At 72.4% G+C, this 57,289-nt stretch carries 48 protein-coding genes and 2 pseudogenes (2 of these 50 running past the window's edge); 24 read left to right on the plus strand and 26 right to left on the minus strand.

Translation table 11 applies throughout. The features are described from left to right. Window positions 1-817, minus strand: partial view of an AraC family transcriptional regulator gene (locus tag HHX40_RS16250; protein WP_310738132.1) — the 5' portion only. Its footprint begins 77 nt before the window's first position; 817 of the gene's 894 nt are visible here — the first part of the coding sequence; its start codon is at window positions 815-817; its stop codon lies off the left edge, out of view. A 143-nt stretch (window positions 818-960) separates the two neighbouring features. Here HHX40_RS16250 and HHX40_RS16255 point away from each other — a divergent pair, with 143 nt between their 5' ends. Beyond that, window positions 961-2,262: a glycosyltransferase family 4 protein gene (locus HHX40_RS16255; RefSeq protein WP_182881216.1), complete on the plus strand. Its 1,302-nt coding sequence runs from the start codon at window positions 961-963 to the stop codon at window positions 2,260-2,262. Window positions 2,263-2,350: 88 nt separating this feature from the next. On the opposite strand, the gene HHX40_RS16260 is transcribed toward HHX40_RS16255, so the two are convergent. Genes HHX40_RS16260 through HHX40_RS16270 form a run of 3 tightly spaced genes read right to left on the minus strand, consistent with a single transcriptional unit; the run spans window position 2,351 to window position 4,453 of the window. After that, window positions 2,351-3,622, minus strand: coding sequence for a cytochrome P450 (locus HHX40_RS16260; RefSeq protein WP_182873627.1), 1,272 nt, complete (start codon window positions 3,620-3,622; stop codon window positions 2,351-2,353). A gap of 1 nt (window position 3,623) precedes the next feature. Continuing rightward, window positions 3,624-3,824: a ferredoxin gene (locus tag HHX40_RS16265; protein ID WP_117408283.1), complete on the minus strand. Its 201-nt coding sequence runs from the start codon at window positions 3,822-3,824 to the stop codon at window positions 3,624-3,626. Continuing rightward, window positions 3,821-4,453 carry a TetR/AcrR family transcriptional regulator gene (locus tag HHX40_RS16270; RefSeq protein ID WP_182881217.1) on the minus strand — a complete coding sequence of 211 codons (633 nt, stop codon included), beginning with the start codon at window positions 4,451-4,453 and terminating at the stop codon, window positions 3,821-3,823. The genes HHX40_RS16265 and HHX40_RS16270 overlap by 4 nt, the downstream gene beginning before the upstream one ends. Before the next feature lie 127 nt (window positions 4,454-4,580). Here HHX40_RS16270 and HHX40_RS16275 point away from each other — a divergent pair, with 127 nt between their 5' ends. Together HHX40_RS16275 and HHX40_RS16280 are read left to right on the plus strand one after the other, a co-directional pair. Next, a complete protein-coding gene (locus tag HHX40_RS16275) occupies window positions 4,581-5,690 on the plus strand; it encodes a sensor histidine kinase (protein ID WP_182881218.1) in 1,110 nt (369 codons plus the stop codon). A gap of 180 nt (window positions 5,691-5,870) precedes the next feature. Beyond that, window positions 5,871-7,022, plus strand: a complete 1,152-nt coding sequence (locus tag HHX40_RS16280) for a glutathione-independent formaldehyde dehydrogenase (RefSeq protein ID WP_182873630.1) — start codon at window positions 5,871-5,873, stop codon at window positions 7,020-7,022. Window positions 7,023-7,098: 76 nt separating this feature from the next. Here HHX40_RS16280 and HHX40_RS16285 read toward each other — a convergent pair whose 3' ends face one another. Continuing rightward, window positions 7,099-8,811: an IlvD/Edd family dehydratase gene (locus HHX40_RS16285; protein WP_182881219.1), complete on the minus strand. Its 1,713-nt coding sequence runs from the start codon at window positions 8,809-8,811 to the stop codon at window positions 7,099-7,101. A 159-nt stretch (window positions 8,812-8,970) separates the two neighbouring features. Here HHX40_RS16285 and HHX40_RS16290 point away from each other — a divergent pair, with 159 nt between their 5' ends. From HHX40_RS16290 to HHX40_RS16300, 3 genes are all read left to right on the plus strand, one after another. Further along, a complete protein-coding gene (locus tag HHX40_RS16290; RefSeq protein WP_182881220.1) occupies window positions 8,971-9,885 on the plus strand; it encodes an SMP-30/gluconolactonase/LRE family protein in 915 nt (304 codons plus the stop codon). A gap of 178 nt (window positions 9,886-10,063) precedes the next feature. Continuing rightward, entirely contained in the window at window positions 10,064-11,077 is a 1,014-nt protein-coding gene (locus HHX40_RS16295) for a zinc-dependent alcohol dehydrogenase (RefSeq protein WP_182881221.1), read from the plus strand. Window positions 11,078-11,117: 40 nt separating this feature from the next. After that, window positions 11,118-14,027, plus strand: a complete 2,910-nt coding sequence (locus HHX40_RS16300; protein WP_182881222.1) for an FAD-binding and (Fe-S)-binding domain-containing protein — start codon at window positions 11,118-11,120, stop codon at window positions 14,025-14,027. 31 nt (window positions 14,028-14,058) lie between these two features. Here HHX40_RS16300 and HHX40_RS16305 read toward each other — a convergent pair whose 3' ends face one another. Beyond that, a complete protein-coding gene (locus HHX40_RS16305) occupies window positions 14,059-14,436 on the minus strand; it encodes an MmcQ/YjbR family DNA-binding protein (RefSeq protein WP_182881223.1) in 378 nt (125 codons plus the stop codon). Between the two features lie 146 nt (window positions 14,437-14,582). Between HHX40_RS16305 and HHX40_RS16310 the strand changes: the two genes are divergently transcribed. Further along, a complete protein-coding gene (locus HHX40_RS16310) occupies window positions 14,583-16,187 on the plus strand; it encodes a CocE/NonD family hydrolase (protein WP_182881224.1) in 1,605 nt (534 codons plus the stop codon). An 87-nt stretch (window positions 16,188-16,274) separates the two neighbouring features. On the opposite strand, the gene HHX40_RS16315 is transcribed toward HHX40_RS16310, so the two are convergent. The 3 genes from HHX40_RS16315 to HHX40_RS16325 all read right to left on the minus strand — a co-directional run bounded on the left by HHX40_RS16315 (window position 16,275) and on the right by HHX40_RS16325 (window position 20,204). Next, window positions 16,275-17,144, minus strand: a complete 870-nt coding sequence (locus HHX40_RS16315; protein WP_182881225.1) for a hypothetical protein — start codon at window positions 17,142-17,144, stop codon at window positions 16,275-16,277. Window positions 17,145-17,309: 165 nt separating this feature from the next. Then, window positions 17,310-17,843, minus strand: a complete 534-nt coding sequence (locus tag HHX40_RS16320; RefSeq protein WP_182881226.1) for an RNA 2'-phosphotransferase — start codon at window positions 17,841-17,843, stop codon at window positions 17,310-17,312. Between the two features lie 264 nt (window positions 17,844-18,107). Continuing rightward, on the minus strand, window positions 18,108-20,204 hold the full coding sequence (locus HHX40_RS16325) for a hypothetical protein (protein WP_310738133.1): 2,097 nt from the start codon (window positions 20,202-20,204) through the stop codon (window positions 18,108-18,110). 192 nt (window positions 20,205-20,396) lie between these two features. Between HHX40_RS16325 and HHX40_RS38210 the strand changes: the two are divergent. Continuing rightward, a pseudogene (locus HHX40_RS38210) lies at window positions 20,397-20,618 on the plus strand (restriction endonuclease); the annotation flags it as partial. Here HHX40_RS38210 and HHX40_RS37725 read toward each other — a convergent pair. Next, window positions 20,614-21,753: an XRE family transcriptional regulator gene (locus HHX40_RS37725; RefSeq protein ID WP_182881227.1), complete on the minus strand. Its 1,140-nt coding sequence runs from the start codon at window positions 21,751-21,753 to the stop codon at window positions 20,614-20,616. The pseudogene HHX40_RS38210 and the gene HHX40_RS37725 sit on opposite strands and share 5 nt — an antisense overlap. 80 nt (window positions 21,754-21,833) lie before the next feature. After that, entirely contained in the window at window positions 21,834-23,192 is a 1,359-nt protein-coding gene (locus tag HHX40_RS16335) for a DUF2786 domain-containing protein (protein ID WP_182881228.1), read from the minus strand. Window positions 23,193-23,446: 254 nt separating this feature from the next. Between HHX40_RS16335 and HHX40_RS16340 the strand changes: the two genes are divergently transcribed. The 4 genes from HHX40_RS16340 to HHX40_RS16355 all read left to right on the plus strand — a co-directional run bounded on the left by HHX40_RS16340 (window position 23,447) and on the right by HHX40_RS16355 (window position 27,235). After that, complete coding sequence (locus HHX40_RS16340; protein ID WP_111700756.1) at window positions 23,447-23,725, plus strand: StsA-related sactipeptide RiPP; 279 nt, start codon at window positions 23,447-23,449, stop codon at window positions 23,723-23,725. An 87-nt stretch (window positions 23,726-23,812) separates the two neighbouring features. Beyond that, a complete protein-coding gene (gene stsB / locus HHX40_RS16345; protein WP_182881318.1) occupies window positions 23,813-25,288 on the plus strand; it encodes a StsB family radical SAM/SPASM domain sactipeptide maturase in 1,476 nt (491 codons plus the stop codon). An 11-nt stretch (window positions 25,289-25,299) separates the two neighbouring features. Next, window positions 25,300-25,602, plus strand: coding sequence for a PqqD family protein (locus HHX40_RS16350; RefSeq protein WP_182881229.1), 303 nt, complete (start codon window positions 25,300-25,302; stop codon window positions 25,600-25,602). A gap of 163 nt (window positions 25,603-25,765) precedes the next feature. Further along, a complete protein-coding gene (locus HHX40_RS16355) occupies window positions 25,766-27,235 on the plus strand; it encodes an NAD(P)/FAD-dependent oxidoreductase (RefSeq protein WP_182881230.1) in 1,470 nt (489 codons plus the stop codon). Window positions 27,236-27,350: 115 nt separating this feature from the next. Here HHX40_RS16355 and HHX40_RS16360 read toward each other — a convergent pair whose 3' ends face one another. Continuing rightward, window positions 27,351-27,533 carry a hypothetical protein gene (locus HHX40_RS16360; protein ID WP_182881231.1) on the minus strand — a complete coding sequence of 61 codons (183 nt, stop codon included), beginning with the start codon at window positions 27,531-27,533 and terminating at the stop codon, window positions 27,351-27,353. A gap of 234 nt (window positions 27,534-27,767) precedes the next feature. Here HHX40_RS16360 and HHX40_RS16365 point away from each other — a divergent pair, with 234 nt between their 5' ends. Continuing rightward, window positions 27,768-30,584, plus strand: a complete 2,817-nt coding sequence (locus HHX40_RS16365) for a hypothetical protein (protein WP_182881232.1) — start codon at window positions 27,768-27,770, stop codon at window positions 30,582-30,584. A gap of 66 nt (window positions 30,585-30,650) precedes the next feature. On the opposite strand, the gene HHX40_RS16370 is transcribed toward HHX40_RS16365, so the two are convergent. From HHX40_RS16370 to HHX40_RS16395, 6 genes are all read right to left on the minus strand, one after another. Beyond that, window positions 30,651-31,685 carry a methyltransferase gene (locus HHX40_RS16370; RefSeq protein WP_182881233.1) on the minus strand — a complete coding sequence of 345 codons (1,035 nt, stop codon included), beginning with the start codon at window positions 31,683-31,685 and terminating at the stop codon, window positions 30,651-30,653. 42 nt (window positions 31,686-31,727) lie between these two features. Then, a complete protein-coding gene (locus HHX40_RS16375; RefSeq protein ID WP_182881234.1) occupies window positions 31,728-32,987 on the minus strand; it encodes a cytochrome P450 family protein in 1,260 nt (419 codons plus the stop codon). A 152-nt stretch (window positions 32,988-33,139) separates the two neighbouring features. Then, window positions 33,140-34,495 carry a TfuA-like protein gene (locus HHX40_RS16380; RefSeq protein ID WP_182881235.1) on the minus strand — a complete coding sequence of 452 codons (1,356 nt, stop codon included), beginning with the start codon at window positions 34,493-34,495 and terminating at the stop codon, window positions 33,140-33,142. A gap of 17 nt (window positions 34,496-34,512) precedes the next feature. Further along, window positions 34,513-35,676: a YcaO-like family protein gene (locus tag HHX40_RS16385; protein WP_111700764.1), complete on the minus strand. Its 1,164-nt coding sequence runs from the start codon at window positions 35,674-35,676 to the stop codon at window positions 34,513-34,515. Between the two features lie 76 nt (window positions 35,677-35,752). Continuing rightward, window positions 35,753-36,565: an ABC transporter permease gene (locus HHX40_RS16390; RefSeq protein ID WP_111700765.1), complete on the minus strand. Its 813-nt coding sequence runs from the start codon at window positions 36,563-36,565 to the stop codon at window positions 35,753-35,755. Between the two features lie 2 nt (window positions 36,566-36,567). Next, entirely contained in the window at window positions 36,568-37,509 is a 942-nt protein-coding gene (locus HHX40_RS16395) for an ABC transporter ATP-binding protein (protein WP_220499146.1), read from the minus strand. A gap of 273 nt (window positions 37,510-37,782) precedes the next feature. On the opposite strand from HHX40_RS16395, the gene HHX40_RS16400 reads away from it, so the two are divergent. Together HHX40_RS16400 and HHX40_RS38215 are read left to right on the plus strand one after the other, a co-directional pair. Then, complete coding sequence (locus tag HHX40_RS16400; RefSeq protein WP_138460897.1) at window positions 37,783-38,034, plus strand: LuxR C-terminal-related transcriptional regulator; 252 nt, start codon at window positions 37,783-37,785, stop codon at window positions 38,032-38,034. Window positions 38,035-38,402: 368 nt separating this feature from the next. After that, window positions 38,403-39,233: pseudogene (locus tag HHX40_RS38215) on the plus strand (glycoside hydrolase family 44 protein); the annotation flags it as partial. Between the two features lie 545 nt (window positions 39,234-39,778). On the opposite strand, the gene HHX40_RS38220 reads toward HHX40_RS38215, so the two are convergent. Continuing rightward, window positions 39,779-40,144, minus strand: a complete 366-nt coding sequence (locus HHX40_RS38220) for a hypothetical protein (protein WP_396787966.1) — start codon at window positions 40,142-40,144, stop codon at window positions 39,779-39,781. On the opposite strand from HHX40_RS38220, the gene HHX40_RS38225 reads away from it, so the two are divergent. Together HHX40_RS38225 and HHX40_RS16410 are read left to right on the plus strand one after the other, a co-directional pair. Next, window positions 40,071-40,379: a cellulose-binding domain-containing protein gene (locus HHX40_RS38225; RefSeq protein ID WP_396787968.1), complete on the plus strand. Its 309-nt coding sequence runs from the start codon at window positions 40,071-40,073 to the stop codon at window positions 40,377-40,379. The genes HHX40_RS38220 and HHX40_RS38225 overlap by 74 nt on opposite strands. Window positions 40,380-40,521: 142 nt before the next feature. Then, window positions 40,522-41,334, plus strand: coding sequence for a DUF4259 domain-containing protein (locus HHX40_RS16410; protein ID WP_182881236.1), 813 nt, complete (start codon window positions 40,522-40,524; stop codon window positions 41,332-41,334). 101 nt (window positions 41,335-41,435) lie between these two features. Here the strand turns inward: HHX40_RS16410 and HHX40_RS36720 are convergent, their stop codons facing one another. Then, the gene (locus HHX40_RS36720) at window positions 41,436-43,802 is read right to left on the minus strand and encodes a PHB depolymerase family esterase (protein WP_310738134.1); all 2,367 of its coding nucleotides are present in this window, start codon (window positions 43,800-43,802) and stop codon (window positions 41,436-41,438) included. 358 nt (window positions 43,803-44,160) lie between these two features. Between HHX40_RS36720 and HHX40_RS16420 the strand changes: the two genes are divergently transcribed. After that, the gene (locus tag HHX40_RS16420) at window positions 44,161-45,252 is read left to right on the plus strand and encodes a 3-keto-disaccharide hydrolase (protein ID WP_220499148.1); all 1,092 of its coding nucleotides are present in this window, start codon (window positions 44,161-44,163) and stop codon (window positions 45,250-45,252) included. A 59-nt stretch (window positions 45,253-45,311) separates the two neighbouring features. Here HHX40_RS16420 and HHX40_RS16425 read toward each other — a convergent pair whose 3' ends face one another. The 3 genes from HHX40_RS16425 to HHX40_RS16435 form a co-directional block, all read right to left on the minus strand. Further along, window positions 45,312-45,983, minus strand: coding sequence for a TetR/AcrR family transcriptional regulator (locus HHX40_RS16425; protein ID WP_182881237.1), 672 nt, complete (start codon window positions 45,981-45,983; stop codon window positions 45,312-45,314). 49 nt (window positions 45,984-46,032) lie between these two features. After that, entirely contained in the window at window positions 46,033-46,869 is an 837-nt protein-coding gene (locus HHX40_RS16430) for a class I SAM-dependent methyltransferase (RefSeq protein ID WP_182881238.1), read from the minus strand. A gap of 66 nt (window positions 46,870-46,935) precedes the next feature. Further along, the gene (locus HHX40_RS16435; protein ID WP_220499149.1) at window positions 46,936-47,391 is read right to left on the minus strand and encodes a MarR family transcriptional regulator; all 456 of its coding nucleotides are present in this window, start codon (window positions 47,389-47,391) and stop codon (window positions 46,936-46,938) included. A gap of 275 nt (window positions 47,392-47,666) precedes the next feature. Between HHX40_RS16435 and HHX40_RS16440 the strand changes: the two genes are divergently transcribed. After that, window positions 47,667-48,875 carry a cytochrome P450 gene (locus HHX40_RS16440; protein ID WP_182881239.1) on the plus strand — a complete coding sequence of 403 codons (1,209 nt, stop codon included), beginning with the start codon at window positions 47,667-47,669 and terminating at the stop codon, window positions 48,873-48,875. Between the two features lie 112 nt (window positions 48,876-48,987). Beyond that, window positions 48,988-49,455, plus strand: a complete 468-nt coding sequence (locus tag HHX40_RS16445) for a cupin domain-containing protein (RefSeq protein ID WP_310738135.1) — start codon at window positions 48,988-48,990, stop codon at window positions 49,453-49,455. A 54-nt stretch (window positions 49,456-49,509) separates the two neighbouring features. On the opposite strand, the gene HHX40_RS16450 is transcribed toward HHX40_RS16445, so the two are convergent. Next, window positions 49,510-50,121 carry a TetR family transcriptional regulator gene (locus HHX40_RS16450; RefSeq protein WP_182881241.1) on the minus strand — a complete coding sequence of 204 codons (612 nt, stop codon included), beginning with the start codon at window positions 50,119-50,121 and terminating at the stop codon, window positions 49,510-49,512. 109 nt (window positions 50,122-50,230) lie between these two features. Here HHX40_RS16450 and HHX40_RS16455 point away from each other — a divergent pair, with 109 nt between their 5' ends. Then, a complete protein-coding gene (locus HHX40_RS16455; protein WP_220499150.1) occupies window positions 50,231-51,016 on the plus strand; it encodes an SDR family oxidoreductase in 786 nt (261 codons plus the stop codon). Between the two features lie 116 nt (window positions 51,017-51,132). Here HHX40_RS16455 and HHX40_RS16460 read toward each other — a convergent pair whose 3' ends face one another. Both HHX40_RS16460 and HHX40_RS36725 read right to left on the minus strand, forming a co-directional pair. Continuing rightward, entirely contained in the window at window positions 51,133-53,241 is a 2,109-nt protein-coding gene (locus tag HHX40_RS16460) for a S8 family peptidase (protein WP_182881243.1), read from the minus strand. Between the two features lie 106 nt (window positions 53,242-53,347). Further along, on the minus strand, window positions 53,348-53,476 hold the full coding sequence (locus tag HHX40_RS36725) for a hypothetical protein (protein WP_259403605.1): 129 nt from the start codon (window positions 53,474-53,476) through the stop codon (window positions 53,348-53,350). A 395-nt stretch (window positions 53,477-53,871) separates the two neighbouring features. Between HHX40_RS36725 and HHX40_RS16465 the strand changes: the two genes are divergently transcribed. The 3 genes from HHX40_RS16465 to HHX40_RS16475 form a co-directional block, all read left to right on the plus strand. Then, window positions 53,872-55,212, plus strand: coding sequence for a M1 family metallopeptidase (locus HHX40_RS16465; protein WP_182881244.1), 1,341 nt, complete (start codon window positions 53,872-53,874; stop codon window positions 55,210-55,212). 452 nt (window positions 55,213-55,664) lie between these two features. Then, window positions 55,665-56,933, plus strand: coding sequence for a hypothetical protein (locus HHX40_RS16470; protein WP_182877879.1), 1,269 nt, complete (start codon window positions 55,665-55,667; stop codon window positions 56,931-56,933). Between the two features lie 132 nt (window positions 56,934-57,065). Further along, window positions 57,066-57,289, plus strand: the start of a protein-coding gene (locus HHX40_RS16475) for a hypothetical protein (protein WP_182881245.1). Its footprint extends 466 nt past the window's final position; 224 of the gene's 690 nt are visible here — the first part of the coding sequence; the start codon lies at window positions 57,066-57,068; its stop codon lies off the right edge, out of view.

Consider the following 57,289-nt stretch of genomic DNA (forward strand, 5'->3'; position numbering starts at 1 on the left):
CGGCGAAACCGGCGAGCTGGGCCGTCTCGGACAGCGGCACGCCGTCGCGCAGCAGGCGCCGCGCCCGGTCCAGTTGCCGCATGGTGCGGAAGCGGGTCGGGCTGGTGCCGAAGGCTGTGCGGAACTGCCGCGCGATCGTCCATCGGTCCAGGCCCGAGACCGCCTCGAACTCGGCGAGGGAGTGCCGCACCGCCGGATCCTCCGCGATGAGGTCCCGTACGCGGGCCAGCGCCTCCAGCGCCAGCGGAGCCGGCCTGCCCGGGCGGCGCACGGCCGCGTGCCTGACCAGTGTCCGGGCGGCGAGCAGTGTCGTCGTGAGGCGGCCGAAGTCGTCCAGGGGCTCGTCGATGTCCCGCAGGCACGCGGCGAGCGCGGGGTCGACGTCGCGCCGCCCGATCACGGGATCGGCGACGAAGGGCAGCGGGCCTCCGCCCAGCGCCTCCTGCACGAGGAACGGGTCGAGGTAGATGATCCGATAACCGAACCCCTCGTCGGTGCCGGCCGTGCCGTCGTGCACCTCGTCGGGGTGCAGCACGTGCAGTTCCCCCGGCAGGCAGTGCCGCGCCTCGCCCCGATAGCGGAACGTCTGCACCCCGTGAAACGTCATGCCGATCGCGTAGGTGTCGTGGCGGTGCGGAGCGAACCCCTCCCCGGTCAGCGAGGCCTCCAGACGCTCGATGCCGGCCGCGCCGGATCCGAACCGCAGGCGGTGGCCGGGCAGGGTCCCACCGGCCGGCAGATGCCGGCGCGGGTCCGCGCCGCCGCCCGGCATGTCCCCGCCGCTCCGTGAGTCCGCGCCGCGTGAGTCGTTCCGCACGAGGCGAGACTACAAGCGGGCGCGGACGCGCTCGCGAACGCGGGACAGGGACGGCGGATCTTGGCGGGGAGGGCCCGGCCCCGCTAGCGTCGCCTCGTGTCCGCGCTCACCGATGATCTCCCGACCGCCGCCGGAGTGGGCTGATGGACGGTCCGGCCCGGGTCTACGTCGTGTGCTCGGAGGTGCCGCCCGGCGTCGTCGGCGGGCTGGGCCGGTACGCCGAGCGGATCATGGCCGCCCTCCGGGACCTCGGCGTGCCGATCGAGGTCTTCGGGGCCGCCCGCCGCGGCGCGGCTCCCCCGGCCGAACGTCGTGGAGACGTGACGCTCCGGCGGCTTCCCACCCCCGGTTACGGCATCGACGCCCGCTCCCCCGTCCCGGCCGCGCTGCGTCGGCCCGCCAGGGTCGCCGGGCTGCTGGTGTTCAACGTCCGCGCCGCCGCCCGCATCCTGCGCGCCGAGGCGGCCCGCCGCCGGCCGGGACCACGCGGAGAGAGGCGGTCCGGGGAGGGACGTGCGGTGGTCGCCGTGCACGACTGGATGGGCTGCGTGGCCGGGATCCTGTGCGGCGCGCTCGGACGGCTGCCGGTCGTGTTCCACGTGCACACCCGCGAGCTGAACGCGCCCGGAGCGCGCCGCTCCGCGTACGCCGCCCTGCTCGACCTGCTGGAGACGGCGCAGGCACGGACGGCGCGGCTGATCGTGGTGCCGAGCGCCCGCATGCGCGACGACCTCGCCGCCCAGGGGTGGCCCGGCGACCGGCTGGTCGTCGTGCCGCACGGCTTCGAGGACCCCGACCTGCTGAGGCTCGCCGCGCTGCCGGACGACGAGCGCGAACGGACCCGGACGGAGGTACGCCGCCGCTACCTGCCCGGCGGACGGGGCCGGCTCGTCGTGTTCGCCGGGCGCCCGTCGCCGCACAAGGGGGTCGGGACGCTGATCCGGGCGGTGCCGAGGGTCGTCTCCGAGCACGGTGACACGCGGTTCGTGCTCGTCGGCGCGGGGCTTCCGCAGACCGCCGACGCCGCCGAGGTCGCCCGGCTGATCGAGCGGACGGGGACGGGCGGGCACATCGTCGCCGGCAACCGTTTCCTCCCGTCCCCCGAGGTGTTCGCGCACTTCCTCGCCGCCGACGTGTGCGTCTTCCCGTCCGTGTACGAGCCGTTCGGCCTGGTCGCCATCGAGGCGATGGCGCTCGCCCGCCCGGTGGTCGTCGGGCCCGGCTACTCGCCCGAGGTCGTCGGCGACGGCGCGCTCCGCTGCGCGGACGACGTCCCCGGCGAGCTGGCCGCCGCACTGCTGCGCTGCCTGGACGACCCCGGCGAGGCGGAACGGCTCGCGCTGCGGGGCGCGGCGTACGTGCGCGAGCGCTACGGCTGGGCGCGCACCGCCGAGCGGACCCTGGCGGTGTACGCCGCCGCGGCCGGGACCGGGGAACGGCCCTGATGACGGTCCCGGGTACCGCCTCCGTGAGGGGCGCCCGGGCCCGCGGCCACGAGGCGACGCCCGCGCCCCGCGCGGCAGGACATGACCGTCAGGCACCGCCCAGGCGCAGCGGCAGTGTGCGGGGGCCCCGCACCTGACCGGCGGCCCAGGTCACCGCCGCGGGGTCGGCGAGGCCGAACACCGGGATACGCTCCAGCCAGACCTCCAGGGCGACCCGCAGCTCCATCCGGGCGAGGTGCGACCCCACACACCGGTGGATGCCGAGGCCGAAGGCGACGTGCCGGTTGACCTCTCGGTCGATGACGACCTCACCGGCCCGCTCGAACTGCTCGGGGTCACGGTTGGCGGCCGGGAACGACAGCAGGACCCAGTCGTCGGCCCGCATGTCGGCGCCGCGCCAGCTCATGTCCTCCTTCACCAGCCGGGCCATCGTGACCGGGGCGTACGCCCGGAGGAACTCCTCCATGGCCGTGGGCAGCAGGTCCGGCTCGGCGACCAGCCGCTCGCGGTCGGCCGGGGTCTTCGCCAGGTGCCACAGCGACGCGCCGATGGCGCTCCACGTCGTGTCGATGCCCGCGATGAGCAGCAGGGCGATCGTGCCGGCGACGTGGTTGGGCTGCAGCTTGTGGCCGTACAGCTCGGCGTCGACCAGGTAGGTGGTGAGGTCGTCGCGCGGGTTGTCCACGTGGTCGCGGATCTGGTCGTACAGGTAGTCGAACAGCTCGTCCATGCGCGCCATCCGCTCCTCCGGCGGCAGGTTGACGCCCTCCAGTGCGCTCTCGACGAACCTGCTGAAGCGCGGCCCGTCCTCGGGCGGGAAGCCGAGCATGTCGGCGATCACCCGGATCGGGATGTGCTGCGCGTAGTCGCGGGCGGCGTCCACGACGTCGGCGCCCTCCAGCGCGTCGACGAGCGAGTGGCAGAACGCCCGCGTCGCCTCCTCGCGCCTCGCCACCGCCTTCTTCGTGAACGCCGGGAGCAGCAGTTTCCGCGCGTCGTGGTGGAACGGCGGGTCGGAGGAGATCGGCGGGGTGGCCCCCACGGGCGCGGTCTCCGCGGGCGGCCGGTAGTTGCTCATGATGATCGACCGCGAGGAGAAGCGCTCGGTGTCGTAGGCGATCGCGGCCACGTCCTCGTACCGGGTCGGCAGCCACCCGCCGCCGAACCTCCCGGTGTGCGCGATCGGGCAGCGAGCCCGCAGGTCGTCCTGGATCGGGTACGGGTCGGCGGCCCACTCGGGCTCCAGGTGGGAGAAGTCGGTGGCCCAGTCCGACACCGGCCCGGTGACGATCTCGTTGCGGGTGCCGGCGGGCGGCCCCTGCTTCCGGAAACCACCGGTGAAGCGGTCGTCGACGGTCATGTCACGCCTCCTCGGTGAGGACGACCGCTCTTTCCGGGCAGTTCGCCGCGGCCAGCCGGGCCGCCTGCTCCTGCCCCGGCGGTACGGCGCCGTCGCCGGGCACCCGGCCGTACCCCTCGTCGTCCTCCTCGAACAGGCCGGGGGCGAGGTCGTAGCAGCGGCCGTGCCCCTGGCACCGGCCAGGGTCGATCTGCACCTTCATGGTGTCGCTCCCGTGCTTTCCGATTCTGGTCGTTGATTGGGTCCGGCCGGGGCGAGAGCGGCGACGAGACGGGTGAGCAGGGCACTCCACTCCTCGTCGCCGACCCCGTGCAGGTCCGGCGTGACGATCACGCTGCCCATCGCGAGCAGGAGGCAGAGATGGGCGAGCGCGCCGGCCGACAGCGCGGGGTCGATCGCGCCGTCGTCCTGGGCGGCCCGCACCAGGCCGGTGAGCCAGCCGGCCCGCTCCCCGACGTACTCACGCATGGGCCGGGCGACGTCCTCGTCGCGGCGGGCCGCGACCAGCGCCTCGGCGATCAGCGAACTACGCGCGTCCTGCCGGTGCGGGAGCCTGCGGCCCACGGCGACGAGCAGGTCCGCGACCGGCCGCGCCGGATCGGCGGCGAGCAGTTCGGCGAGCAGGCCCGGCCCGTGGGCGTGCAGTGCGGCGGCGATCAGCTCGGCCTTCGAGCCGAAGTGCGCGTACAGCGCGCCGTTGCTCACCCCGGCCACGGCGGCGATGTCGGCGACGCGTGTGCCGTCGTACCCGCGCCGGGCGAACACCTCGGCGGCCGCGCGCAGCAGGCGCTCGCGCGTCTCGGCCGCGGTGACTCCCGCGATCCGCCCCATAACGGAATTAAAAGACCGTTCATTTGAATCCGTCAAGACCGGGAGGCACCGAACGGCCGACGTTACTGGGAGGGGTGACGGCAATCACCAAACAGAGCAAACTAGCACTATGCGGGATAAAGCGGGCATGGCTCCAACGAATCACGAGCCGGTCGTCGACGCGTTGCTCGCGTGCGCCGTGCTGGCGTTCACCATCCCGACGTCGGTCAGCGGTTACACCTTCGCCCTGTGGGGCACGGCGCCGTTCTGGATCGAGGTCCTGGCGGGGGCGGTGACGGCGGCGACGATGTTCGTGCGGCGCCGCACGCCGTGGCCCGCCGTCGCCGCCTCCGCCGTCTGCGCCTGCGTCACCGGGCAGACCGTGCCGATGATCCTCGCCGTCTTCTCGATGACGGCCGAGCACCGTCCGCGCCGGTGGCAGTACGTCGCCCTGGCCCTCGTGGTGGTCTACTGCGCCGTCGACTACGCGAACCCGCACACCGACCGTTCCGTCTACCTCAACGTCGTGCGCGCGCTGACCCTCATCTACCTGCCCGCCCTGGTCGGCACCTGGGTGTACGCCTACCGGCGGCTGATCCAGGACCTGCGGCACGGCGTGCGCGAACGCGAGGAGATCGCCGCGGCGGAGGAACGCCGGAAGATCGCCAGGGAGATGCACGACACCGTCACGCACGCGGTCACCGCGATGGTGCTCAACGCCGGGATGGCGCGCGACGCCACCGAGCCCGGCGAGGTGCGCGAACTGACGGCCGTCATCGAGGACAAGGGGGTGCAGGCGCTCAGCGAGCTGCGTGAGCTGCTCACCGTGCTCCGGCACGAGGAGGGGGACCTCGCCGGGGGCGTCGACGCCATCGCGCGGCTGGTCGGCGAGGCGAAGGCGAGCGGCCTCGAGGTCGACCTCCGCCTCGACGTCCCCTCGGAGGGGCTGCCGAGGCAGGTCTCGCACGCGTGTTACCGGCTGGTGCAGGAGGGGCTCAGCAACATCCGCAAGCACGCGCCCGGCGCCCGGGTGCTGGTCACCTGCGAGACCGTCGGCGACCAGGTCGCCGTCTCCGTGACCGACACCCCCGGCAGGGCGCGGCCCGGCCGGACCGACGTCCGCGCCGCGCCCTCCCTCGGCGGGGGGTTCGGGCTGGCCGGCATCCGTGAGCGCGTGTGCCTCGCCCATGGCCGGTTCTCCGCCGGGCCGACCCCCGAGGGCGGCTTCACGATCGCCGCTCGGATCCCCCTCAAGTGAGGCGATCACGGCCGGCGAAGGCCGGGCGTACCGCCGTTTTCGCACGTCCGGCGGGGGTACGCCTTCCTTGCCGGCGCATCGCCGGCGCGCGGGCCGACAGCGCCCGCCCGGCGTGCGGCGTACGGAGGCGGCGCACCGCCCGCACGCCGTCCGGCGCAACGATCGCGTTCGAGGGCAGCCATGAAAGCCGTGGTCTACGAAGGTCCCCGCAAGGTCCGTGTCGCCACCGTGCCGGACGCCCGGCTGGAGCGGCACACCGACGTGCTCGTCCGCGTGACCGCGGCCAACATCTGCGGCTCCGACCTGCACATGTACGAGGGCCGCACCGACTTCGAGCCGGGCCGGATCCTCGGTCACGAGAACCTCGGCGAGGTGGTCGAGGTCGGTGCGGCCGTCGACCGGGTCAGGGTCGGCGACATGGTCTGCATGCCGTTCAACGTCTCGTGCGGCTTCTGCGCCAACTGCGAGAACGGCCTGACGGCCTTCTGCCTGACCACCAACCCCGAGCCGGGCCGGGCCGGCGCCGCCTACGGCTACGCCGACATGGGCCCCTACCAGGGCGGTCAGGCCGAACTGCTGCGCGTGCCGTACGGCGACTTCAACTGCCTGGTGCTGCCCGAGGACGCGCGGGAGAGGCAGGACGACTACGTGATGCTCGCCGACGTCTGGCCCACCGGCTGGCATGCGACCGTGCTCGCCAGAGTGCAGCCGGGCGACACCGTCGTGATCTACGGCGCGGGACCGGTCGGCCTGATGGCCGCCTACTCGGCCCTCCTCAGGAACGCGAGCGGCGTGATGGTGATCGACCACCATCCGGATCGGCTGGCCAAGGCCGAGGAGATCGGCGCGATCGCGATCGACGACTCCGTGTCCTCCCCGGTGGAGCAGGTCCTGGAGCTCACCGAAGGCGCGGGCGCCGACCGGGGCTGCGAGTGCGTGGGCTTCCAGGCCCACGACCCGGAGGGCGACGAGCATCCCAGCATGACCCTCAACAACCTGGTCAAATCGGTGAAGTTCACCGGCTGCATCGCGGTCGTGGGCCTGTTCGTCCCGACCGACCCCTGCGGCGGCGACTCCCTCTACCGGCGGGGAGCGGTGGCGATCGACTACGGGACCTTCTGGTCGAAGGGGCAGACGATGAGCACTGGCCAGTGCAACGTGAAGAACTACAACCGCCAGTTGTGCGCCCTCATCCACGAGGTCGGCGCCCGGCCGTCCTGGATCGTCTCCCACGACCTGGACATCGACGACGCGCCCGAGGCGTACGCGCGCTTCGACGCGCGGGACCGGGGCTGGACCAAGGTGGTCCTGCACCCCGGCAAGCCCGACTGACGACGGCGCCGGCGATCGCGGCTCGCGTTCCCGGGCCGGCCGTTCGCAGGTCGTGTTCGCAGGCCGGCGTTGGCGATCAGTGCGAGTCGCGCGGCACCGGGTGACCGCTGGAGCCGGTGAGGAAGCCCAGGTCGGCGCCGGTGTTCGCCTGGCCGACCGTCTCGACGTACAGGCGCTCCCAGCCGCGGCTCGGGGCGGCGAAGGCCTTCGTCATCGCCGGGGACGGCTCGCGGGCGGCCCACTCCTCCGCCGGGACCTCGACGTCGAGCCTGCGGGCGTCGACGTCGAGGACGATCATGTCGCCGTCGCGGACGAGGCCGAGCGGGCCGCCCGCGGCCGCCTCGGGCGCGACGTGCAGCACGACCGTGCCGTAGGCGGTGCCGCTCATCCGCCCGTCGCACACGCGGACCATGTCGCGTACGCCCTGGGCGAGCAGCTTGGCGGGCAGCGGCATGTTGGCGACCTCCGGCATGCCGGGGTAGCCCCGGGGCCCGCACCCCCGCAGGACGAGCACCGAGTCGGGCGTGACGTCGAGGTCCGGATCGTCGATCCTCGCGTGGAAGTCCTCGACGGAGTCGAACACGACGGCCGGCCCGCGATGCCGCAGCAGGTGCGGCGAGGCCGCGGCCGGCTTGATCACCGCGCCGCCGGGGGCGAGGTCGCCGTACAGCACGGCGATTCCGGCGTTCTCCAGCAGGGGCGTCTCGCGGGGCCGGATGACCTCGGGGTCGTGGATGCGCGCGGCGCCGAGCCAGTCGACCAGCGGCCGGCCGGTGACGGTGATCGCCTCCGGGTCGAGCAGGTCGCGGACCTCGCGCAGGACGGCGTGCAGGCCTCCGGCGCGGTGCAGGTCGTCCATCAGGAACCGCCCGGCGGGCAGCAGGTCCACCAGCAGCGGCACACCCGACCCCGTACGGTCGAAGTCGTCCTGGGTGAGCTCCACCCCGAGGCGCCCGGCGATGGCGAGCAGGTGGACGACGGCGTTCGTGGACCCGCCGAGCGCGGCGAGCGCCACGACGGCGTTGAGGAAGGACCCGCGGGTCAGCACCGTGCTGGGGCGGCGGTCCTCGGCGACCATCTCGACGGCGAGCGAGCCGCTGGCGTGGGCGGCCTCCAGGAGCCTGCTGTCGGCGGCCGGCGTGCCGGCGACGCCGGGCAGGGTCATGCCGAGCACCTCGGCGAGCAGCCCCATCGTGGAGGCCGTGCCCATCGTGTTGCAGTGACCCCTGCTGCGGATCATCGACGACTCCGAGCGCATGAACTCGGCCTCGGTCAGCGTCCCGGCCCGGACCTCCTCGCTGAGCTTCCACACGTCCGTGCCACAGCCGAGCGGGACGCCGCGGAAGTGGCCGGTGAGCATGGGCCCGCCCGGAACGACGATCGCGGGCAGGTCCACCGACGCCGCGGCCATCAGCAGCGCGGGGATCGTCTTGTCGCACCCGCCGAGCAACACGACCCCGTCGACCGGGTTGGCCCGCAGCAGCTCCTCCGCGGCCATCGCGGCCATGTTGCGCCACAGCATGGCCGTGGGGCGCACCTGCGTCTCCCCCAGCGACACCACCGGCAGGTTCAGCGGGACGCCGCCCGCCTCCCACACGCCGCGCTTGACGTGCTCGGCGACCTCGTCGAGGTGCGCGTTGCAGGGGGTGAGGTCCGACGCCGTGTTGGCGATCGCGATGTGCGGGCGCCCGTCGAAGGCATGGGCCGGCAGCCCGCGCCGCATCCACGCGCGATGGATGTAGGAGTTGCGGCCGGCTCCGCCGTACCACTCGGCGCTTCGCGTCCCCATGCGGCACCCAGGTTCCTCGGGAGGTCAAAGACAGATGTCAGAGACAGAGGTCAACGACTCTGCGAGGCTAACCCACGCCTCACTTGTCCCGAAAGAGCCACGTGATCCACTTTTCTCCCAGTCGCAATCGTGGCGCCAAACGACCTAATATCCGGAAATATGACCAGGCGGTTCACCGCGACCCAGGCCGGCCGGGACGTGTACGCACTCGGCGAGGGTCCCGTGTGGGATCCCGCCCGGGAGCGCCTGCTGTGGGTGGACATCGACGCGGGCGCCGTACACGAGGGACGGCTCGACCCGGCGAGCGGCGCGATCGAGGCCGCCACGCTGCACACCTTCGGCGGCACCGTGGGCGCGGTCGCCGTCTCCGCCGAGGGCGACCTCGTCGTCGCCGAACAGGCGGTCCTCACCAGGGTCGGCGTCACCGGACGGCGCACCGAACTCGCCCGGGTGCTCCCCCCGGCCGTACGGAGCAGGCTGAACGACGGCGCCGTCGACCCGGCCGGGCGCTTCCTGATCGGCAGCATGGCCCTCGACGACCGGAAGGGCCGGGAGGTGCTGGCCCGGCTCGACGGCACGACCCTCGTCCACCTCGACGAGGACCTGACCCTGTCGAACGGCCTCGCCTGGAGCCCCTCCGGCGACCGCCTCTACAACGTCGACAGCGTGCCCGGGGTGGTGTGGGCGCGCGACTACGATCCGGCCACCGGCCGGACCGGGCCGCGGCGGGAGCTGTTCACGCTGGACGGGCCGCCCGGCACCCTGCCCGACGGGATGTGCGCCGACGCCGACGGCAACCTCTGGATCGCCGTCTTCGGCGGCGGGCGGGTCGAGTGCCGCGATCCGGCGGGCCGCCTGCTCGCCGTGGTCGAGGTCGGCGCCCCGAAGCCCACCTGCCCGGCCTTCGCCGGGCCGGATCTCGACATCCTCGTGATCACCACGGCGACCGAGAACATGTCTCCCCGGGAGCTGGCCGAGCACCCCGGTTCGGGGCACCTGTTCACCGCCAGGGTCGGCGTACGCGGCCTTCCGGCACCCTACTGGGCGCCGCCGGTCACCCCTTCCGTATCGTGAGGCTCCACCCGTGAGCAGATCGTGAGCGGGCGGCGGACACCGATCCGCGGCACGGAGAACCCTGCACGGAGAACCACAGCACGGAGAACCACTTGCACCACCACTCCCCCGCCGGCGCAGCCGCATCCGTCCTCCCGCCGTGCCGTGCCGTCCGGGCACCCCGGTAGGGGGCGGGCGCATGCGGGCACTGGTCATCACGGGACCCGGCGCGGCCGAGGTCCTCGACGTCGAGCCGCCGGTCGCCGCGCCCGGGCAGGTGGTCGTCGACGTCGAGCGGGCCGGTGTCTGCGGCACCGACCTGGAACTGTTCAGCGGCGCGATGAGCTATCTCCACTCCGGCCAGGCGTGGTATCCGCTGCGCCCGGGGCACGAGTGGTGCGGGGTCGTCACGGCGCTCGGGGAGGGCGTCGACCCCGGCTGGATGGGCCGTCGCGTCACCGGCGACACGATGCTCGGCTGCGGCCGCTGCCGCTTCTGCCGGGCCGGACTGAGCCACGTCTGCCCGGACCGGGCCGAGATCGGGATCCGCATGGGCTTCCCCGGAGCGCTGGCCGAGCGGCTCGCCGTACCGGCGTCGGCCCTGTACGCGCTGCCGGAGACGATCGACGCGACGCTCGGCGCGCTCGTCGAGCCGGGCGCCAACTCGCTGCGCGCCGTACGGGCGGCCGCCGCGGGGCCCGGCGACCGGCTGCTGGTGCTGGGCACCGGCACGATCGGGCTGCTCGTCGCGCTGCTCGCGCGGGCGCGGGGGGCCGAGGTGCACCTGCTGGGCCGCGACGAGCCCGCGCTGCGGCTGCCCCGCGACCTCGGTTTCGGCGACGTGTGGACCCGCCCGTCACTCCCGTCGCACCCGTGGGACGCGGTGGTCGACGCGTCCAACGCGGCGGACCTCCCGGCGCTCGCGCTCGACATGGTCAGGCCCGCGGGCCGGGTAGTGTATATCGGAATCGCGGCCTCCCCCAGCCGCGTCGACACCCGTGACCTCGTGTTCAAGGACGTCACCGCCGTCGGCGTGCTCAGCGGCTCGGGCGGCCTGGCCGGAACCATCGAGGCGTACGCGGACGGATCGGTCGACGCCCATCCACTCGTGGCGGCCACCGTCGGGCTCGGCGACGCCGCCGAGGTGCTGGCGGGACGACGCCCGGCGGGCGCCGGGCCGGGCCCCAAGATCCACATCGATCCGCGGCGATAGCGGAGGCGCTCGCCCGCCTCTGAGGGAAAGCGATGAGATCATGAGCCTTACCGATGCCGGAGCGCGCCGGCTGACCCAGCCGGACCCCGCCGCCCTCGCGGCGGTGGAGGCGGCCGTCCCGGGGATCACCCGTGCGCGGGCGAGCGACCGGCTCGGCATGGCGCACGACGCCTCGCACTACCTGCTGACCCCGCAGGCGGTGCTGGTGCCCGAGAACGCCGAGCAGGTCGCGGCGCTGCTGCGGACCGGCCTGCCGCTGACCTTCCGGTCCGGCGGCACCAGCCTGAGCGGTCAGGGCGTGAGCGAGCACCTGCTCGTCGACACCCGCAGGCACTTCCGGGACGTCGAGGTGCTGGACGACGGCGCCCGTGTCCGGGTGCAGCCCGGCGCCGTGCTGCGGCAGGTCAACGCCAGGCTCGCGGCGTACGGCCGCCGGCTCGGGCCCGACCCGGCCAGCGAGGCGGCGTGCACGATCGGCGGGGTCGTCGCCAACAACTCCAGCGGGATGACCTGCGGCACCCACGCCAACACCTACCGGACGCTGGAGTCGATGGTCCTCGTGCTGCCGGGCGGGACCGTCGTCGACACCGGCGCCCCCGATGCCGACGCGCGGCTGCGCGCCCTGGAGCCCGCGCTGGCCGAGGGCCTGGAACGGCTGCGCGACCGCGTCCGCGGCAACCCCGAGTCGGTGCGGCGGCTCAAGGCGCAGTTCGCCCTCAAGAACACCATGGGCTACGGCCTCAACAGCTTCCTCGACCACGACTCCCCGGCCCAGATCCTCGCCCGCCTCGTCGTGGGCAGCGAGGGCACGCTCGCGTTCGTCGCCCGGGCCGTCCTGCGTACGGTGCCGGCGCACCGGCTCGCCGCGACCGGCCTGGTCGTCTTCCCGACCCTGCGGGCGGCGATGGCGGCAGTACCGGAGATCGTCGCCGCGGGTCCCGCCGCCGTCGAACTGCTCGACGCCGAGTCGCTGCGGGTCGCGCGGACCGACCCGGGCGCCGACAGCGTCCTGCGCGCGCTGGAGGTGCGCGACCACGCGGCGCTGCTGGTCGAGTGGCAGGAGTCCGCGCCCGAGGTGCTCGCCGCCCGCGAGCGGGACGCCGCTGAGGTCTTCGCCCGCCTCAACCTCGCCGCCCCGGCCCGGCTGAGCGGGGACGCCGCCGGCCGGGCGGCCCTGTGGCGCATCCGCAAGGGCCTGTACGCCGCGGTCGCCGGGGCCCGGCCCAGCGGCACGACGGCGCTGCTGGAGGACGTGGCCGTCCCGGTGCCCGCCCTCGCCGACCTCTGCGACGACCTCGCCGGGCTGTTCGCCCGGCACCGCTACGAGCGCAGCGTGATCTTCGGCCACGCCAAGGACGGCAACCTCCACTTCATGCTGAACGAGCGCTTCGGCGACGATCCGGAGCGGTACGCCGGCTTCACCGAGGAGATGGTCGACGCCGTGCTCGGCCGCGGCGGCACGCTCAAGGCGGAGCACGGCACCGGGCGGGTCATGGCCCCCTTCGTCCGCCGCCAGTACGGCGACGAGCTGTACGAGATCATGCGGGAGGTCAAGCGGTTGTGCGACCCCGGCGGCACGCTCAACCCCGGCGTCGTGCTCACCGACGACCCGCGGGCGCACCTGCGCGACCTCAAGCCCGTCGTCACCGTCGAGCCCGAGGTGGACCGCTGCGTGGAGTGCGGCTACTGCGAGCCGGTGTGTCCCAGCCGCGACCTCACCACGACCCCGCGTCAGCGGATCGTGCTGCGCCGCGAGATCGCCGCGGCCCGGGCGGCGGGCGACGAGGCGCTCGCGCGGCGGCTGGAGCGGGAGTACGACTACGACGCCGTCGACACCTGCGCCGTGGACGGCATGTGCGCCACCGCCTGTCCCGTACTGATCAACACGGGCGACCTCACCAAGCGGCTGCGCGCCGAGCGCCACGGACGCGCGGCGCGGGCGGGCTGGACGTCCGCCGCCCGGCACTGGGGAGCGGTGACCCGGGCCATGGACCTCGCCATGGACGCCGCCGCGGCGGCCCCGGCCGGGCTCGCCGAGCGGGCGAGCCGGGCGGCCCGCGCGGCCGGCGACCCCGACTCGGTCCCCCAGTGGAGCCGCGACCTGCCGCGCGGCGGCGTCCCCCGGCGCGCCGCACCAGCGGAGCGGGCCGACGCGGTGTACGTGCCGTCGTGCCTGAACACGATGTTCGCCCCCGCCGACGGCGGCCCGGGGGTCATGGCCGCGGTCTTACGGCTCGCCGCACGGGCCGGTCTGCGGCTGCGCGTGCCGGAGGGCGTCCAGAGCCTGTGCTGCGGCACGCCGTGGTCGTCCAAGGGGTTCACGGAGGGCTACGAGGTGATGCGCGAGCGGGTGCGGGAGTCCCTGCTGACCGCCACCGAGGGCGGCCGTCTCCCGGTGATCAGCGACGCCGCCTCCTGCACCGAGGGGTTCGAACGCCTGGTCGCCGCAGTGGGCGGTGCCGGAGGCGGCGGGCGGGCCGTCCTGAAGGACGGAGAGAAGGCGGTTGTCGCCGGTACCGAGGGAGGCGAGCGGGCCGCTGCGGCGGCTCCCGCCGTCCGGGTGGTGGACGCCGTGACCTTCGTGGCCGAGCACGTGCTGCCCCGGCTGCCGGAGCCGCCGGAGGGCCGCAAGCGGGCGTCGCTGGCCCTGCATCCGACCTGTTCCTCCACCCGCCTCGGCCTGGACGCCGCCGTCGCGAAGATCGCCGCGGCCGTCGCGGACGAGGTCGTCGTGCCCGAGGGATGGCAGTGCTGCGCCTTCGCCGGCGACCGCGGCCTGCTGCACCCGGAACTGACCGCCTCCGCCACCCGCGCCGAGGCCGCCTCGGTGGCCGAGGGCGGCTTCGACGCCCACGCGTCGGTCAACCGCACGTGCGAGATCGGCCTGACCCGCGCCACCGGGAAGACTTATCACCACCTGCTCGAACTGCTCGACCAGGTAACGCGCTGAGCTCTCGTCGTGGCGGCGGCCTGTGCGTGGGTCAGTTCCCGGCGTCGCCGGCCCGCTGCCGATCGAGCAGCCTGGACAGCCGTTTCGGCGCGATCATCCGGTAGCTGTCCTCAAGGAGTTCGGCGATCTCCGCCCAGTCCTGGGCGGCGTCGAGGCGCGCGCCCGCCCAGCCCTTAGCGCCGACGTACGGAGGGACGAAGAAGCGCTCCGGGTCCGACGCCACGAGAGCCTGCTGCACCCCCGGACCGGCCTTGAAAGTGAGGGACCGCCCGTCCTCGCTGGTCATGGCGAAGAGCTTGTCGCCGATGCGGAACGAGGGCGCGGTGTGGCCGCCGAACGGCTTCTCCACCGCCTCGGGCAGGGACAGGCAGATCTCCCGGACCCGCGCCACCGCGTTCTCGTCGCCCACCACGCCGTCCCTCTCTCCCGCTCCGCGCCGGGCCGCCCCGGCAGGCGCCCGTACCGCCCCAGTATGGCCGTGCCGGAGCGTCACGGTGTGCGGCGGTTCGTCGTACTGTCCGGTGGACGGATCACGCCCTGACCCGAGGACTCCGCATGCCGAACCTCAACCGCCCCCCGCTGCCGGTCATCACCGAGCACGACACCCCCATGCCGATGCGCGACGGCACCGTCCTGCGCGGCTCCGTCCACCGCCCGGCGGACGGCGGCCCGTTCCCGGCGCTGCTGGTGCGCACACCGTACGGCGAGGACTCGTTCCGTACGGCGCCGGTGCTGCCCGCGCTGCGGGCCGGGTTCGCGGTCGTGCTGCAGCACTGCCGGGGGCGCGGCACCAGCGACGGCGAGTTCCGGCCGTGGCTGGACGAGGGCGACGACGGCCACGACACGATCGGCTGGATCACCTCGCGGCCCTGGTCGAACGGCGAGGTCGTCATGAGCGGCATGTCCTATCTCGCCGGGTGCGCGTTGCAGGCGGCGGCCACCCGTCCGCCGGGGCTCAAGGCGGTGGTCGCGGCGATGACGCCGCACGACTTCCACGACGGCCTGAAGTATCACGGCGGGGCCTTCGCGCTGGGGTCGGCCCTGAACTGGGGTGCGTTCCAGGAGATGCTCGGTCTGCTGCACGCTGCGGAGGCCGGGGAGGACGTCGGCCCGGCTCTCGTCGAGGTGCTGCGGGTCCTGGACGACCAGGAGACCGCCGTACGCACCCTGCCGGTCGGGGACGTCCCGGGCATCCCGTGGTGGGGCGACTGGACCTCGCACGTGGCGCGCGACGCGTACTGGGAAGGCCTGGCCGAGACGCTGCGGCACGACCGCGTCGAGGTGCCGGTGATGCACGTGGCGGGCTGGTTCGACCTGTTCCTCGCGGGGACGCTGGAGAACCACCGCCGCCTCGGCGGCCCGCTGGTCATCGGGCCGTGGTCCCACCTCGCGCCGGGCGCCACCGGCACCGGGCGCCTGTTCTTCGGCGCGGCCGCCTCGGCGCAGGCGATCGGCCTGGAAGAGCGGCAGATGGCCTTTCTCCGGGGCGAGGACGACGGCCCCGCAGTGCGGATCTTCGTGATGGGCGACGACGTCTGGCGGGACGAGGAGGCCTGGCCGCTGGAGCGGGCCGTCGGCACCCCCTACTACCTCCACGCGGACGGCCTGCTCTCCCCCGAGCCGCCCTCGGCGGCGGAGCCGGCCGTCTTCGTGTTCGACCCGCGCGACCCCGTCCCGACCGTCGGCGGCCCGACCCTGCTGGCCGATCCCACCAACGTCGGTCCCCAGGACCAGCGGGACGTGGAACGACGGCCGGACGTGCTCTGTTACTCGTCGGAGGTGCTCACCTCCGACGTCGAGGTGACCGGCCCGGTGTCGGTGACCCTCCACGCGGAGACCTCGGCCGCCTCGACCGACTGGACGGCCAAGCTCGTCGACGTCCATCCGGACGGCCGGGCGATGAGCGTGATCGACGGCATCGTCCGGGTTCTCGTGCCGTCCGGGACATTCGTCGTCGATCTGGTCGCCACCAGCCAGGTCTTCAAGGCGGGCCACCGCATCCGGGTGGAGATATCCAGCTCCAACTTCCCCCGCTTCGACCGCAACCCCGGCACCGGCCGCGCCGGCTCCGGTGAGGCGGACCTGGTCGTCCAGCACCAGAAGGTCCACCCGGACTCCTACATCACCCTGCCGATCGTCCCCCGCCGAGCGGCACCGTAGGCCGGCAGCCCCCGAGGGGGGACGCACGCAGACGCCGAATCACCATCGCTGTCAGCAGGCGATTCGGCGTTCGGCGGACGGTTCGGGTCAGAGTTCGTCGTTCAGAAGCGCGTCCACGGACTGGACCGTGGCGGCGGCGCGGATCCACGCGTCCAGCCGGTCCAAGTCATGGCACTTCCTGATCTTGTCGTTGAGCTCGTCGGGCACCTCGATGCCGCGGGCGGCCAGCACGGTCAGGATCGCCTCGGTCTTGCCCTCGGCCTTACCCTCAACCATGCCCTTGGCGATGTTCTCGCGGGCCCAGTCGCTGAGGTACTCGTAGCTCTCTGTCTTCATGTGCCTCTCCAAGTGATCCCAGATCTCTCGGGGGAGCGCCGCACGCACCATGTCAGCGTACATACCCCCCTGGTCACGGTCGAGATTGTGCAGCGCGGCGAACAGCGCGTTGAGGATATCGGGGCCCTGCGGCGTGGCGGCGTGGTGAATAACCGACAGCATCGCCAGTTCGATGTCGTCGGCCGCCTGGCCGGGGTCGGTGATGACGGGGACTTCGTCGGGGCCGGCGACCAGCGGTGTCAGCACCAGCCCGGGGTGGCCGAGCTCGATCGGCCGGGAGCACCACCGGGCGATGGCCGCCTCCGGGCAGATCACCAGCAGCATGACCGGGCATTCGAGGCGGGTGCGCAGGCTGACGAGGTACATCGGCCAAGACCACATCTTGCCGGGATCGCGGCCCCGCTGCACCTCCACGATCACCGCTACGACCGGCTCGGGGTCGGCACCGGGGCGCTTGCGCCGGAACACGATGACCGAGTCGGCGTGACGAGAGGCGGGCGTGACCTCCGTGAGGTCTGCCGACTCGACCGCGGCGTAGTCGAACTCCGGGAGCTGTACATCGAGGGAGCGGGCCAGGAGCCCGGCAGCCAGATCGGGCCGTTCCTGAAACAGCCGTATCACCGCTTCGTGTTCAATCGTAAGCACACGGTTACAGTAGATCTTCGCAGTGCCGACACTCGCACGATCGTAGCTTTGAGTAATAATATCGTTACTAAGAGTGGTGTCCGTGTGCGCTGCTGCTCGCCGTCGCCACCGACATCACTCCGCCACCCATCGGCTGCCCGGCTATCGGATGTAGTCGGGTGGGACGTGGTCGACAAGCCAGACGCCGTTGGCGCTCAGCCGGAACCGATGCCCGGCCGCGTGCATGGCGGCAGCGTCCACGACGAGGACGACCGGCTTGCCCCGGCGGGCGCCGACGCGGGTGGCGGTCTCCCGGTCCGGCGACAGGTGGACGTGGTGACGTTCCATCGGCCGCAATCCCTCCTCGCGGATCGCCTCCACGTTCCGGGCGACCGTGCCGTGATAGAGGATCGGGGGCGGCTCGGCCACCGGCAGGTCGAGATCGACGGACACCGAGTGCCCCTGACTGGCGCGGATCCGATCTCCGTCGATCACGTATCGCCGCTTGTCGTTGTCGGCGACCACCTGCTCCAGTTCGGCGCGCGAGATCGGGAACCCGTGTGAGGCCGCCGCCGTCAGCAGCGTGTCGACGGCGACCCAGCCGTGCGCGTCCAGTTCGATGCCGATGCGCTCGGGCTCGTGGCGCAGATGCTTGGCCAGGTACTTCGAGACCCGCACCAGCCTGCGTTGGTCCATCGGCGTCTCCCGGTGTCCTCGATGAGCCCGCTGAACGCCGCGGGGACTGGCCGGCCGGGTGAGGAGGGCTCGGAGGCTGGATGTGCCAGCAGGCCCGTCACGGGCCCACCTGGAATCGAACCAGGAGGAGAAGGAAGCCCCCGAATGGCCTCACCGGGCCGGAGCGCGAGGAAAGCGGGCGGACTAGACAGGCGCCCTTGCGGGCAAACCGGTTCCCAGAGAGGTAGAAGGAAGCCCTCCCATGGCCTCGCGATCTTCACGATATCAGGCGGGGATCAGCTCGTGCAGGGTCGCGGGCGTGTAGACGCGCGCCCCCTCCGGGAGGCCGGGGGGTGTCTCAAGCCCGATGTACGTGACGTGACCGCCCGCCGAGGCCTTGCTTCGCAGCAGGTCGGCCAGGTAGCCGACCCGGAGGTAGTCCCGCTCCACGATCGAGCGTACGAGCAGCGACGTGGTGACCCGGTTGCCCTCCACCTGGTTGAAGGCCGGATGGCCGGACAGGTAGAGATGCAGCCACTTCACCCGCCAGGCGCCGTCGTCCCCGCGCAGGAAGACCAGCGGAAGCGCGATGCGGCCGGACCCGCGCAGGTCGGACTTCATCCGGACGGTACGCGGCTCGAACGGCCTGCCCTCCTGCGCGGCGTCCCTGGTCATGTAGCCGAAGAACGCCTCGGCCGCCTCGTCGAACCGCTCTCCGGCGTAGACGTGGACCTGTGGGATGACGATCGGCCGCGTCGCATGCGGAAGTCGTATGTCGATGAACTCCGACGCGCCCTCGGCGGCGTCGGTGAGGTCACCCGAGTAGGTCGCGAAGTCGTTCCCGTAGGACGTCCACGAGATGTGCGTCGGGTTGTCGTAGGTGGCATCGAGCATGAGCGCGGACAGGTCGTAGTCGGTGCTCCGCACGGCCTGGCGCCAGTACACGAAGAAGCGGAGCAGCTCACCGTCCACGGGTGACAGGGAGCCGCGGGGCAGCACCCCGAGCCCGGGCGCGGCGCTCTTGCCCGACAGGGGCAGCGCCACGTCGAGCACGGCGGGGTCGACGATGAGCTCGCCGGGGTCGGGCAGGCGGCGGGTGATCTCCTCGTCGAGGATGGCGAGTGTCCGGGTGAGTGCCTCCTCGTCCAGCGGAGGGCGGGTGTCGGGGGTCGCCCACGCCTTACCGTGCCGATTCGTGAAGACCCGGTCCACGGGGACGGCCCGGTTCTGCAGGTGCTCGCGCAGGGAGAGCAGCACGCGGCCGGAGGCGTGCGCGGCGGCTCGCTCCGCCGCCTCCAGCACCGCGGAGCCGCCACCCGTACGCAGCAGGTGGTCGAGGCGGCGCAGCAGCGCGCCGGGCGTGTGCTCCAGCAGTGCGACGGCATCGCCGGTACGGCCCCCGGCCAGCGCGGCCTCGACCCGGCCGCCGAAACTGGCCGCCTCGCGCACGCCCCTGGCCACGTCGAAGACCTCGGCCGCCCTGGGGAACTGAGGGTACTCGTGAGGGTGCAGGCGCTCGCCGAGCCGCTTCCACTGCTCCCGGTGCCGGAGCACGTCCCCGTGCTTGGCGGCCGGGACGGCGTCGAGAGCGGCCAGCAGGATCCGGCGCTCGGCCCGGCGGAAGGAGCGCAGGCGGGTGGGGGTGGACAGGGTGACGTCGCCCTCGGAGCAGAGCGCGGCCACCCTGAGCACGTCCGTCACGGTGTCGACGAGCAGCGGCTGCCCGGCGGCCAGCCGCACTTCGTTGACGACGGCCCGGTTCTCGCGTACGGGGACGTGCTCGGGCCGGTCGCCGGCGCAGAAGGCGGCGAGGGCGCGCAGGGCCGTGAGGTCCTCGGCGGCGAGCGGGACCTCGGAGCCGGCGAGCGAGAAGTAGAGCTCGCGCGCCTCGTCCCGGAGGCTCCCGCCCAGCTCCAGCACGGTCACCCGGTCCTTGGCCAGGGAGATCAGCTCGTCGTGCGCCGCCAGCAGGTCGGCGTAGGTGTGCTGGTAGCGGCCGTACCGCGGCAGATCGAGCAGGTTGAGGGTGCCCGGCTGGAGCCGGGCGGCGGCGACCGGGTCGAGCATGGCCTCACGCAGCAGTCCCGCCCAGAACTCCAGGGTGTCCGGGACGTTCCTCGGGAAGTCGACGAAGTAGGCGTTGTGTACGACGTGGTCGCCCACGAGGCGGCGGACCGCGGCCAGGACCCGCACGCCGAGGTCGATCACCTGCTCGCCGGGCAGCCGGGCCAGGCGGTCGAGCAGCGCCGGCGAACACGTGAAGCCGACGCTGAGCAGCGCCGCGTCGAGCTGCCGGGCGGCCACCTCACCCCAACCGGGCGCGCCGTCCCCCTCGGCGTCGACGGGAACGCGCAGGCGCCGGGAAATGACGAGATCTTCCACGCAGGCACGATATATGGCCACTACAGGCGGATCGCCACTCGAATACCGGGCCGCGTCGACGGTGACGGGCCATGTTCCGGAAGGCGTCGGCCGCCGGCGGCATCTCGACGAGGCCTTCCTCGGAGCGTGCGCGGGTATCGACCCGGGCACAAGGCGCCCGGCACGGACGAAGATCACCGTAGAGCGCCGGTCATGGACTGGGTCGAGCGAGTCGCCGGCATCAAGCCCTGGAAGCGGCACGGCGAACGGGCGCCGCACAAACCGCTCCTGCTGCTCTACGCCCTCGGGCGGTTCCAGCGCGACGGCGGCCGGCCGATCCCCTTCAGCGCGGCCGAGGCGGAGTCAGGACTCCTGCTCAAGGAGTTCGGGCCGCCACGCAGGACCAGTCCTGGTGGGCCGTTCCGCCGGGTCAGCGTGGCGTCCAGGTCGGCGCGGGCGCCGGGCGGAAGAGGAAGACCTGGTCGCGCCGTCCCGTGCAGGTCTTCTGAGCGATCTCCGCCCCCGCCCGCATGTCGGACTCGCCGTACAGCGCGCCGACGCACAGGCCGCTGTGCAGGGGTTGGACGACGAATCCCGATCCGGCGGGCTTCAGCAGGAACTGCTGGTGAGGCGCTCCCGTGCACTCCGCGGGCGCGATCAGCGCACCGGAGGCCTTCAGCGCCTCGTCCACGGTGAGACAGCCGGGGCCCTGCACGGGATGATGCCACTCGATCTGCCATGCGCCCTCACCGACCGCACGCAGAAAGGTGTCCGGGACCAGGCCCGCGCAGGGACGCTGCACGGCCAGCGGGCGATCCGTCCTTCCGCTGCGCTCGCGTCCCTCCCCGATGCACAGGCCGCCCCCCGCGACATGCGCGGGGACCATGTGATACCACCCGTCGGACGGCAGGCGGTCGCTCGCCGCGGTCGCGTCGGCGCGGGAAGGCACGGGCCGCGGGGTCGCGTCACCGGGCTGGGGACCGTAGAGCGACGGCAGGACCGAGACCACCGCGAGGAGCAGGAGGAGGACACCCGCTCCCACGCCCACCAGGGCCGGCCACTGCGGCCCTCGTGACGCCGGGCGCAGGGGTCGCCTGTCCGGTGCGCTCAGGTCCGATGCGTTTTGGATTAGGGCGTTACGGTCCGGTGAGTCTCGGCCCGGCCCGTCGCCGTCCGGTGTGTTCTGGTCTCCGGGTCCGGCCGGAGCGAGGGACTCCGGCCGCGCCGGGCTCCCAGGGACCCGGCCGGCGGGACCGCCGGGCGTGCCGGACGAGAGCGGCATCTCGGCGGCCAGGCGTTTCCTCGCGGCCACCCAGCGAGCCGACTCCGCCTCGTCGAGCCCACACGCCCGTACGAACGCGGCCACGAACTCCTCCCTCGGGAGGGTCGCCCGCCCCAGCGCGCCGGCGATGGTGCTGGCGGGGAGCGTGTCGCCGTTCGCCCTCGCGGCGGCGGTGAGCTGCCGGAAGGTCCGGCCGGACCACTGGCGCACACTGCCCAGTGCGGCGACGAACTCGGCGGTCGTGGTGAGCCCATCGGGCTGCGGAGGCGCGCCGAACGGACCTGACACGACGATCCTCCCAAGCCCGACCCAGCGACGATCCCGGCGAAACACTAACAAAAAGCAGTGATGCGAGGTGGCTCGTCGAGTCAACCGTTCCCCGTGCCGCGATCCCGCTCACGAGACGAGCGTCCGGAGGGGATCTTCGGGTGCACGTCCAGCACGGCCTGGTCGGCGGCGGCGCGGCCGGAGATCCAGCCCTCGCGGTTGCTGACCGAGCCCGTCCTGACCATGCTGAGCTCGGGGAAAATCTTCTCCATCGCCGCGTCGACGGCCTGGTCCCTGGCCGCCAGCACCGGCAGCAGGTCTCTACTGGTCTCCGCCGCCGCCTGCCGGACCGCCTCCCCCGCCGCCTCGTGCAGCCGTTCGCCGATCCGATAGGCGTAGGCGGCGAGGAACGACTGCCGGAACGACCGCGTGCGGGACCGTCCGGCGCCGTCCCGGCGGGCGCCGGCCTGCCGCATCGCGGTGGTGGCCTGCACCAGCAGGGAGGTGAACAGCACCTCCACCGCCGCCAGGCCGGCCGGGAACCCCAGCACGGTGGCGAACCCGAGGTGGCGGCTCCAGATCGACCGGCAGTGGTTGGCCGAGGCGATGACGTCGAGCAGCACCGCCTTGGGCTCCTCGTAGGGCGCGTCGATCCCCAGTCGTCGCCCCTGCGGTTCGTCGTCCGGGCGGTTCACCGCTCCGGTGGCCAGCAGCGCCGCGTCGATGCTGTAACGGGCCATCAACGACTGGGCGGCGGCGGTGAACGTCTCGGCCTCCGCCTCGAACTCCGTCGACTCGGCCTTGGCCAGCAGCGCCCGCACCCGCGCCAGCATCCGCTCGTCCACCCGCCCGGCCGTCCGGGCCGTACGGCGCGCGGAACCGGGCGGCGGGCACAGCCGTTCCAGCGGCTGCAGCGTCGCCAGGAGGATGACCACCTCCAGCGCCCGGGCGACCATCGCGGTCCGGTCGCCGTCCTCGCGCAGGTACTCCTCGTCTCTCCCCCACCAGACGGTGGCGTCCAGGGCGGTCAGCTGGTCCTGCCAGCGCTCGTCCACGGTCGCCGGGGCGTAGGCCCGCATCTCGGCCGCGACGGCGTCGACGGCCAGGCACGCGTGCCGCGGCCCGAACCGCCGCCCCACGAGCCGGACCACGTCGGCCGGCATCCACCCGTTCCGCCAGGCCCGCGCCAGGTTGCCGCCGAGCATGCCCAGCAACGCGCGGTCGACCACGGGCCGCAGGCCGGGGTCGCCGGCCAGCGTCTCCACGAGCCGCGGGAACTCCGGCCTGCCCGCATTCAGTCGCGCGTCCACCGCGGCCGACAGCAGTCCGGCCACCATCTCCTCCGGAGACGACTCTCCCCGCTCCCGGGGGAAGGCCCGCGCTCCGCCGGGCGGGCCCTGCCACCGGCTTCCGCGCGTCTTCTCCCCGGCCCTGCCCCGCTCCCGGTCCGTCCTGCCCATGTGTCCTCCTGCCTCGGCCTCCCCCGCCGGGGGCTCACGGAGTTCACGATTCTGACAGCGTCCCGGCCGCGCCGAGGACGTTGTCCACAGGCCGGCTGCCGGTGGATCGCGCATGGAGGTCGAGCCGCGCCTCCCGGCCGTCACCCGACCGGCGGGCAGCGGCTATCCCCACGTTTGTGGGGTTTCTCACCCCCTTCTCACCTGCGCATACTCGATTCACACCGCATTCCCCCGTCAGACAGAGAGGTGAAGGCATGGCCTTCGATCCGAGGGAAGCTCTGCGTGAAGCCGGCGTCCTCAACAGCCCCCTGGCAGCCGAAGTCGAGGCGGCGTTCGCCACCTTGACCCAGGAGGAAGTGAACCTGCTCATCTCGCTCAAGGACAAGCTCCCCACCGCGCTGCCCGGTGTGCTGGCGCACGCCGGCGCGGGCGGCGAGTGGTCCCGGCCCGAGGTGGAGGCCCACACCGTGCCCGTCGAGTCCAAGTGCCTGTGCGGGGCCTGGTCGGGCTCCGGATCCGGCGCGGCGGACTAGTCCGGACAGGTCGCGGGTGCGGCTCCGGCCGCGCGTCGCCCACAGAGGTCTGGGGCCGCACCTGCGGCTGGGAGCGTAAGGGGAATGATGTCTGGGAAACTCGCCCGGAACCGCTCGTTGATGGAAGTACCGGCGGACCTGACCTACTTCGTGCACGACGATGAGTACCTGGTCGTCAACCCGCAGGTGGGTGGCCGGTGCGTGCTCAACGCGCGCGAGTTCGCCGTCCTGGCGGCCCTGGCCCGTCCCGGGGCGGGCGGGGAGCAGGCCCGCCTCGACGAGACGGAGGCCGGCGGGTCCGACGAGACCGATCGGACGCTCGCCAAGCTGATCCTGAACTACCTCGTCTACTACGACGGGAACCGCCCGGAGCTCACCTTCAGGGAGCCGTCGCTCCACCAGGTGTATTACGCGATCACCGACGGCTGCAACCTCCGCTGCCCGTACTGCTACGCCTCGTCCGAGAAGTGCCTCCCCGGTGAGCTCACCACCGCCGAATCACTCGATCTGGTCTCCCAGGTCGCCGCCTTCGGCGCCAAAAACATGATCTTCACCGGCGGCGAGCCGATGCTCCGCAAGGACCTGTTCCAGATCGTGGAGCACGCCAACGGCAGCGGGCTGACGTCGAACATCATCACCAACGCCACGATGATCAGAACGCTCGCGCAGGCCAGACGGTTCGCCGAGCTGTTCGGCATGGTCACGGTGAGCGTCGACGGCGGCACGGCCGAGACCCACGACCGCACCCGCGGCGCCGGCTCCTTCGCCCGGACCTACCGCGCCCTCCAGCTGCTCAACGAGGCCGGCGTGGTGCCGCGGATCAACCACATCGTCACCTCCGACAACGTCGACGAGCTGGAGGACTTCGCGAAGTTCGCCGAAGGGCTCGAGGTGCACAGCATCCGGCTGATGTACCACAACGACCTGGGCCGGGGAGAGAGCGACGAGTACGACTTCGGCTGGGACGACCACATGCGGATCCAGCGGCTCACCTGGACGTCACCGGCCGCCGGCAAGCTGCTGCCGGACGGTCCCCGGCCGATCACGCCGTGCTCGGTGAAGGCCAACTGCGGGATGGGCGGCAACGAGATCTACATCAACTCGCTGGGCGACGTGTATCCGTGCAAGCTGGTCACCGGGCGGTCGCACCACGCGGGCAACGTACGGCGGCAGTCGCTGGCGGAGATCTTCGGCGGACCGCTCCTGCGCGGGATGCGCACCAGCACCGTGCTCGGCGGCGACTACCACGCCGACTGCGCGAAGTGCTACATCAAGGCGTCCTGCGGCGGCGGATGCCGGGCCTCCCACATGTCCGAGTCGAAGGACCTGCGGCGCAACAGCCGTCACCAGTGCCGGATCCTGCGGCACGGCGTCGCCACGCAGTTGTGGCTCGAAGCCGGGGTCTCTCGGTCGGAGCTCGCCACCAAGGACCGCGAGATGACGACGCCCCGCCTGGTCGTCAACGGCGACGTCCATCCCGTCTTCGACGACTGGAAGACCTATGTTCCCCCCTCGCCCGGCTCGGTCAGGGTCGGCGAGCTGCTTCCCATCACGCCGGTATAGAGGAGGTCAGTGTGTCACTCCGGATCAGCGAGGCCGTGATCTGGCAGGAGACCGGGGAGGGCGTCTCGCTCTACCACACGGAGACGGGCGACTTCCACAGCCTGAACGACACCGGCTCCCGGATATGGAAGCTGGTGGCGAGCGACGGCGAACGTGAGCCGGTCATGTTCAAGCTGTCCCGCGAGTTCGCCGGCAGCAACTCCGCGATGAGCAGGCAGATCGTGGCGGACGTGCGGGACTTCATCGGCACGATGATCGAGCAGGGCCTGATCGAGGAGGTCCCGTCCGAGAAGGCCGAGAAGGCCGCCACGTGACCGGCCCGGCCGCGCCCGCCCCGTACGCGACCAGCCCGTACGCGACCAGCCCGGACGCGCCCGGATCGGTCGTGATCAGCTCGGTCCTGATCGGCCGGGAGCCGGCTGGAGGAGTGCGCAATCGGACGGTCACCGTCGTGCCGCGTCCACCGGCTTCGGGCCGATGAGCAGGACGGTCGTCCTCGGCGGGGGCTTCGCGGGGGTGCTCGCCGCCGCCGTGCTCGCGCGCCACGCGGACGAGGTCGTGGTGGTGGAGGGCGACCGCTACCCGTCCGGGCCCCGCCCGCGCCGGGGGCTGCCCCAGTCGCACCACAGCCACGTGCTCGTGGCCGGCGGCGCGAGGGCGCTGGAGGCGCTGCTGCCCGGCACGGTCGGCGCCCTCCTGGCGCACGGCGCGCAGCTGCGCGGCCTCCCCGGCGACGCCCTGATCCTCACCGCCGACGGCTGGTTCCGCCGCATGCGCACCGACGCCCACCTGATCTCCTGCACCCGCGGGCTGCTGGACGAGGTGGTGCGGCGCCGGGCGCTCGCGAGCGGGGCCGTCGTGGTGTGGGAGGACACGCGCGCGCTCGGACTCCTCGGGGACGCGGCCCGGGTCGGCGGGGTGGCGGTCAGCAGGCGGGGCGCTCCGCCCGAGACCGTACGCGCGGACCTCGTCGTCGACGCCACGGGACGCAGGTCGGCGTCTCCCCGATGGCTCGCCGAGATCGGCGTCCGGGACGTCGAGGAGACGACCGTCGCCACCGGCCTGGCCTACGCCACCCGGCTCTACCGGGCGCCCGCCGGCCTCGCCACGGCGATTCCGGCGATCATGCTGCATCCCGGGCCCGGCCCGGGACGGCCGGCCCGGGGGGCGACGTTGTTCCCCGTCGAGGACGGCAGATGGATCGTCACTCTGACCGGCACCCGGGGTGGTGAGCCGCCAACCGACGAGCAGGGCTTCGCGGCCTTCGCCCGCGCGCTGCGCGACCCCCTCGTGGCGGACCTCATGGCGGAGGCCACCCCCCTCGGACTCATCCGGCCGTACCGGGACACCGTCAACAGGAGGCGGTTCTTCGAGCGGGCACGGCTGCCCGCGGGGTTCACGGTGATCGGCGACGCGGCCGTGGCGGTCAACCCCGTCCATTCGCACGGGATGTCGGTCGCCGCGCGCTGCGCGCTCCGGCTCGACGAGGAGCTGACCCGGCACGGCGGGATCGGACCGGCCCTGTTCCCCGGCCTGCAGTCCGCACTGGCGGCGGAGGCGGAGCAGTCCTGGCGCATGGCGGTCGAGGCGGACGGCGAACAGGCCGCCGCAGGCACAGGAGAGCGGGCTCAAGGTACCGGCGCAGGCGCGGCTGAACGGGCCGGTGCGGGGACCGGCCGGGACGGCGCGCCGCGACGCGAGCCGAACGCCTTCGAACGCGAGATCCGCGCCCGCCTGGCGCAGGCGAAGCTGAGCAACCCGCGGATCGCCGCCAAGCTCTTCGCCGCCCAGACGTTGCTCTCCGACGACCCCGGGACAGACAGGCCGGAGATCGCCCGGGTGCTGTCCGGGCGGCCGGAGCCCCTCCTCACCAGCGAGGAGGCGATTGGGCAGTACCCCGGCCTGGCCGCGTGGCTGCGCTCACGCCTCGCCGCCGCGGCCCCCTGAGACCGCGCGCCCGCCGAAGCCCTTTCGCGCCCCGAAGGCCCCACGCCGCGCGATCCCTCCGCGTCGATGTCCGACGTCATGTACGCGGAGGCCGGGAATCGTGTGAACGGCCTGCTCACTGGTAGGCGGCGACGGCGGCGAAGTACAGGCCGAGGAAGGTGGCTGCCGCGCCCGCACCGGTGAGGAGCGCGTTGGCGGTGCCGGCGCTGCTGCGGCGGGCGATCAGTGCGGCGGCGATCGCGATGTTGAGGGCAGCGGACAGGGCCAGCAGCAGGGACAGGATCTGTACCTGGCTCATCGGGTGCTCCCTTGGGGGCGGTGGGTGGCCCTGGCGGACGACGCCAGGGGTTGACAAGCCCGAGGCTCGCCGACCAGACGGGTGTCCTGGCACCAGACGGTCGCAGGTTGGACACAATGCCGCGTAGCGGCCGGTGAACGGCCTACTGTGCGCAACAAGGTCAGGGCAAAGGCGTGGGATGTCCACGGGGCGGATGGACACCCCACGGCGGGCGATGGGCGGATAGGGGGAGAAGTGGAGGCAGCGGACCAGGAACCGGACCTGGCCGTGCTGCTCACCGCACTGGCTCGGGTTCGCCGCCAGATCACGCTGGATGGGCAGCCGTCGGACCGGACGCTGGCGAAAGCCGCCGGGGTGAGCCCGACCACGGTGGGAGCGTGGCTGCGCGGCGCCCGCTTCCCCCAGCAGATCGACCCGCTGATCAGGATTGTGGACGCGGTGCGAGAGCACGCCCGCCGGACGACGCACGCCTGGGCCGGTGAGCCCGTCGGACTGTGGGACAAGCGGTGCTGGCGCGATGCCCACATCGCCGAGGCCCGCCGGCGCGCCGGAGAGACCAGCCGGGCCGTTCGGGCGGCCGACGCCCGGTCGGTGCTGGAGTCGGGACGGCCGGGCACGCCTCTGGACCAGATGACCGACCCGTTCGTGTTGGAGGTGCACCGGCCGATCACTGTGGACGGCGCGACGGTGGGCGTGCTGCCGTCGTACGTCCGGCGGGCGCACGACGAGCGGCTGGACCAGGTGGTCGATCGGGTTCTCGGCGGCACGAGTGCGATGGCGGTGCTGGTGGCCGGCTCCTCGGCCGGCAAGACCCGGGCGTGCTGGGAAGCCCTTGGAGCACTGCGTGCGGCGGGCGGGTGGCGGTTGTGGCACCCCTTCGACCCGACCCGGCGCGAAGCGGCGCTGCAGGAGCTGGACCGGGTGGGCCCGCGCACGGTGCTCTGGTTGAACGAGACCCAGGAGTACGTGGGCGATGACGAGGACGGGGAGCGGGTCGCGGCCAAGCTGCGTGCCCTGCTCACCGACCGGGCGCGGGCGCCGGTGCTGGTGCTGGGCACGTTGTGGCGGAAGCACCACGCCGACCTGACCCAACGTTCGGGGTCGCAGGTGGCGCAACTGCTGGACGATGTGGTGATCGAGGTGCCGGAGGCGTTCACCGGGGCCGCCCTGGAGGCGATGCGGCGGGCCGCCCAGTCCGATGCCAGGCTGGCCGAGGCGGTCGAGCACGCCGTAGACGGGAAGATCAACCAGTATCTGGCCGGTGGCCCGGCGCTGCTGAAGCGGCTCGAAACCGCGGAGCCCGTGGCCAAAGCGGTCATCTGGGCGGCGATGGACGTCCGCCGTCTCCGGCACCGCAGCACCATCCCGCTGGCTCTGCTCAAGGCGGCCGCACCGGCCTACCTGACCGACACCGAGTGGGACGCGGCCGGGGAGGACTGGCTCGAACAGGCACTGGCCTACACCGCCGAGCCGTGTAAGGGCGCCCGCGGGCCGCTCACCCGCATCCGCCCTCGCCGTAGCCAGGGCCGTCCGGCTGCGGCGGCAGACCCCGACGGTGAGCCGGTGTACCGGCTGGCCGACTACCTCGACCAGCATGGCCGCATCACCCGTGCCGACCAGATCCCACCTGCCGGTCTCTGGACCGCCGCGGCCGCCCACGCCCATCCTGCCGACCAGGGCACTCTGGGGGGCGCTGCCTGGGCCCGCGGCCTGTACCGGGAAGGCGCCCAGCTCCACAAACAGGCCGTCAGTCATGGGAACGCCGCAGCCGCCGGCACCCTCGTCCGGCGCCTCCACGAACTGGATCCCACCGATCGACGCCCCGCCCGCTGGGCTGTCGCCCACGCCTGTCTCGACGACCCGTTCCACGTGGGGAGTCTGCTGGACAGCCTGCACAGGGCCGGGGCGCACGACCAGATCGCCACGCTGCTGGCCCGTTACCCCGTCAGCGGCGTTTCTCTCGACAGGCCCGCTGATCTGGGGGTGCTGCTGGACGGCCTGCACAAGGTCGAGGCGCACGAGCAGTTCACCGCGCTGGCCCGGCGAGCCGCTGCCCACGCCCCTCTCGACCCGCTCGGCGTCGGTGTGCTGCTGGACAGCCTGCGCAAGGCCGAGGCGCACGAGCAGATCGCCGCGCTACTGGCTCGGGATCCCACCGCCCACCTCCCGCTGGACACCCACTACAGCGCGCTGAGCCTGCGGCGGCTGTTGCCCAGCCTGCGCAAGGTTGGGGCACACGACCAGTTCACCGCGCTGGCCGAGCGAGCCGCCGCCCACGCCGCGTTCGACGGCGACCCGCTGAGCGTGGGCCGACTGCTGATGGACAGCCTGTGTGCGGCTGAGGCGCACGCGCAGATCGCGGCGGTGTGGGCTCGCCACCCCGCCCGCCTTCCGCTGGACAACCGCCACAGCGCGCTGACCGTGGCGTGGCTGCTGAACGGTCTTCAAGAGGCTGGGGCGCACACGCGGATCGCTGCGCTGCTGGCCCGCGATCCCGCCGGCCGCGTTCCTCTCGACAACACGGCTGATCTGCGTGCGCTGCTGGACAGCCTGCACAAGGTCGGGGCGCACGAGCAGTTCACCGCGCTGGCCCAGCGAACCGCCGCACACGCCCCTCTCGACGACCCGTACGCCGTGGGGATGCTGCTGAGAACCCTGAGCATTCCCGAAGCTCGTGGCCACGTCGCCGTGTTGCTGGCCCGCGATCCCGCCGGCCGCGTTCTTCTCGACAACCCTGGCAGCGTGGGCGCGCTGCTGTTCGGCCTGTACTGCCTGGATGAGGGGAATGCCCAGATCGCCACGCTGCTGGCCCGCGATCCCGCCGCCAACACCACGCTCAACCCGCGTTTCCCAGACGGACCGCATGTGCTGCTGTTCGGTCTGCAACTGGTCCAGGCACACGACCAGATCACCACACTGGCCGAACGGTTGCCCGCCGCGGGATTGTTCGAAGTGTTCATGCAGATCGATGGCCACAAGGAGCGGTTCCGGTTCGGGCGGGAACCCGATGGGAGCGCCGCCGACCGGTGGGGGTGGGAGGATCTGAAGTGAACGGCGACCGGCGTCACGTTCCCGCCGGCCGCGAACGCGTTGACAGCGCGGCCGAGAGCGGGAGGCTCAGGACGGTCGCGCGACGAGGATCCGGATCTCCGAACCGCCGAGCGGCGGTGTGACCTCGGTCAGGTCGAACCCCGCCGCGGCGAGCAGATCCCGGAACTCGGTCCTGCCGCGTTCCCGGCCGCCGGTGTAGACGAGCATCGCGATGTCGCTCATGACGGCCCCGGCCGCCTCCGGCGTGCCGAGGGCGGACGGCATCACCGGCTCCAGCACGAGCAGGCGTCCGTCCGCCGCGATCGACCGGCGGCAGCTACGCAGCAGGGCGACGCAGCGCCGGTCGTCCCAGTCGTGCAGCACGCCCTTGACCAGCATGACGTCGCCCCCGGGCACGGCCTCGAAGAAGTCGCCCGTCTCGATGACGCACCGGTCCGACAGGCCCGCCCGCCGGAACTCCTCCTCGGCGCCCGCGACCCCCTCGGCGGTGTCGAACAGGATCCCCTTGAGGCCCGGGACGGCCGCCAGCACCGCCGCCAGCAGCGTGCCGTTGCCGCCGCCCACGTCGACCACGGTCTGCGCGCCGCTGAAGTCGTACGCCTTGGGGAGCGCGGGCGCGATCCGTTCGGTGCCCTCGCGCATCGCCCTGTTGAACACCGCCGACAGGTCCGGGTGGCGGGCGAGGTGGTCGAACAGCGGGCTGCCGTGCGCGTGGTCCCACGCCGTCTCACCGGTCCGCACGCTGTGGGTCAGCGCCCCCCACGCCTGCCACGTGGCCGGGTCGCCGAGCAGCAGGAGGCTGGAGCGCATCGACCACGGGTGGTCGGCGCACAGAGGCCGCCCCTGCGGCGTCAGCGTGAAGCTTCCCGGTTCCCCCTCCTCCGCCACGCCCAGCACCACCAGCGCGCGGAGCAGCCGGTGCAGCGCGCCGGGGTCCGACCCGGTGCGCTCCGCGAGCCGCGCGACCGGTACGGCCTCCTCCGCGAGCAGGTCCGGCACGCCGAGCCGGACGGCCGCGTAGAGGATCTGCGAGGTGGCGTAGCCGAAGGCCATCCGGGACAGGTTCGCCTGCCCCGCGAGGCCTCGCGGTCGGTCACTCATGGTCCTGCTCCTTCGGGGTCTCTGACAGGTGCGGGGCAGGTGTCACGCGACGCCCGCCTCCAGCCGCAACCGCAGCGGCAGGCGGCGTACGCCGTGCAGGAACAGGTCCGGCGTCCACTCCAGGCCGGCGGGGTCGACCGCGAGGGCGATCCCGGGGAAGCGGCGCACCAGCGCCCCGATGGCGGCCGCGGCCTGCAGCCGCGCCAGCGCCGCGCCGAGGCAGAAGTGGGCGCCGTGACCGAAGCCCAGATGCCGGTTCGGGCTGCGGCCGATGTCGAAGACGTCCGGCCGGGGGAAGACCGCCGGATCGCGGTTGGCCGCCAGCAGCACCGGCACGACCACGTCCCCCCGGGGGATCACGGTCCCGCCGATCTCCACGTCGGCGAGGACGTACAGCGGGCGGGAGTGCCCGACCGGGCCGTTGTACCGCAGCGCCTCCTCGACCATCGAGCCGATCAGCTCCGGGCGCGCCCGCAGCCGATCCAGCTGGCGTGGGTGCCGCAGCAGCTCCAGCACCCCGTTCCCGATCAGGTTGACCGTCGTCTCGTCCCCGGCGAGCAGCAGCTGGAACACGCTGGAGACCAGTTCGGCGCGGCTGATCCCGCCCGCCTGCTCGGCCTCGGCGAGCCGGCTCAGCAGGTCGTCCCCCGGGTGCGCCCGCCGCTCGTCGATCCTCTCGTTGGCGTACGCGACGAACTCCAGGCCGGCCCGGCGCACCCGGCCCGCGTCCCCGCTGCCCGCGATCTCGTCGCTCCATCCGCGCAGCCGGGCGCGGTCCCCGGGGGGCAGGCCAAGCAGTTCGGCGACGACCAGGACCGGCAGCGGCAGCGCCAGTTCCCGGATCAGGTCGGCCTCGCCGCCCGCGGCGGCCATGCCGTCCACCAGTTCGCCGGCGACCCGGTGGACGCGCTCCTCCAGCGCGGCCACCGTACGGGCGCCGAAAGCCGGCGCCATCAGCCTGCGGATGCGGGTGTGGTCGGGCGGATCGAGGTGGAAGACGTTGCGCCGCAGCATGGCCAGCGGGTCGCGCAGCTCGGCCCTGCGGTGCGGCGCGGCGAGGCCGGGAGGCAGCCGGTCGAGCTGCCGCCCGACATCCGGGTCGAGCAGCGCGCGCTGCACGTCGGCGTACCGGGTCAGGTACCACAGCACCCGGCCGCTCGCGGGGCTCACGTACCGGTAGACCGGCGCGTGCTCGCGCATGCGGTGGAACAGCGGATGGGGGTCCGGACGGTGCCGCGCGGCCGCCGGGTCGAACGGCTGCGCGGCCGGGCCGGACGGCTGCCCGGGTGTGGTCACGGTCATGACCCTCTCCTCACGCGGATGCACGGACGTTCCGGGACGCGGGCCGCACCTGCCCCCGCGCCGGGCCGGCGTCAGCGGTTCCCGTGCTCATGGTCGCGCTCCCCTCCTCGTTCGCCACGCGCGCGGCCTCGTCCCTCGGCCCGCCACTCCGCTCACTCGTCGGCTCGCCGCTCGGGGGCACGCGCGTTCTGGACGTCGAGGGCGAAGAACCTCCTGACGGCGTGTCCCAGCTCCTGCGGGCCGGTGAATCCGCGCCGGGCCAGCTCCACCTCGGCCGACGTCCCCTTCCCGTGCCAGTGGCGCAGGAAGATCCTGGCGCAGATCTCCGGCGGCGGGACGGCGAGCCGCCCGCGGGTCCGCTCCGCCGCCTCGTCGGCGCGGGCCACGATCTCCGACCACTCCTGCCAGTGGCCCGACTCCCGGACCCGTTCCAGCACGACCGGCCGCCAGTCCTCCGACTGCCAGACCGGCCAGACCCGCACCATGACTAGCCGCAGCTGCTCTCCGGCGGGGAGCGCCGCCCGTTCCGTCTCGGTGAGCCACGACGCGAGGACGGGCGGCAGGGGCTCGGCCGCGGCGACCCCGAGCGTGGCCCGCGCGTACGCCTCCAGGTCGAGGCCCTGGGCGGCCGCGAAGCCGGTCAGCAGGCCCGTCAGAGTCTCCTCGTGCAGGCGGGGGTAGTCGTCGCCGAACAACCGCCCCGCGGTGACGACGTCGAGGTCGGTCATCCACCGGCCCGGCGCGTACTCGCGCCTCGACCGCCACTTCAGCGCCTCGTAGTGGGTGATCCCCGTCAGCGCCGTGTCGGCCGTCCAGGCCACGGACTCCTCGCCGGGCCTCTCACCGGCCTGCTCACCAGACTGCTCGCCGGTTGCCCGCAGCGCGGCCAGCGCGTCCAGCCGTTTGACGTCCCACTCCCCCGTGCCGATCATCTGCCGCAGCGTCTCCAGGCAGGTGCGGTCGCCGGAGTCCACCGCCGCACCGATTTCCTGCCAGGTGCGGTGCGCGAACGGCATCGCCTTGGCCGTGCGGACGATGCGCTCCCCGGCCTCCGCCGGGATCCGGCCCGTCCTCGCCCCCTCCCGGCAGCCGTACCGGAGGTTGACCAGCGCGACCGTCCCGGCCGGGTAGCCCAGGTCGGCGGGCCCGTGCAGCACCGCGACCTCGTCGTCGCCGTCGACCTCGCCCGTCGCGTACATGTCGAACACGGTCCCGGCGCCGCGCATGCCGTACGGGCTCAGCTCGGCCGCGCGCAACGCGCCCATGCTGGCCGCGCCGACGACGTGCACGCCCTCGTCGATCAGCCACAGGATCTCCTTGTGGCCCACCGCCAGCTTCTCCCGGTAGTAGCCGTCGATGATGACGGCGGTGTCGTCCGGGTTCCAGGTCTCGCTGAGGAGGTCGCCCCGGGCGACGGGGGGCCGTACCCGCGCGTGCGGCACGACGCCGCGGACCTCGTTGGCGGAGATCGTCGGACCCGCGTAGACGACCACGTTCGGCGAGCTCATCGAAACACCCTCGCTCACTAGAAGACCTCCGGGCACACACGGCTCCCCGGCGCCAGCACCCTGACGACCGGCACGCCGAGGTCCTCCCTCGTCAGGTCGACGACGAGAGGCGCGTGGGAGAAGGCGACCGTGGCCCGCTTCACCACGTCGTCCAGGTCGTCGACCAGGCTCTCGTGCGCGTGCAGCGGCGTGATCGGCGCGCCGGGCTCCGGTGCCGGCTCCGGCCGTCGCGGCGCGCCCCGGTCGTCGTGGACGTTCGCGTGCAGGTCGTCGCGTGAGCCCGCGATGTAGCCCAGCCGGGCCTGCGCGGCCTCGGTGACGGCGCGGCTGAGCGCGATCTCCGAGCTGAGGTGGCAGCCGAAGCCGAGAAACGGCGGGGGATAGTCGTCGCAGGTGATCCGGGCGAGGAAGCACGGCAGCCCGGTCGGCGAGGCCAGCGACCTGACCTCCATGCGGACCCGGGCCCGCTCCATCGTCACGCACAGGTCGTCGACGACCGGCGAGCCGAGCGAGCGCGGGTCGACCCTGGTTCCCCGGTCGCCGCCGGTCATGAAGGCGGTCACGGCGTCCCGCTCGATCACCTCGTACAACGCGTGCAGCACGCCCTCCGTCAGCGTGTTCCCGCTGGCCAGGCCGTTGGTCGAGGAGAAGAACACCGGCGGGTGCCAGCCCGTCCTGCGGACGAGGGTGAACTGCGCCAGCTCCATCGGGACGAGCGTCGGGGAGCCGTCGGCCAGCGATCTGGCGGCGACCCAGTCCACCGGCAGCCCGTCGTGCAGCAGGCTCGGCGCGCACCGCGGCAGGGCGCCGACGTCGTAGCCGAGTTCCCCGGCGAGGTCACGGGGGGACGCGGTCGTGACCGGTCGCATGGGCTGCTCGGCGTGCCAGAGCTCGACGGCCTCCATCATGGCGGACAGCTTCGCCAGGTCCGCCGTGACGCCCTTGCCCTGGGAGACGGCGAGGGTCCGCGCGGTGGGCCTGATCGCCTGGTACGTCGGGATGCCGAGGGTGTCGAGCCGGGTGATGTCCGCGACCCGGGTGACCCCGGCCCGGCGCGCGGCGCGGCCGGCCATCTCCAGTGTGGCGGCGGGGTCCCGGGCCCGGTCCGTCCCCGGCAGCCGGACCTTCGACTGGTCGGAACCGGAGAGAAGCCAGGAGTGGGAGGAGGTTTCTGTCCGCATCGTCCCCTTGCCCGTGTCGAGGTGAGGCGCCCTGTCAGGCCGGCCGTGTCAGATGCCGAGTGTCAGGTGCCGGATGTCAGATGTTGCGCGCGCGGTTGATCAGGGCGCGGCCGCCCACGGTGTAGCCGACGACCGCCATGACCGCCAGGACGAGCAGGTCCACCCAGGCCTCGCCGAGACCGAAGACCGCGGCGTCCCGCATGCCGTTGATCGCGTACGTCAGCGGGTTGACCACGGAGATCCACTGCAGCACCGTGGGCATGCTCTCGGTGGTGTACATCGACGGGGCGCTGAAGACGAGAACGGGCATCGACACGTTCGACAGCACCATGAAGGCCTGGTAGTCCGTGATCGTGATCGCCGCCGCCAGGTACAACCCGTTGAGCGCGAGGGCGGACAGCGTGAGCGCCGACAGCAGCCCCACCCAGTTCTCCGGGCCGAACGGCAGGTCGAAGATGAGCGCCGCCACGGCGAGGCCCAGCAGGGTCTGCCCGAGCACCAGCGACACGCCGGCGATCATCTTGCCGAGCAGGAAGCGCGACCTGCGCATGGGGTACGACCACAACTGGGTCGCGACCCCGCTCATCTCCTCCTGGAACACGGCCATGGCGGACGTGGCCGCCGCGCTCACGACCGACATCGCCAGCGTCATGGGGAGCAGGAAGACCGCGAACCCGACGCTGACGCCCTTGTAGTCGACGACCCTGACGAGGTTGCTCAGCGAGGTGTTCACCAGCAGCAGGTAGACCAGCATCGGCGTCAGGCCGAGGATCAGGTAGACCCGGTTGCGCGCGAGCAGCGCGTACTCCCGGTAGAGCACCGCGAGCAGGTCCGTCGCCCTCGCCATGGGGGCGGGGGGCGCGGTGTGGAAGTGCAGCCCGGCGGCCATCGTCACCCCTCGTTCCCGGTCATCCGGAGGAAGACCTCCTCAAGCGAGTCCACGGCGGTCGACACTCCGTTGATCGCTATGGCGTGGTCCTGGCAGTACCGGGACAGCTCCGGCAGCAGGTCGCGTGCCTTCGCGTCGTCGATGCGCACCTCGTTGTCCTCGGCCTTGGCCCTGAGCCCGGCCGACTCCGCCCAGGCGGCCACCAGGCCGCCCGACTCCGGGTCCTCGACGGTCACCAGCAGGTGGGTGCTGCCGAACTCCTCCACGAGTTCGCGCGGCTTGGCGAAGCGCACCACCCGCCCGCGGTCGACCACCAGGACGCGCTGGCTGTTGCGCTCCAGTTCGTCGATGTGGTGGCTGGTCCACAGCACGGTCACGCCGTGCTCCTCGCGCAGCCAGGTCACGAACCGCTCGACCTGGCGCCGCCCCGCGACGTCCAGGCCCGCGGAGGGTTCGTCGAGGATGAGCAGCCGCGGGATCGTGAGCAGGGCCCGCACCAGTTGCAGCCGCTGCCGCTGACCACCCGACATCTGGAACACCAGGCGCTGCATCGCACCGCTGAGACCGAGGAAGTCGGCCACCTCGAACGCCCACGGCCGTACCTCGCGCCACCGCAGCCCGCGGAACCGTGCGGCGATCCGCAGGTTGTCCAGCGCCGGGAGCATCATGTCGAACGGACCGGTCTGGTGCATCGCGCCGATTCCGCTTTTTGCGAGGACGGGCTGGCGCACCGGATCGGCCTCGAAGACCCGGATCTCACCGGAGGTCGGAGTGGTGACGCCGCAGATCATCTTGATCAGAGTGGTCTTGCCGGCGCCGTTGGGGCCCAGGAGCCCGATGGTCTCCCCCTGGGCGATCTCGAAGGAGACGTCGTCCACGGCCGGTCTCTCGCTGCCCCGATAGCGTTTGGTCAGCCCCACGGCCGTCACGACGTCTCTCAACACAGCCTGCCCTTCACTTCGCCCTCCCGCTGCTCAGCGATGTGAGTCGCCCTCCGATCGTCCCCCGGCCTGCTCGGAACGCGTCGCTGGTCGAGTATGAGCCGGGGACGAGCAGGTGACACAACCCCACAAACGTGGGCTACCGGCGTGGCCCGGAGGGCCATAACCACGGCCATGGTCAGGCCATACCGATCGTTAAGCGCCCCTTTCTAGGGTCGCCGCAGAGGGACCTCACCAGGTCACTCAGTGGAACGGCGATCCGAAGCGGGACAGCGCATGGACCTTGTTTCCGACGGCCTGATCAATGATCGCGACCGATGGCTGATCGTCATGCTGGCCAGGGGCTACACGACGACGAAGATCGCCCGCGAGATGCACCTCAGCCGGTACACCGTGGCCGAGCGGATCAGCAAGCTGCTCGTCCAGTTCGCCTGCAGCAACCGCAGCCAGCTCGTGGCCTACTTCTACGCGCACCGGCTCCTGCACGTCGGCATCTGGCCGCCCAGCGTCTCCGACGCCCTCGGGTAGGCCAGCCCGGCGCGGCCCCGGCCGGCTCTGAAACTTTCCGTCCCGCGCGACGGGGCGTACCTGCTCACCGCCCGCTTCCGGCACCCCGGCGGCCTTCCTCCTTGTCTCCCGCCCGGCCCTTGGCCAGCGTGATGCCCTGGCCGCGATGGCGACTCCCGGTAATCCCCCGCCGTCAGGCCGCCAGATTCCAGGGATTCGGAAGGAAACCCGTGCTCAGAACAACGCTTCCCGCCGCTCTCACGGTGGCGATGGCCCTGGCCGCCGGCGCGGCCGGAGCGGCACCGGCCGCCCTCGCCGCCGCCACCGGCCCGGCGGTCACGGTGGACGTGACCGCCGGAAGGCACGCCATCAGCCCGTACGTCTACGGGATGAACCACGCCGACGAGACGCTGGCCAAGGAACTGCGCCTGCCCGTACGGCGCTGGGGCGGCAACGCGACCACCCGCTACAACTACCTGTACGACACCAGCAACCGGGCCTCCGACTGGTTCTTCGAGAACATCGCGGAGGACAACACCGACCCCTCCGCGCTCCCCGACGGCTCCAGCGTCGACCGGTTCGTGGAGCAGGACCGGCGCACCGGCACCGACACGATGCTCACCATGCCGCTGATCGGCTGGGTGCCGAAGGGCCGCGACGCCTCCTGCGGCTTCTCCGTCGCCAAGTACGGCCCGCAGCAGCAGACCGACCAGTGGCGGCCCGACTGCGGCAACGGCGTGAAGCCGGACGGCACGAAGATCACCGGCAACGACCCCCACGACACGAGCGTGGAGGCCGGGGCGGCGTACGTGAAGGACTGGATCGCCCACCTCACCGGCAAGTACGGCACGGCGGCCGCCGGCGGGGTGAAGTTCTACAGCCTGGACAACGAGCCCGACATCTGGCACGGCACGCACCGCGACGTCCACCCCGAGGGCGCGAGCTCGGTCGAACTGCGTGACAAGGCGTACCTCATCGGCGCCGCGATCAAGGCCGCCGACCCCGGCGCGAAGACGCTCGGGCCGGTCGGCTGGGGCTGGTCATCGTGGGACTACTCGGGCCTCGACCAGGAGGTCTGCGGCCGGACCAACTGCTGGTCGAACCCGCCCGACAAGGCGGCCCGCGACGGCCTGCCCTTCACGACCTGGTACCTGCGGCAGATGAAGAAGTACGAGGACACGCACGGCCTGCGCGTCCTCGACTACTTCGACGAGCACTTCTATCCCCAGGCCTCGGGTGTCGCGTTCGGGAGCGGCGGCGACCCCACGACCGACGCGCTGCGGCTGCGCTCCACCCGGGCGCTGTGGGACCCGTCGTACACCGACGAGAGCTGGATCAACACCCAGGTCCGGCTGATCCCCCGGATGAAGGAGCTGGTCGCCGACGAGTATCCGGGCACCAGGACCGCGATCACCGAGTACAACTGGGGCGCCCTCGACCACATCAACGGCGCCCTGGCGCAGGCCGACGTCCTCGGCATCTTCGGCCGCGAGGGACTCGACCTGGCCAACCTCTGGAGCCCGCCGACCGCCTCCCAGCCTGGCGCGTACGCCTTCCGGATGTACCTGAACTACGACGGCAAGGGCGGCCGCTTCGGTGAGACCGCGGTCGGCTCGGTCAGCGCCGACCAGGGCAAGCTGGCGGTGTACGCGGCCGAGCGCGCCTCCGACAAGGCCCTCACCCTCGTGGTGGTCAACAAGACCGGCGACGCCCTGACCAGCGACATCGCGATCAAGGGCCGCACCGGCGGCGCGACCGCGCAGGTCTACCGGTACGGCGCGGCCGACACCTCGGCCATCAAGAGGGACGCCGACGTGCAGGTGGGCGCGGGCGGCTTCACCGGCACGTTCCCGGCGAACTCGATCAGCACGATCGTCGTCCCGGCGGGGACCGTGACGTCTCCCAGCCCGTCTCCCAGCGCGTCCCCCTCCCCCAGCCCGTCGCCGTCGCCCAGCGCCTCTCCCTCGCCCAGCGTGTCGCCCTCGCGCAGCCCCAGCCCCTCCCCCAGCCCGTCGCCGTCGCCCAGCGGGACTCCGGTTCCGCCCGGCTCCTGCTCGGTGACGTACACCCTCACGAACCAGTGGCCCGGCGGGTTCCAGGCCGAGGTGCGGATCGTCAACCGCGGCGCCACCGCCGTGAAGGGCTGGCAGCTCGGCTGGACGTACGGCGACGGGCAGACCATCAAGCAGCTGTGGGACGGCTCGTACACCCAGACCGGTTCGAAGGTGACGGTGACCAACGCGAGCTACAACGCCACGATCCCGGCCAACGGCGGCAGCGTGAGCTTCGGCTTCCTCGGCGGCTGGAACGGCTCCAACACCGCACCCAAGCAGTTCACCCTGAACGGCGCCGCGTGCGGCGCGTGAGTTGAGGACCGCGTGAGTTGAGGGCTGGGAGGGCGGCGCGATCCCGCGCCGCCCTCCGGCCCGTCCGGCCCGGCTCCGTCCCTCGATACTCCGGCCGGCGAGATCGCCGCGCGGCGTGAGCGAGCATGACAAGATCTCCGCCATGGACGATGAGCTCGGCTTCCTGGAGGGTCCGTTCGACAGCGACGAGGCCGCCGACGGGGTGGCGGCGATCGAGGAGAGCCACGACGTCGCGGCGGCGATGACCGGACTGCTCGGCGAGTTCGTGCGGTTCGGGGAACTGGACGAGGGCGACGAGCTCGCCGACGCCGTCGACGCCGCCCTGGCGGTCGCCTGTCTGGTCGCCGCCCGGATGTCGGGGATCGCCCCCGACGAGCAGGCCCACCATTGGCTGGACCGCAACCCCTTCGACGTCACCGAGGACCTGCGCCGTCTGGCCGCCGCCGCCTTCGCCCTCGCGACCCGGCCCGACGGACCGCTCGCCGACCTGCGCTCCGACTGGGAGGACTTCCTGGCCCACGTCGAGCCGTACCGGAAGGCGCTGGCCGGGGAGCCGCAGGAGGCGCCCGCCCCGCCGGTTCCGGACCTTTCCAAGGGCTGGTTGTGGGCCACCTGGAGTCACCGGAACGGGAGTCTCCCGGCCCGCTCGCCGTACGCCATGGCGGCCGGCCGGCTCGTCTCCGCGCTCAACGAGACGCCGGCCTGGACCGAGTGGTGGCGTCCGTCCGGCCTGCACGAGTTGCTCGTCTTCGGCACGCTCGCGACGGGCCCGTACGCGGAACAGGTCTCCCGGGGTCGCCTCACCGCGGAGGCGTGGATCGACTTCGGGCACCCGCATCCGCTTCCCGACGAGGACGTCGAGCGGGAGGTCGCCGCCGATCTGCACCGGGCTCTGGCGGCGGCGGGTCGTTACCTCGGCCTCGCCTCCCTCCCGCCGCCGCCCGGCCACCCCTGACCGGGGCCTGGTCCCGGGGGCGCCCCGTGCGTCCCGCACGTACGGGGCGCCCCCGGTCGTGCGCTCCTCCTGGTCAGGAGCGCGTCATCGGGTTTCGCCGGTCAGGACGCGGCGCACGTCAGGCTGGGCGTCTCGGCGCCGCCGCTGCCGGTGAAACCGAAGGTGGTGGTGCCGCCCGCGGCGACCGTGCCGTTGTAGGACTCGTTGCGGACGGTGACGGCCGAGCCGGAGCCGGACCGGACGCCGTTCCACAGCTGGGTGATGGACGGGGAGCCGGACCAGTTCCAGCTCACCGTCCAGCCCCTGATCGCCGAAGCCCCCGCACGCACGGTCACCTCGGACTGGAATCCGCCGGGCCAGGAGTTCACCGTACGCATCGTCGCGCTGCACCCGCCGGGCTCGGCCGTGGGCGACTGCGACGGGCTGACCGGCGGCGTCGGACTGGGGCTGTCCGAAGGAGACGGGCTCGGGCTGTCGGAAGGCGTCGCGCTGGGGCTCACCGGCGGCGTGGGGCTGGGCGAGTCGCTCGGGACGGCGGCGTTGAGGGCGTTGAGGACCGACGTGTACGCGGCCTTCTTGTTGCCGTTGCCGTCGAACAGCAGCGGGGTGTCACCCGAGCGCCACGAGTCGCTGTCACGCACGCCCCACGTGGTGATGCCGTTGCAGCGCGGCACCGCCAGGCAGTCGTTGACCACGCCGGCGTAGGTCTGCGCGGAGGCGCCCTGGATGTCCAGCTCGGTGATCTGCACGTCCACCCCGAGCGCGGCGAAGTTCTGCAGGGTGGTCCGGTAGTTGCCCGGATAGGGGCTGCCGCTGTTGAAGTGCGACTGGAAGCCGACGCAGTCGATCGGCACGCCGCGCTGCTTGAAGTCCTTGACCATGTTGTAGACGCCCTGCGTCTTGGCCCAGGTCCAGTTGTCGGTGTTGTAGTCGTTGTAGCAGAGCTTGGCGGCGGGGTCGGCGGCGCGCGCGGTGCGGAAGGCCACCTCGATCCAGTCGTTTCCGGTCCGCTGCAGGTTGGAGTCGCGGCGGCCGCCGCTGCTGTCGTCGTAGGCCTCGTTGACGACGTCCCAGGCGTAGATCTTGCCCTTGTAGTGGGACATGACCCCGTTGATGTGGTCGATCATCGCCTGGCGCAGGCTGCTGCCCGAGAGCGACTGCATCCAGCCCGGCTGCTGCTGGTGCCAGGCCAGGGTGTGGCCGCGTACCTGCTTGCCGTTCTGCACCGCCCAGTTGTAGATCCGGTCGGCGTTGGTGAAGTTGAACTGCCCGCGGTTGGGCTCGGTCGCGTCGATCTTCATCTCGTTCTCGGCGGTCACCATGTTGAACTCACGGTTCGCGATGGTCGTGTACTGCGAGTCGCCGAGCTTGCCCGAGGCGATCGCGGTGCCGAAGTAACGGCCGCTGCGGGCCGCCGCCGCGCCGAGCGTGGAGGCGGGCGGACCCGCCGACGGGCTGACCGACGGGCTGGGCGAGGGGCTCGGCGACGGGCTGTCCGGGGGCGTGGGCGACGGGGTGGGAGACGGCGAGCTCGGCGTCGTGCTGTTGAGGCCGAGGAAGTTGATGGCGTAGCCGATCTGGCCGCTGAGGGGCAGCGAGTGGCCCTGGCCGGAGACGCTGACGCCCTCGACGGGCGGCTGCGTGCCGTTACCGCCGTACCGGGTGCGGGTCCAGCCCGACGACGGGGTGTCGGTGGCGGCCGGCGTCTGGCTGACGCCGTTGAGGTTGGTCCACTGCTTGATCTCTTCACCGAAGTTGTTGTAGTTCAGCGTGCTGTCGGTGGTGCCGTGCCACAGCTGCATCCGGGGGTAGGAGCCGCTGTAGCCGGAGTACATCGAGCGGGCCAGGTCCCCCCACTGCTGGGCGGTCTTGCTGACCTGCCCGTTGGCGCACTGGCTGTTCCAGGTGGAGCCGTCGGTCGTCGCGAAGCAGCCCGCCGGGACGCCCATGAACGCCGAGCCCGCCCTGAACACGTCCGGATACTCGGCGGCGAGCACGTTCGTCATCATCGCGCCGGAGGAGACGCCGCTGACGTAGATCCGGCCGGGGTCCACGTTGTAGCGCGACCGGGCGTAGTCGACCATCGACATGATGCCCACCGGGTCGCTGCCGCCGCCCCGTCTGAGCGCCTGGGGCGAGTACACGTCGAAGCACTGCCCGCTTCGGGTGGCCTCGGGGAACACGATGATGTATCCGTACTGGTCGGCCGCGGTGACGTAGTCCCGGAAGTAGCCGCTGTACAGCGCGGACGCGGTTCCCGTGCAGTAGTGGACGGCGACCAGCAGCGCCGGCCGGGAGGCCACCCGGTCCGGCACGTAGATGTACATGTTGAGGTTGCTCGGATTGTTCCCGAAGCCGGTCACCCGGGTCAGCGAGGCCGCGGCGGCCGGCTGGGCGACCAGTAACGCGGCCATCGCGACCACGGGCATCAGCACGGCCGTCAGCACGGCCACGATGCGTCGTCTCACGTGAGGTTTCCTTCCTTTAATTTTTCAGAAGACTGCCTAAAAGTTTCCGATGCCACAACCGGCGACGGGTTCATAGCGGGGGCAATCGGAAGAGGCAAAGTTCACGAGGTGCCCAGGACCTGTGGGAGTAGTCGGCAATCGGAAACTTTCATTCGACTACCGAAATATTCCAACCGCGCGTCACGCGTACGCAGGAGAACGCCGGGAGGCACCGCCACGCCCGCTGTTGACCGCGCTGTCGCACGCCCGTGACAATGTGTGTGCTCCGGGCTCGACGGGTGCCGGCACGCCGACAGGGCCGGGGCGGTCTTACGGCCATGACGCGTTCGGCGCCGCGTCCTTGTGAAAGGGACCACGCGTGCGGCTGCCCTGGCGATCCACCGGGCCGACGGCGACGAGGGCCACGGCCGGCACGGGCGTCTCTCGTGCGGGAAGATCGACGCTCGCCGGAGCCCTGCTCGCCGTCGCGGCCGCCGCGAGCAGCGGGATCACGCCTCCGGTGACCGCCGCCCGGGCGGTGTCGTGCGCGGTGCCCGACGCCCGGCCCACGGTCAGGTTCCTGGACGCCGACACCGGCGTGGCGAACCGGCCCGCCGGGGGCGGCTGCACCGTGAACGACCTCGTCGACGACGAGCGCGCGTGGCCGGACCACGGCGCGTTCGTCTCCCACGTGGGCGAGGTCGCCCGGCGGCTCGGCCGCTCAGGGGTGATCGGCGGGCGGGAGCGCGCGGCGCTCACGCGGGCCGCCGCCCGGTCCGGCATCGGCCGGCCGGACGGGCCCAGGCCGTACCGGTGGATCTTCGACGGCACGCGGGCGTCGTTCGGCGACTGGGGCTATGTCGGCGACCGGGGCTTCGCGCTGCGCGACGACGGGACCGTGGTGACCCTGGGCACGCCCACCGGCGGCGGGCTCGGCCTGCTCTGGTACAGGCCGGAGCGGTTCGGCGACTTCTCGCTGCGCCTCCGGTTCCGGGACGAGCGGGCCGGGGACGCGAACGCGAGGTCGAACGGCGGTGTTTTCGTACGGTTCCCCAGTGTGGACCCCGCCGCCGATCCCGAGTGCGGGACCGGCGACCCCGCCTGGGTCGCGGTCAACTGCGGCCACGAGATCCAGATCAACGACACCCCCGAGGGCGGCGCCGGGGACCCCAGCAAGACCGGGTCCGTCTACGGGTTCGCCGACCTCGGCCCGGCCCGGGCCCGGCCGACCGCCAAGAACGTCTGGAACGACCTGGAGATCCGCGTCGTCGGGCAGCACTACACGGTGATCCGCAACGGCGAGGTCGTGAACGAGTTCGACAACGCCCCCGGCCTCCCGTTCCCCGGACGCCCGGCGGACCCCGGAACGAGCGGCCGCCAGTTCGCCCGGGGCCACATCGGGCTGCAGAACCACGACGGTGAGTCGGTCATCGCGTTCCGCGACATCCGCGTACGCGACCTGGGCCGGTAGGCGGAGCAGGGCGGCTGCCGAGGGGAACGCCGCGTGCCGGACGGCCGGACGGGCGCGGCTCACCGCCTCCCGAGCCCGTGCAGCACGGCCGCGACCAGATCGTCCAAGCCGGCGTCGTCCGGTCCGGCGGTGCCCCGTACTGGGGCGGGCGGTGCTGGAGCGGGCGGCGCGGGGGCGGGCGGATCCGGCGGCGGCACGGAGGCCATGGCGGACATCACCGGCTCGTGGCAGACGCCGACGATCATCCGCGCCGCCGCCTCGACCCGCGCGTCCGGGGCCAGGCGGCCGAGGTCCCGTTCGGCCTTCAGGTAGGCGAGCAGGCGGTCGCGCCAGTCCAGGCCGGGGACGGGCCCGCCGGCGAACCTGGCCAGCACGGCCGGCTGCCCGGCCAGCCCGGCGAGCACCGGCAGGATGCCCGCGTGCAGGGCCATACCGTACGCCACGAAGGCGCGCAGACCGGCCTCGACGGTGCCGGCGCCCGGTTCGGGAAGGTCGCCCAGGCCGCTCTCGACGGCCCGCACGCGGGCGCGCAGCGCGCACGCCAGCAGTTCCTCCTTGTCGGCGAAGTGGTTGTAGAGCACACCGTCGGCGACTCCGGCCTCCCGGGCGATGGCGCGCACGGTCAGCCCCGCCGCCCCGCGCTCGGCCATCAGCCGCTCGGCGGTGGCGATCAGGTGCTCACGCAGGCTCCGCCCGCCGTCTCGCAGCGCGGCCGCTTTCCTCGGTGACATCACCCCGCATGCTAGTGCGGCGACCTCGGCCCCGCCCAGGTCGTACGTCTCACCGGACGGCCGTCACGAGCCACGCGGAGCCGGTGAGGCGCAGCGGCCCGCCGGGCTCCTCGAAGCGCCGCAGCGCCGTCTCCAGCGCGTCGAGCGCGCGGGCCGCCGAGGTGTCGTCCACCGCGCGGAGGTGGTGACGCACGGGCCCCCAGCCGCCGAGGAACTCCGCCGCGTCGGCCGCGTCCCTGCCCCAGATCTGCGGAGCCGTCACGGGCGCGCAGCCGGCGTCCCGGAAACCCGCGGCGGCGAGGACGTCCCGGACCCGGTCCGGGTCGGCCAGCGAGGCGGGGCCGCTGCCCGCCTCCGCCGGCCGGAGCGCCGGAACATGCTCGGCCACAGCGGCGAACACCTCCTCCAGGTCGCCGCTCCCGGCCTGCCGCAGGGACAGGAACGCCAGCCGTCCCCCGGGACGGAGGGCACGGCGGACGTTGGCGAAGGCGGCGACGGGATCGGCGAAGAACATCACCCCGAAGCGGCTCACCGCCACGTCGAACGCCGCGTCCGGGAACGGGTGGACCTGCACGTCGCCGCGCTCGAAGGTCACGTTGCCGACGCCCTCGCGCAGCGCGGCGAGCCGGGCGGTGCGCAACATCGGCTCGGAGAGGTCGACGCCGGTGGCCCCTCCCGAACCCGCCCGGCGCGCGGCGAGCCGGGTCACCTGACCGTTGCCGCAGCCGAGGTCGAGCACGTGGTCGTGCTCGCCGATCGCCGCCGCGCCGAGGAGCGCGTCGTTGAAGCCGCTGTTCACCGCGTCGTAGCGGTCGCGGTGGGAGGCCCAGTGCTCGCCCTCGTAGCCGTTCCACGCCGCCGCCTGCTCGCTGTTGACGATCACCATGCCTCCAGGATTATGAACAGTCGTTCATGAACTTGTGTTCATAATGCTCTTGGCCGTTCTCCTCCGTCAACGGCTTTCCGGGCGAGGGCCCGGTGAGCTCTTCCGCCCGTCGCAGGTCAGGAGGGCACGCCAGCGGTCGGCCGACTCGATCATGTCCAGGCTGACCCGCTCCAGGAACGCCCCTCCCCTGGCCAGCCGCTGCCCCACGGGCCCGTCGAGCCCGACGGTCTCCGCCGCGGCGATCGCGACCCGGGCCGCTTCGAGCGCCTGCCGCGTGCCGGTCACGATCGAGTGGTACCACGCCTCGCAGTCGACCACGTAGGCGTCGCGACGCCGCCGCGGATCGCGCTCACGCCGGGCGTACCCGTGCTGGACCAGGTAGTTCACGGACATGGAGACGGAGGCCGGGCTGACCTTCAGCCTGCGGGTCAGCTCGGCCGCGGTGCGCCTGCCGTCCTCGGACAGCAACAGGTCGAGGTGCACGCGCGCGATCATCCTCGGGAGGCCCGTCCGCACGGCCATCTCGATGATCTCCCTCGGCGTAGGAGAGCCCGTCGGCGAGCCCGGCCGCGATGCGCTGATGCTCCTGCTGGGTCAGTCGTCCTCCTGGCATGCCGCCAGTATTGCCTTCGCCTCCATTCATTGCAACGCGCTGTTGCATTCACCTCCAGTGCCATTGCACCAATTTAACGCCATCTAGCTGGGTAAACATGAACTACGACATTGACATCCACCCTGAACGCAACGTAGCTTTCACTATGTCTCAAACACGTACTATCGCGAGAAGAGGAACGGCGATGGGTGACTCCCTCCACACCGTCACGACGCTGCCGACGGCCCGTCGGCCCGGCTGCCCCTTCGACCCGCCGAAGGAGCTCATCCAGGCCCGCGAGCACGGCCCCATCAGCCGATTCCCCTTCCCCGACGGACACCAGGGCTGGCTGATCACCGGATACGACCTGGTCCGGTCGGTTCTCGCCGACCCGCGGTTCAGCTCGCGCAGGGAGCTCATGCGTCACCACCCGCTGGTCGACTACGGGGACGTCGAGGTGCCGCCGGCGCCGCCCGGCGAGTTCCTGCTGATGGACGAGCCGCAGCACGGGCGCTATCGCAGACCGCTGGTGGGCAGGTTCACCGTCCGGCGGATGCGACAGCTCACCGAGCGCGTCGAGCGGATCACCGCCGACCACCTGGACGCCATGGAGCAGGCCGGGCCGCCGGCCGACCTGGTGACCGCGTTCGCCAGGCCCATCCCCTCCGTCGTGATCTGTGAGCTGCTGGGCGTGCCGTACGAGGACCGGGGCCGCTTCCAGGACCAGATCGACAAGTTCCTCGGCGGAGAGGCCGGCGACGAGGAACTGATCGCGGCCTACACCGCGACCCAGCGCTATCTCGCGGAGCTGGTGGCCGCCAAGCGCGCGAACCCCACCGACGACGTGCTCAGCGACCTCACCGACAGCGACCTCACCGACGAGGAGCTGAGGGGGATGGCCCTGATCCTGCTGTCGGCCGGATTCGACACCACCGCGAACATGCTGGCGCTGGGCACCTTCGCGCTCTTGAGCCACCCGGCGCAGCTGGACGCGTGGCGCGCCGATGCCGCGCTCACCGACTGGGCCGTGGAGGAGCTGCTGCGGTATCTGAGCGTCGCCAAGACGTTCATGAGGACGGCGCTGGAGGACGTCGAGCTGGGCGGCCGGACCATCGAGGCCGGCACGACGGTCATCCTGTCCTACAACACCGCCAACCGCGACCCCGAGCGCTTCGCCGACCCCCACGTGCTCGACCTCCGCAGGGAGAACGGAGGGCACCTGGCCTTCGGCCACGGCATCCACCAGTGCATGGGCCAGCAGCTGGCCCGCGTCGAGATGCGGGTCGCCTTCCCCGCGCTGCTCGACCGCTTCCCCACGCTCCGCCTGGCCGTACCGGCCAAGGAGGTCGGCCTGCGCCCCGAGACCGCCGACATCTTCGGGGTCAAGAGCCTGCCCGTGACCTGGGACGCGTGATCCTCGCGGGGACTCGCCGGCGTCGCCGGACTGTTTACCGTTCACCCGGAAGATTCCGGCACGTCCTACTGGTTTGATGGGTGAATACCCGTCGCCACCGGAGGAGCGCCACGTGAGCAGCAGGATCGTCCTTCCCGAGGACCCGTTCCACCGCAGGCTGCACCACGTGGCGCCGGCCGGTCTGACGTCCGAGACCGCGCAGACGGGCGGGATGACCCGGCGCGCCGCCATCAGCGGCGCCACCGTCGGTTCGAGCCGCCTGTGGATGGGCCAGACGCACGTGGCCCCGGGAACCGTCTCGGCGAACCACCACCACGGCGACTCCGAGACCGCCATCTACGTGGTCAGCGGCACCCCGTCGTTCGTGTTCCTCGACGTCGACGCGGAGGAGCCGCGGGAGGTGCGGATCGACACGAAGCCGGGAGACTACGTCTTCGTGCCTCCGTTCGTGCCCCACCGGGAGGAGAACCCGGACCCCGGCCTGGAGGCCGTCGTCGTCATCGCCCGGAGCACCCAGGAGGCCATCGTGGTCAACCTGCCGGAACTGAGGTGGGCGGGCCCGGTCCGGACCACGGCCTGACCGGTGCCGGCGGTCAGGCCGCGCCCGCTCCCCGGAAACCGGCCGCGGGGAGCGTCATACCGCACCGAACACCTCCGGGGCGGCGGCGAGCGCACGAGCGACTTCGATCACCGTCTCACGGCGCCGGGCCAGAGCCGCCTGGTCGGTCTCCTCGTCCAGGACGAGGCGGCACATCCGGGGCACCGCGAAGTTCCAGGCGATCAGTCCCATGAGAGTGAACAGCAGGTCCTGGGCGGCGCGGACGCGCGCACGCTCGGGAGGATGGGGGGTGACACCCTCGCCCGCGAGATGGCGCACCTTCTCGCGGAAACCGTCACGGCGTTCCCGCTCGCTCTCGGCGACTTCGTCGCACATCTCCAGCGCCTCCCAGAGCAGCAGCCTGATCAGCTCCGGGTGTTCCCGGTACCAGTCGAAGATCTGCCCCACCGACTCGGCCACCGCGTCGGGATCTATGGAGACGGAGACGCGGACCTCCTCCAGCTTCGCCCGCAGGACGGCCGCGAACAGCTTCTCCTTGCCGCCGTAGTACAGGTAGATGGCCTGCTTGTTGGCCTTGGCGGTCGTCGCGATCCGGTCGACCCTGGCCCCCGCGAGTCCGTGCTCGGCGAACTCGGCGGCGGCGGCTTCGAAGATCCGTCGCCTGGTGTGCTCCGCGTCGTAGGCCATGGACGGATTAAACCATCCGGTTGACTCCCCTCCGTACAGACGGCAGGATCGGGGCCAGGAGTAAAACAACCAGATGGTTTATTTCATCGGAGGCTCTCCAGTGACAACCATGGCTCCCATCCCCGTTCGTACGCCGCTGCCGGGCACCCTCTCCGGCAGGACCGCGGTCCTCATCGGCGGCAGCTCGGGCATCGGCCTGGCGGCGGGCGTCCTGCTGCGTTCGGTCGGCGCCCGCGTCGTGCTGGTCGGCCGCGACCCCGGCCGCCTGAAGGCCGCCGTCTCCCGGGTGCGGAGCGCGGGCCCGGCCGAGGATCCCGACGACGCCGTGCTGGCCGTCCCCGGTGACGCCGGGGACGAGCGGACCCTCGCCGAGGCCTTCGACAAGGCGGGGCACGCCGACCACGCGCTCGTCACCGCGGGCGGTCTCAGCGGAGCCGGCCCTTTGACCGGCCTGTCGGCCGACGACATCCGCACGACCCTCGGTTCCCGCCTCTGGCCGGCCTTCGCCGTCGCCCGCGCGGCGGCGGACCGGCTTCCGCCGGGCGGCTCGCTCACCTTCAGCTCCGGGATCCTCGTGGTCCGCCCCGCCCCCGGGCTGACCGCCCCGCTGTCGGTCGCCGGCGCCGTGGAGACCCTCACCAAGGCCCTCGCCGTGGAACTCGCCCCTGTACGGATCCGCGTGAACACCGTCCGCTTCGGCCGCATCGACACGCCGCTCATCCGCTCGCTGCCCGGGCTGGACTCCGACGCCGCGATCGCCGCCGCCGGGTCGACCGCTCCCCTGGGCCGCATCGGCACGGCCGAGGAGGCGGCCGCCGCGGCCCTCTTCCTCATGGCCAACAACTACGTCACCGGCCAGGTCGTCACCGTCGACGGCGGCGAGTCCCTCACCTGACCCGGCCCGGAGGCCCCCGCCGGGACCGGCCCGGGGCGCGACCGCGGCTTCGTACGCCCGGGAACGGAGAACCCCCGGCCGGAAGGCGTCCGGCCGGGGGTCCCGTCAGCAGGTGACTAGAAGCTGGGGTAGATGTCGTAGGTCCCGCCGCCGACACCGTAGTAGTTGGAGCCGGTGGCCCAGACGGTGTCGTTGATCAGCGGCTTGTACAGGAACGCCTGTCCGGTGGCGAGGTTGAACCCGCACTCCCACAGGCCGGCCGCGGTGTTGACGCAGTTCTGCCCGCTGGACCAGCTCAGCGGCGAGTCACCGCGGAGGGTGATGGTGTTGCCCGCGCCGGGGTTGTAGTGGACGCGGACCGTGGTGTTGTAGGTGGAGGTCGCCTGGATGCGGCCGCCCAGCGCGGTGCGCACCGACGCGCCGCCGGAGGACGTGGCGGTCAGGACGCCCCCGAAGAGGCTGATCGCCGAGCTCACCTGGTGCAGGGTGACGGTGACCTGCGCGGTGCCGTTCGCGGGCACCGTCACGGTGCTCGCGCTCAGGGTGAACAGGCCCGACGGGGCTGCCGTCGTCCCGGCCGCGTCGGTCGCGGACACGGCCAGGTTCAGCGTCACCGCGGAGGTCGTGTCGTTGGTGTAGGTCACGGTCTGCGTGGCGGTGGGCTGGGCCGAGGTGACCGACAGCGCGGCGCTCGGCGGGTTGGCGGTGAGCGACTGGCTGACCGCCCGGGCCGCGTTGACCCGGCCGGTGCCGTACGTGTACGGGGTGGAGCCGGCGGCGGCCGCGGCGGTGCCCATCAGGGCGTCCTTCAGCCGCTGCGCGCCCCAGGCGGGGTGACGCTGCTTGACGAGCGCGGCCGTCCCGGCGACGTGCGGCGTCGCCATCGAGCACCCGCTCATCGTGCCGTAGCCGCCGCCGGGCACGGCCGCGGTGATGTTCACGCCGGGGCCGGTCATGTCCGGCTTCAGGCCCTGGTCGCCCACCGGACCGCGGCTGGAGAAGCCCGCCACGGTGTCGGTCAGGTCGACCGCGCCCACGGTCAGCGCCTTGTCGGCGACACCGATGGAGCTGATGGTGGACGTGCCGGAGCCGTAGTTGCCCGAGCAGACCACGAACAGCGCGTTGTACTCGGTGGTCAGGCTGTTGATCGCCGTCGCGATCGGGTGGTCGGGGTAGCCCGGGCCGCTCTGGATGCTCATGCTGACGATCTTGACGCCTTGCTGGCCGACCGCCCAGTTCATCCCGTCGATGATCCAGGAGTCGTAGCCCCAGTTCTCGTCGTTCAGGACCTTGCCGATGACCAGGTCGGCGCCGGGGGCGACCCCCTTGTACTGGCCCCCGGAGGCGGCGCCGGTCCCGGCCACGGTCGAGGCGGTGTGCGTGCCGTGCGACTGGCCGTCCTCGACCCCGTTCGCGTTGCCGGTGAAGTCGGCGGAGGCGACGACCTGGTTGACCAGGTCGGGATGGTCGGTGTCGTACCCGCTGTCCAGCACCGCGACCTTGACGCCGGCCCCGTCGTACCCGCTCGCCCACGCCGTCGGCGCGCCGATGTGCGGGACGCTCTGGTCGAGCCCGGCCGTCACCCTGCCGTCCAGCCACAGCTTGGTGACGCCGCCCTGCAGGCCGGTGGGCTTGGCGGAGCCGCCGGTGAGGCCGCGCCAGGCGTCGGGCGCGGTCTTCTTCCCGATGGCGAGCGCGCTGATGCCCAGCCGGGGGAAGACGCGCCGGCTCTTGGCCGCCCCGCCGAACGCGGCACGGGCCCGGTCGGCGTTCTCGGTGGTCGTGCTCTTGCCGTAGGTGGTCATGACCGGGATGGACTGGCTGCGCTCGTCGTCGTAGCCGTCCGCGATCAGGGTGCCGACCTCGAAGAGCTCGGGGTCGAGGCGGCCGGCCTTGATGAGGGCGGCCGCGTCCGACGGGACCACCGACACCTGGTCACCGCGGTCGGTGACGTCGAACGTGATCCCCGTACGCCCCTCCCCCGGCTCGGCCGACAGGACGCGCAGGTCGTGGCCTTCCACACGCGCCCGCACGGTGTCGCCGGTGACGAGGGTGACGGTGTGGTCCCCGGCCGGGGACGCCGCGGCGGCTCCCGTCGCCGCGGAAGAGCCGGAGGGGACCACACCGGAGAGGGCCGGCGGGACGGTCTGCGCCGCGGCGGACACGGCGGGCAGGCCGAGAAGGGCGGCCGTCGTGAGGGCGACGGCCATGGATGAACTTCGCAAGGGTTGTCTCCCGGTTGCTGCGAGTTGATCAATGCGGCATCAGGCTAGGCTTTTCCGGGGTTATTGGGAATTGTGCGAAATTCGTGTTTTTGAGCGGACTTCGTGATCAAAAAATCGGCGTGTCGCGCGCCGCTGAAATCGGTTTCAGTGGTGGCGGGCCGGGCCGTACGACGAGATCGGCAGCGAGCCGCGCGCCTGTGGTCTCGATCACCCCCGACGACGTTGTCTTCTCCACCGGCCCTGGTGTACGGGCCGCCCGCCCGCCCCGCATCCCTAACCGCCTGGCGCCGGATCCGAGTTTCGAACGGCCGAACATTGCGTGAAAGCCGTGTAACCAGAGTTTTTGTTCGTTGAAATTTTGGCCATTTCGGGGTCCGGTCACCGGCAATGACGGGCTGGGGCGTTCCCGATATGACATCGAGGAGGCGGCGCCGTTTCACGCGGGCGGAAAGGACGACCGAAAATGGCCGTTCGAACCGCCCAGAATGCGACTCGGCGGCGCCGTCGGCGTCGTGCCCGGACGCGGCGGGGGTGGGCGACCGGCGTGGCGGTCCATTGACCGGTTGTTGACAAAAAGTTAGATTACGTCGGCAGATTCGGGGGCCGGGTACCTGAAGGGAGACCGTCCTCATGCTGCGACGAGTCCTGATCTCCGCCGCGGCCGCGGCGTCGCTCCTCGTCCTGGGTGTCCCGCCGGCGGCCCACGCCGCGGACGGCATCCGGACGCCGTCGAAGCCCTCCTACACCGTCACCCTGAGCAGCAACACCTCGGGCACGACCTGGACGGGGCACGAAAGCGTCACCTTCACGAACGCGTCCGCCGACCCCCTGACGGAGGTCTACCTCCGGTTGTGGGACAACGCCCACGGGTCGTGCCCGTCCACCCCGATCACGGTGACCAACGTGACCGGGGGCACGCCGTCCGCCCTCTCGGCCGGCTGCACCGCGATGAAGATCACGCTGCCCGCTGCCCTCGCCCAGAACCAGAGCGCCTCGGTCGGGTTCGATCTCAGCATCGTGGTGCCCAGCGGTGCCGACCGCTTCGGCCGCGACGGGTCGTACAACTTCGTCGGGAACGCGCTGCCGGTCCTGGCGGTCCGGGACGCGAGCGGATGGCACCTCGACCCCTACACGAACAACGGAGAGTCCTTCTACGCGCTCATCAGCGACTACGACGTCACGCTCGACCACCCGACGTCGCTGCTCGTGCCCGCGACCGGCACCTCCGTCGACACGCCGGGCGCCTCCGGCCGCACGGTCACCAGGGCCACGGCGAAGAACGTCCGTGAGTTCGCCTGGGGTGCCGGGCCGTTCACGAAGACCACCAGCACCACGACCACCGGCGTCACGGTGAACGTCTACCGGGTGAGCTCGATCAGTTCGAGCAGCGCGAGCTCGATGATGACCACGGCGAAGAACGCCCTGGTCGCGCATGCCGGGCGGTTCGGCGCGTTTCCGTACGCCGAGGTGGACGTGGTGCTGGACAACAACTTCTGGTTCGGCGGCATGGAGTATCCCGGCTTCGTGCTCGACGTGATCAGCTCCACGGCGCTCGCCCACGAACTGGCCCACCAGTGGTGGTACGGCATCGTCGGCGACGACGAGTACACCAGCCCGTGGCTGGACGAGTCGTTCGCCGACTACGCCACCGACCTCTACAACGGCCTCTCCGGCACCAACTGCTGGAACAGCGTCTCCTGGCAGTCGTCCGCGGAGAAGATCACCAACTCGATGGCCTACTGGGACGCCCACCCGAGCCGGTACTCGACGGTCGTCTACGGCTACGGCAAGTGCGCGCTGCACGACCTGCGGCGCGCGATCGGCACGACGGCCATGGAGAACCTCCTGAGAAACTACGCCGCCGCCCACTGGTACGGGATCTCGACCACGGCGGACTTCAAGGCCGCGGCCCAGGCCGCGACCTCGGCCGACCTGTCGTCGTTCTGGACCACGCACCGCATCGACGGCTGACGGCGAGACGGATCGCGATCCGGCCGGCCGGGCCCGCCCGGCCGGATCGCGATCTCGGCGTGCGCGGCCGTCGCACCGCCGCGGCAGTGGCCGCACCCCCGGCCCGCGCCCTCGGCCGACGCCGTATTCTCGCGCGCCCTTTTCCCCGCGCGGACGGCCCGGATGGTTGTTCAGGGCTCCCTTCATCCCCGCTTTCGGTTCACCAATTCCGCTCCGCCGAAGACATTCCGATACGGGATATTCGGGTAGCGCGGAAGTCCCCGCAGGCAGCGCCATCGCAGCAGCACAGGGCACTGACGGGACGCGCATAATTCTCGACCGCAATCCCCGTATACGGCTGTCTGACTTCGCGTAATACCGCCGGTAGACCTCTGCGTCAAGCCATTGATCGGACCCTCAATTCGTGAAATACCGGATTCGCCCCGATCGAATCGGCAAGGAGGAAATCCTTCGTGAAACTCTCCCCCACCACCAGGACCACAGGACGCTTCGCCCGCCTCGCGACCGCGCTCGGCGCCGGCCTCGTCCTCGTGGCCGTCGCCGGTGCTCACCCGGCCGCCGCACAGGACCCGGGCAAGGACACCACGACACAGGCCATCGAGCCCGCCGGCGCGGTGCCCGGCGGCTTCGCGTCCTGGAAGGACCTCCTCGCGACCCAGGAGCGGCTGGTCCGCGCCGCGGACCGCATCACCGCCGCCGTCGCGCAGGAGCGGAACGGCGGCGGCTACGCCGGCATCGTGGTCGCCCCCGAGAACCACGAGCTGCGCCTGTACTGGAAGGGCCGCACCTCCCAGGCGATCGACGGGCTCGTCGGCCAGCTGCGCGGCGACGTCGCGGTGAGCGTCCTGCCCGCCCGGCACTCCGCGGCGGAACTCACCGCCGCGATGGCCCGGATCACCAAGAGGGCCGGCAGCGCGATCACGTCCATCGCGCCCCGCGTGGACGGCTCCGGCCTCACCGTCACCGGCGTCGACGCCGGCAGGGCCCGCTCGGCGGCGTCGGGCGAGACCGTGCCGATCACCGTGGAGGCGGGCGTCCGCCCGCAGCTGGCCACCCGCTGGAACGACTCCCCGCCCTGGTACGGCGGCGGCGCGTGGCAGTCCCCCGGCGGAGGCTGCAGCACCGGCTTCGCGGTGACCTACGGCGGGTCGAGCAAGATCCTGTCGGCGGGTCACTGCGCCGCGGCGGGCAACACGGCCACCGACCCCACCGGTGAGGTGATCGGCAGTGTCACCCAGGACAACAACGGCCTGGACGTCCTGCTGATCAACACCAGCGCCGCGGGCCGGGTCTTCAACAACCCCGTCGGCAACGTGTCCACCGAGTACAACAACCCGGTCATCGGCACCACCAGCAGCTACGTCGGCATGTGGCTGTGCACCTCCGGCGCCTACTCCGGCACCAACTGCAGCATCCAGGTCCAGCAGACGGGCGTGACCATCAACGTCGGCTACCTGATCACGGGCACCGTCCGCGCCGAGCAGACGGCCCACACCAACGCCGTCGGGCAGGGCGACAGCGGCGGCTCGGTGGAGGTCGTCAACTCCGCCAACACCAGCCAGGTGTACGCGGCGGGCGTCAACACCGCCATCGACACCAGCACCGCCGTCACCTGCACCGGCTACGTGACCAGCGGCCGGACCTGCGCCTGGCGGATGTACTACTCGCCGTGGAGCAACGCGACCTCCGCGTTCCCCGGCATCGCGATCACACTCGGCTGAGCCGGCCGACCGGCCCGGCATCGGGCGGGACCGCGGCGCGACCGCGGTTCCGCCCCCGCCACCACCACGGCCCGTACCCTCAGCGAGGAGGGTGCGGGCCACAGTGGCTCACACTGACAGGAAGGGCGGCCCATGAACCGGCACGAGCAGGACGATCCGGTCACCGGAGGGGCCGTGGCGGGCCTGGGCGCCACCGCGCCCCCGCGACGCCAGGCGAAGATCGCCGGCAGGGCCGGAGCGGCGCTGCTCGGGGCGCTGGCCGCGGGGTGCCTGCTCACCACGGCGGCCTGCGCGTCGCCGGCCTCCGGCGGAGGCGGCCCCGCGGCCCCGGGCGGGGCGGGCGGCGCGTCGGACAC

The organism is Microbispora sp. H10949 (assembly GCF_014161435.1).
Taxonomy (GTDB): domain Bacteria; phylum Actinomycetota; class Actinomycetes; order Streptosporangiales; family Streptosporangiaceae; genus Microbispora; species Microbispora triticiradicis.

Bases quoted from the DNA above. Each gene is read 5' to 3' on its own strand.
- HHX40_RS16255 (WP_182881216.1), top strand. From the start codon at position 961: ATGGACGGTCCGGCCCGGGTCTACGTCGTGTGCTCGGAGGTGCCGCCC.
- HHX40_RS16260 (WP_182873627.1), bottom strand. From the start codon at position 3,622: ATGACCGTCGACGACCGCTTCACCGGTGGTTTCCGGAAGCAGGGGCCG.
- HHX40_RS16265 (WP_117408283.1), bottom strand. From the start codon at position 3,824: ATGAAGGTGCAGATCGACCCTGGCCGGTGCCAGGGGCACGGCCGCTGC.
- HHX40_RS16270 (WP_182881217.1), bottom strand. From the start codon at position 4,453: ATGGGGCGGATCGCGGGAGTCACCGCGGCCGAGACGCGCGAGCGCCTG.
- HHX40_RS16275 (WP_182881218.1), top strand. From the start codon at position 4,581: ATGGCTCCAACGAATCACGAGCCGGTCGTCGACGCGTTGCTCGCGTGC.
- HHX40_RS16280 (WP_182873630.1), top strand. From the start codon at position 5,871: ATGAAAGCCGTGGTCTACGAAGGTCCCCGCAAGGTCCGTGTCGCCACC.
- HHX40_RS16285 (WP_182881219.1), bottom strand. From the start codon at position 8,811: ATGGGGACGCGAAGCGCCGAGTGGTACGGCGGAGCCGGCCGCAACTCC.
- HHX40_RS16290 (WP_182881220.1), top strand. From the start codon at position 8,971: ATGACCAGGCGGTTCACCGCGACCCAGGCCGGCCGGGACGTGTACGCA.
- HHX40_RS16295 (WP_182881221.1), top strand. From the start codon at position 10,064: ATGCGGGCACTGGTCATCACGGGACCCGGCGCGGCCGAGGTCCTCGAC.
- HHX40_RS16300 (WP_182881222.1), top strand. From the start codon at position 11,118: ATGAGCCTTACCGATGCCGGAGCGCGCCGGCTGACCCAGCCGGACCCC.
- HHX40_RS16310 (WP_182881224.1), top strand. From the start codon at position 14,583: ATGCCGAACCTCAACCGCCCCCCGCTGCCGGTCATCACCGAGCACGAC.
- HHX40_RS16320 (WP_182881226.1), bottom strand. From the start codon at position 17,843: ATGGACCAACGCAGGCTGGTGCGGGTCTCGAAGTACCTGGCCAAGCAT.
- HHX40_RS16335 (WP_182881228.1), bottom strand. From the start codon at position 23,192: ATGGGCAGGACGGACCGGGAGCGGGGCAGGGCCGGGGAGAAGACGCGC.
- HHX40_RS16340 (WP_111700756.1), top strand. From the start codon at position 23,447: ATGGCCTTCGATCCGAGGGAAGCTCTGCGTGAAGCCGGCGTCCTCAAC.
- stsB (WP_182881318.1), top strand. From the start codon at position 23,813: ATGTCTGGGAAACTCGCCCGGAACCGCTCGTTGATGGAAGTACCGGCG.
- HHX40_RS16355 (WP_182881230.1), top strand. From the start codon at position 25,766: ATGAGCAGGACGGTCGTCCTCGGCGGGGGCTTCGCGGGGGTGCTCGCC.
- HHX40_RS16360 (WP_182881231.1), bottom strand. From the start codon at position 27,533: ATGAGCCAGGTACAGATCCTGTCCCTGCTGCTGGCCCTGTCCGCTGCC.
- HHX40_RS16370 (WP_182881233.1), bottom strand. From the start codon at position 31,685: ATGAGTGACCGACCGCGAGGCCTCGCGGGGCAGGCGAACCTGTCCCGG.
- HHX40_RS16375 (WP_182881234.1), bottom strand. From the start codon at position 32,987: ATGACCGTGACCACACCCGGGCAGCCGTCCGGCCCGGCCGCGCAGCCG.
- HHX40_RS16380 (WP_182881235.1), bottom strand. From the start codon at position 34,495: ATGAGCTCGCCGAACGTGGTCGTCTACGCGGGTCCGACGATCTCCGCC.
- HHX40_RS16385 (WP_111700764.1), bottom strand. From the start codon at position 35,676: ATGCGGACAGAAACCTCCTCCCACTCCTGGCTTCTCTCCGGTTCCGAC.
- HHX40_RS16390 (WP_111700765.1), bottom strand. From the start codon at position 36,565: ATGGCCGCCGGGCTGCACTTCCACACCGCGCCCCCCGCCCCCATGGCG.
- HHX40_RS16400 (WP_138460897.1), top strand. From the start codon at position 37,783: ATGGACCTTGTTTCCGACGGCCTGATCAATGATCGCGACCGATGGCTG.
- HHX40_RS16410 (WP_182881236.1), top strand. From the start codon at position 40,522: ATGGACGATGAGCTCGGCTTCCTGGAGGGTCCGTTCGACAGCGACGAG.
- HHX40_RS16425 (WP_182881237.1), bottom strand. From the start codon at position 45,983: ATGTCACCGAGGAAAGCGGCCGCGCTGCGAGACGGCGGGCGGAGCCTG.
- HHX40_RS16430 (WP_182881238.1), bottom strand. From the start codon at position 46,869: ATGGTGATCGTCAACAGCGAGCAGGCGGCGGCGTGGAACGGCTACGAG.
- HHX40_RS16435 (WP_220499149.1), bottom strand. From the start codon at position 47,391: ATGGCCGTGCGGACGGGCCTCCCGAGGATGATCGCGCGCGTGCACCTC.
- HHX40_RS16440 (WP_182881239.1), top strand. From the start codon at position 47,667: ATGGGTGACTCCCTCCACACCGTCACGACGCTGCCGACGGCCCGTCGG.
- HHX40_RS16450 (WP_182881241.1), bottom strand. From the start codon at position 50,121: ATGGCCTACGACGCGGAGCACACCAGGCGACGGATCTTCGAAGCCGCC.
- HHX40_RS16455 (WP_220499150.1), top strand. From the start codon at position 50,231: ATGGCTCCCATCCCCGTTCGTACGCCGCTGCCGGGCACCCTCTCCGGC.
- HHX40_RS16465 (WP_182881244.1), top strand. From the start codon at position 53,872: ATGCTGCGACGAGTCCTGATCTCCGCCGCGGCCGCGGCGTCGCTCCTC.